Below are 57,671 nucleotides of genomic sequence, written 5' to 3'. Positions count from 1 at the left end.
ATAATCTTCCGACGGTTCCTAGAACTGATTATGTTGCAAATAAGGATGCAAATTAACCTTATATTAATAAAAGAACGAATAAATAATGGAGGTATATAATGGAATTTCGTACAGTAGGAAAAACGGGAATCCAGGTTTCAAATTTATGTTTTGGTGCAATGTCTTTTGGCGGGGACGCTGATGAAGAAACATCTAAAGCCATGTATAAACGTTGTCGGGAAGCTGGTATTAACTTCTTCGATACTGCCGATGTTTATGGGCGTTCTGAGGAAATTCTAGGAGAATGTATTGCACATGAAAGAGACGAAATCGTACTAACGTCAAAAGTGTTCTGGAACACGGGTGCTGATGTAAATGCAAGAGGTTTGTCTCGAAAACATATGATGCAAGGGATTGAAAATAGCCTGCGTCGCTTAAGGACAGATTATATTGATTTTTATTTCGTCCATGATTTTGATGAACAAACTCCAATGGAGGAAACGCTGCGAACACTCGATGACTTGCAGCGTCAAGGAAAGATTCTTTATCCAGCAGTAAGCAATTGGGCAGCATGGCAAATCACAAAAGCATTAGGAATTTCTGCAAAAGAGCAACTTTCTCGTTTTGAATTAATCCAACCAATGTATAACCTCGTTAAACGCCAAGCAGAGGTTGAAATTTTACCAATGGCTGCTTCCGAACAAATTGGAGTCATTACTTACAGCCCACTTGGTGCTGGACTTCTTTCAGGAAAATATGGAGTGAACAAAAGTCCTGAGCAGGGGCGCCTTGTACAAAATGCCCGCTATCAAGACCGTTACGGTGCAAATGAAGATTTTATCACGGCTGAACACTTCACCAAATATGCAAAAGAGCATGATGTGAAACCTGCAACTTTAGCCGTTGCTTGGGTAAAAGCAAATCCTGCTGTTACTGCCCCAATTATTGGTGCACGTAATTTAAACCAGTTGGAAGATTCATTAGCTGCTGCCGATTTTAAAATGACACCAGAAATGTATACTGAAATCTCCAATTTATCAAGAATACCTGCACCTGCAACAGACCGAGGAGAGGTATTAACTGGTAAATGGAAATAAGGGTTACAAAGCCTTTATGAAGTGGTTTGGAAGGATGTATTCTGTACATCCTTCTTTTTTAACATTTAAGATTGGAAGTCTCTATCAGTTTTTGGCTTAATCAAGCTGGCAATTAGAAAGTAGCAAAAATGATTCAAACAATGAATTAGGTTTGCATATGATTGGCATCTACTCACAAAAAGGATCCAACTATGAAAGAGATATTGAAGTATAATATCAATTCATTTATTGCATTCAATCAAGGAGTTTAGTCCAATATAAAAATAATCAACACTAAGAAGGGGTTTTGAAGTATGACAACATTTCATGAAATGGGCATTAGTGAACCCATTCAAAGAGCAATTACGGATATGGGATTTGAGGAAGCATCCCCAATTCAAGAGAAAGCCATTCCCATAGCTTTGACAGGTAAGGATATAATTGGTCAAGCTCAAACAGGTACAGGAAAGACGGCTGCCTTTGCCATACCGATCTTGGAGAAAGTAGATACGAGCAAAAAATATGTTCAGGCGATTGCAATTGCACCGACAAGAGAATTAGCTATTCAGGTTTCAGAAGAGATCAATCGGTTATCGAAATACATGGGCATAACTTCTCTCCCAATTTACGGAGGTCAGTCAATAGATCGTCAAATCAAGGCCTTAAAAAAGGGACCTCACATTATTACGGGAACACCTGGAAGACTTTTGGACCACATTCAACGTAAAACACTGAAGTTAGATCGCATTTCTGTGGTGGTTTTGGATGAAGCAGATGAAATGTTAGATATGGGCTTTTTGGAGGATATCGAACGAATCCTCAAAGAGACCCCTGAAGAAAAACAAACCTTGTTATTCTCTGCAACCATGCCCAAACCGATTCAAAATCTTGCGGAAAGATTTATGAGCAATCCAGAGTTAGTAAAGATAAAAGCGAAGGAAGTTACCTCTCCAAGTGTAAAGCAAATTTATTATGAGGTAAATGAACGAGATAAATTTGATGTACTTTGCCGTCTATTAGACGTGGATAACCCGGAATTAGCGGTGATTTTTGGAAGAACCAAAAGACGCGTAGATGAATTAAGTGATGCATTGAATAAAAGAGGGTATCTTGCGGATGGGTTGCACGGAGATTTAAATCAACGACAGCGAGATGTCGTGATGAATAAATTTCGTGAGGGCACCATTGATATTTTAGTTGCGACCGATGTGGCTGCGAGGGGAATTGATGTTTCAGGGGTAACTCACGTCTACAATTTTGACATTCCTCAAGACTCGGAAAGTTATGTTCATCGAATTGGTCGAACAGGGCGAGCAGGAAAGACGGGGGTAGCTATTACATTTGCAACACCGAGGGAAAAGGGACAGATTCACAGTATTGAAAAAGCATCGAAAGGTAGGATCGAGCGTAAATCTATACCGACAGTAGCGGAGGCAATGGAGTCTATACAGCGAGCGGCAGTAGAAAATATGATTCAATTGGTTGAAGAGGAGGATTACACACAGTTTAAGCAAGCTGCAAGCGAATTGCTCGATCAATATGATTCGATAGCATTGGTTTCAATTGCATTGAAATTGTTGTCGAAGGAACAGCGGGATGTTCCCGTTCAGCTGACCTCCGAGGCACCGAGATATGCCAAGAAACCAAAGACACAAGAGAAATCAAGGAGAAACTATAAAGGGAATAGGGACTTTGGGGGAAAAAGGGGAAATGGTAAACGGAAAAAAACCTCCATGTCCTCTCAGAAAAAAGAAAGGATAATAAAATGAATAAAAGGAGGATGATATTTGCTATCATCCTCCAATGCCAAATCATTTGTCGAATTGACGAAAGCTGTCATATCAACCCAAAATATAAAATTGCACAAAACGGAACGATTTAATAAAAGGCGAGGACTTATTTAACTTCCCTTAAGCCCTTCCCTTCAAGAATCTCTTGAATACCTTCTTCACAAACTCCATATGAACGCCAGAAACAAGTTTCACACACAGTTTGAATATCGGAGGGTACGACATACTTTTGGATGTGTGACTCAACGTCCTCCCAATTCAGAACTTGCCCGATTTTTAGCTCCAATTTCTCTAAAATAACGGCATCTCTTTCATAAATATTATCGTGTTGGCAGTGATATTCACCGGAGTTGGGGTACTTTTCACACAAATAATCAGGTTCATTTACAAGCTGAATACACGTCTTGGGGTCGTTTCTTAAGGTTTGATGCAAACGTGTCATATTTTCCACGTATTCTTTGGAATAGCCCATTCCACGATATCCAAGAAGGCAAAAAAGATGATGACCTCGTAGCTTATACATAAATTTCCCCCAGTTCGATAATATTTAAATGTTAACTAAAAGAATGGAAAGGTTAACACACTTATTCATCATAACATATCACACTTGATAAGCTGAGAAATTTTTATTTAACTTGCACATCTCCTTGGCAGTTGATTGCAGTACAGCTTATCAGGCGACTTATGTATCAATAATTCATGGGGAATGAACTAAAATATTTCAGTGATTAGCTACCTGATTCACCAGGGTTCACCGCAACGCTTTTTAAAATGCATACACAAAAAAGGGACGGAATATCCGTCCTCAGGCTGTCGAAATACCTTGGACAGTCCTTTATTTTATTCATTTACTTTAACGATTAACCGCGTTATTTTGTTATAATATAATTAACAAAATTATTAATAAAGTGGTGAATCCCATGCTCAAACCTAAAGAGTCCACTCAAAACGAATATGAATTTGTATCAATAGATGAAATGGTTCCTGACGATCACCTTCTGCGTTTAATCGATAAATATATTGATTTCTCGTTTCTTCTAGAAAAAGTACGTCCATATTATAGTGATGATAACGGGCGCCCCTCTGATCCACTTATCCTTTTTAAAATGATGCTTATTGGATATATTTACGGCATTCGTTCCGAACGACAATTAGAAAGAGAAATAAAAATGAACATCGCCTACCGTTGGTTCTTAGGTTTGAAATTCCATGACCCAGTTCCCCATCATTCTACAATTAGTTGGAATCGCCAACATCGTTTTAAAGATACAGATATTTTTCAGGAGATTTTTGATGAAATTGTTTTACAGGCAATGAACTACAAGATGGTTGGTGGTCGTGTTTTATTTACGGATTCTACTCATTTAAAGGCAAATGCAAATAAGAACAAGTTTACAAAGAAAGAGGTCGAAGTAGAGACTCGCGAATATTTTGATGATTTAAACAAGGCAGTTGAAGAGGATAGATTTAATCATGGAAAAAAGCCATTAAAGGAAAGAGAGGAAGTGCAAGAGACTAAAGAAATACGTGTCAGTACAACAGACCCTGAATGTGGATTTATGTCCCGTGAAAACAAGCAAGAAATGTTCTGTTATCTTGATCATCGAACTACAGACATGAAGCTCAATATCATTCAGATGTGTATGTAACACCTGGAAATGTTCATGATTCTGTTCCATATCTGAATCGTTTGGACCGTCAGGTCCAACGATTTGGATTTAAAGTAGAAGCTGTTGTGCTAGATTCTGGTTATCTAACTAGCCCTATTTGTAAGGGACTTTCTGATCGAAAAATCTTTGGGGTTATTGCCCATAGGAGATATCATCCTACTACTGGTTTATTCCCTAAATGGAAATTTACATACGACAAGGAACATGATAAGTACATTTGTCCCAATAGCCAAGAGTTAATGTACAAAACAACAACCCGTGAGGGTTATAGAGAATACAAGTCTTACTCAAAAAAATGTGTAAACTGCCCCCTTTTATCCCAATGTACGCGTTCAAAAAATAAGGTGAAGGTCATAACACGACACGTTTGGGAGGAGCACAAAGAAAAGGTAAGATTAAATCGCTTACCTAGATCGGGAAAAATGCTTTATAAATTTAGAAAGGAAAAAATTGAGCGAAGCTTCGCAGACTCAAAAGAGCTGCATGGGCTTCGCTACTGCCGGTTACGGGGATTAAAGAAGGCTAGCGAACAGGCTCTTCTTACTGCGGCTTGCCAGAACATGAAAAAGATTGCCACACACTTAACCAGGCTGCAAACAGTGTGTGGCAATACTTAAAGTTATTATCCCCTGTTGATTGGAGCGGAAGGTGCGTAGACTCCTGCGGGAGTACGGGGCAGGGGAGACCCCGCAGGCGCCTAAGCGCCGAGGAGGCTCCCCGGCACGCCCGCGGAAAGCGAAGCACCTGGAGCGGAAATCAACAGGACTTTGAGCAGGGACAATTATTGAAAAATCTGTTGGTTATACTCCGACAAACTAAAAAATTGCCGAGAAAGATACCCTTTCTCGACAATCTGGGGACGGAATATCCGTCCTTTTTGAATAACCTAAATCACATTTGATTCATATGATTTATGAAGATAACGTTCTATAAACTCAGCTAATCCATCATTTTCATGGTGTCCTGTAACAAAATCTGCTGCTGCTTTAACCTCTTCGCTCGCATTCCCCATTGCCACACCAGTCCCGACATGCCGTAGCATCTCTATATCATTGGGTCCGTCTCCAATGGCAACAACTTCATTTGGACTAATTCGAAATTCGCGAAGTAAACTTCTTATAGCAGACCATTTGGAAACATTAGGAGCAACCAGTTCGAACCCGTCATTCCAATTGATGACATCTGCTTCGTTTTTAAACATAGCGGAAAATTCCTGACTTGGTATACCTGTTCGAACACTATATTTAAGAACATCTTGGTAATTTGCCTGTCTTAAATCTCCAATATAACTTGGCGGAATTTGCCCAACTTTAGTCCAATAATCGATTTCTTCATTTGTTTCCTTACAATAAAGTCCATTTACTGTATGGATCATAACATTACAAGGATTTTCAGCGGTCAGATCGTGGAAACGTTCTTCGTTTAGTCGGACGGTTTTCATTTGAATAGCTCTTCCTGTCACTGCATCGTGAATAGCGGCACCATTCAAACAGATCATAGGAGTTTGCAATCCAATTTCTTTATGGTAAGGAGCGGTTACTTCATAGTGTCGACCAGTAGCAAGGAAAACCTTGACTCCCTGATTCATAAGCTTATAAATGCCTTCCATATTTCGGCGGGTAATGTTGTTTGAGGCTGTTAGTAGTGTACCATCCATATCAATAAATACTGCACGCACATTCATTTATACTGCCTCCTCATTCGTTGATAAACGAATCATATCATCTGAATATTAAATCCTTGTAAACTCAGTGTATGGATTAAATAAATCTTGTAGGGAAGCAAGGGATAGGGCTTGCAGGGCGTATCCGATTCAAAAGGATTTTTAGCGTGTCCGCACTCTATTGTATGTGTGATTTTATACTTATACAACCATTTACCCCTTACCAGAGTAAGCATTTATTACAGGTGGGTAGGCACTTTTATGAATAAAAATACCAAAAAGGAAATCTATTGCTTTTCTTCATTCACGATTAATTGAAACACATCTTTGCGATTATAATGTCCGACAACATCAAAGTCAAAATGACCCCGTGTGATGTCATCCAAATCTAAAGTCGCATACAGTATTTCTTCTTTTCCAAATACTGGCTCAACTATAAATTGACCAAGTGGATTTACGATGCAACTTCCACCTCGCGTAATTTCATTAGGCATTTTTTGCATTTCCTCTGATTCAAGTAAATCAACTTCATACATATCCTTAGTACTATATTGATTGCAGGATAAAACAAAGCAACGGCCCTCAATAGCAATATGCCTCATAGTAGAAAACCAAGTGTCACGCGAATCAGCAGTAGGTGCGACATAAATCTGAATCCCCTTTTCATACATAGCTGCGCGTGCTAGAGGCATATAGTTTTCCCAGCAAATCAGCGAACCAATTTTGCCATAAGGTGTATCAAAGACAGGGAGTGTACTCCCATCACCTTCACCCCAAATGAGACGTTCACTACCTGTTGGTTTTAGTTTTCGGTGTTTACCCAACAGTTTTCCATCTGGACCAAAATAAATAGCAGTGCAATATAGTGTTCCTCCACTTGTTTCTTGGTCGCGTTCAATGACACCAATAACACTATAAGCACCTGCTTTTTTCACTGCTTCTCCTAGTTGTTCTGTTTCCACTCCGGGTACCGTTATGGCATTTTTGGCGTAACGCACAAAATCATTGCGTCCACTTGCAGAACGGCTGCCTACTACTGCCCCAAAGCTCATCCCCCGTGGATACGCCGGGATAAAAGCTTCCGGAAAAACAATAATATTGGCTCCTTTTTCCCCAGCTTCTTCGATAAACTTTATGGCCTTGTTAACACATTTTTCTTTATTCATTACAATTGAACCCGCTTGAACGACTGCAACTTTACATGAAGTCACTTGAATCCCTCCTTTTTCTCAAATTTTAAGGGGAGTCGATTATAGTGTAAAATATATGATAATCATATTGATTATGCCTAAAAGGAATAATGGAGGAAATTGAATGAACTTACAAGACTTCGAGGTATTTAAAACAATTGTGGAGTGTGGAAGCTTTTCTAAGGCGAGTGAGAAGCTATTTATCGCACAGCCATCCCTTTCTAAAACGATTCAAAGGTTGGAAAAAAAGCTCGGCGTAACACTCTTTGAGCGTTCTAATCGAATTATTCGTTTAACCGATGAAGGTGAGCTTGTATATGAAAAAGCGATTATAATGCTTCAGCAAATGAAGGAGTTGAATATACAGCTTGAAGATATGAGTGAACATGTAAAAGGGCATTTAAAAGTCGGACTGCCACAAATTATTGGCACATTTTTCTTTCCACAAGTGGCAAAAACTTTTTCTAAAAAATATAAAGGGGTCACACTTGAAATTGTCGAAGAAGGGGGATTGAGTGTAGAAAAGCTCGTTGAAAAAGGGGAAGTGGATGTAGCTTTTGTAGTGTTACCTACACAAAGTAAGGAACTAGAAGAACAACTTATTTTTGAAGCACCGTTTGTTGCCTGTTTGCCAAAAGGTCATGTTTCAAAAGATGAAAAGCAGATTTCACTTGCACAACTACAACACGATGACTGGATCATGTTTGATCCTACATTCGCTTTGCGTCAGGTAGTTCTAGATAGTTGCCGTAAGGAGCAATTCGTACCGAATATTGCATATAGTACAACTCAATGGGATTTGTTAATGGCATTAGTTCGTGATGGACTAGGCGTTGCTATTGTTCCAAGGCCATTAACTGAAATGATCTCACAGAATCTTTGTGTAAAAGTAATCTGCAGTCAATATATCCCATGGAAAATTGGAATCGTTCTGAAGAAAAATGCATATAAAACACATGCGTTGCAGGCTTTTTTGAACATAGTGTCGGATGTTTACAAATAAGATGATAAAACCCATTAATGCCCGACAACTTCTTTATAGTAATTTGATGCTAAATGACGGGATTCGAGAGTTTCATAAAATGTAAATACTCATTCACTCTCTGTTCCTATATGATAAATATTCTAAAAATTTCTTGGATGCAAGGGAAAGTGATTTTTGTTCTCTCATCGCAACACCAATATTTCTATAAGCAGGAATTTCAAGCTCTTTCGCAATAATTTTGTGTGGAATACGCTGTAGGATCAATTCTGGTAATATACTGATTCCTAGCCCATTTTCCACCATAGACATAATGGCATAGTCATCCCAGGTTGTAAAATTAACATGCGGTGAAATATGGTGCCTCTCAAAAATTTCAGAGATTTCTGCTTTTGCCCCCTTTTCCAACAGCATAAACGGACTGTTCAGTAAGCCGTTGATCGGAAACTTTTCGCAATTAGCAAGAGGATGATTTTGTGGAATCACTGCCAGCAAACGGTCTTGTTCCAAAAAGATTGTTTCAAGTTCTGATTTTGTCGGTAGTCGCAAAAATCCAAAGTCAACACGCCCATTTAGGATCCAGCTCTCAATTTCAGTATAATCACCAAGCAGAAATTCAAAATCTATTAATGGGTAATCCTTCTTAAAAATTTTAATAATGTTAGGGAGCCAATGAGATGCTACGCTGGAAAATGTCCCAATACGAATCATTCCGGAATCCAAATTATGTAAGCCTTCGATCTGCTTCATTAAGATTTCATACTCATTGCAAATTCGCTTTAATTGGGGCAGTAACTTTAAACCATCAGAGGTTAAATTAATACCGGCACGTCCTCTTTCAAAAAGGAAAATCCCCCATTCCTTTTCTAAATCGTTAATCATACGGCTAATCCCAGACTGTGAATAGTCCAATATTTCGGCAGCTTTTGTAAAACTACCCAATTCTACTGCTTTGACAAATGCCATATATTTTTGGATATTCATATCTCTTTCCTCATCCTATCTGATTTTGTCATACCTATCATGATAAACATTCGTTTTTGTAATGTGTGTAAGTATGATAAATTATTTCTATTAATTATTCAAGTTAGGAAAGGAAAAGGTGTATGACGATGTATTTTGTGAGTGATATTATGCAAAAAAACCAGACAGCTACAAGTCTCTTAAAAGTAGGGTTGAATGATGAAATCTAAAATTCAGTTTATATTATCAATGATTATTTTCGGTACAATTGGTTTAGTTGTTCGAAACATTGGTCTATCTTCGAGTGAAAGAGCTTTACTTAGCAGTTTCATAGGATGCATATTTTTACTGTTAATATTCTTCATGATTAAGAAAAAAATATCATGGAAAGTAGTTAAATCAAATGCTTTATTTTTGATTCTTTCAGGTATTGCATTGGGAGGAAATTGGATTTTTCTTTATCAATCGTATGACCATACGACAATTGCCAATGCAACGCTAGGTTATTACTTTGCACCTGTTTTTGTGATGATTCTTTCTCCTTTTGTACTTCGGGAACAATTATCCATCAAGAAAATTGTGTGTATTGGTGTAGCAATCATAGGGATGTTAATGATTGTAGGGGAGGGATTGAGAGCATACAGCTCAGATGATCTGCTTGGACTTTCCTTTGGATTAATCGCAGCTGCATTTTATGCTGCGTTATTGCTTTTAAATCAATTTATTAAGGATATGGGAAAGTTAGAGCTGACCATCATTCAGCTTGGAACAACCACTTTACTTCTAATGCCATATGTATTCTTGACTTCCGGCTTTGGTATCTTTGAAGTATCAAGCTCTTCCATTCCTTTTATTTTAATTTTAGGGATTATCAATACAGGGATTGGGTTTTGGTTATTTTTCTCTGGTATGGAAGGATTAAAAGGACAGAGTATAGCTATGCTAAGTTATGTAGATCCATTTGTAGCTATATTGATTTCCGCCATTATCCTGCAAGAACAAATGACAATTGTTCAGGTGCTTGGTGGTGTACTACTATTAGGCTCTACATTTGTTAGTGAAATTAGATCATTCCACTGTTCAAATCAATTAATGAAAACACCAGCTGAATAAAGTTAAAAACAGTGAAGGCATTGGTGTCCCACTGTTTTTTATTTTAAGTATGATTAAGTGTTATTTCCATATTCCATTCATTTCCCGGAGTCATGCCAAACTTTGTCATTCCATATAATAAAGAAAGTTAACAATGCGGGAATAAATTCACAAGACTGATAGAGGGTTAAGAATACTGACCGGTAGAAGGTGACAAATATGGAAGCCATCATCCTAGCTGCTGGATACTCCAGCCGAGCGAATGCATTTAAGCTGACGTTGCCACTGGGGCAAAAGACCGTCTTGGAGCAAACCATCTCTAAATTTGAAGGGATATGTAGCAGGGTCATCGTCGTAGCCGGGTTTCAAGCGGAAATCATCCAAGAGGAAATCGCAAAAATCAGCAGTAAGAATGCCTATTCTTTTCAAATCAAGTTTGTCTATAATGAAAACTTTACCCAGGGGATGTTTCGTTCCATTCAAGCAGGCTGCAAGGAAGTACAGGGCACAACCTTCCTGCTAACACCTGGAGATTATCCGCTTGTTAAAAATGAGACCATTCAGCTAATCGCAAAATCCAAAGGGAACGTCGTCATTCCCAGCTTTCATTATAAAGGTGGTCACCCCATCAAATTATCAAGTGAAGTGAAACAGGAAATTCTTGAAACTCATCCAGATCGAAATTTGCGTGAGGTTCTCAACCATTACGAAAAGAACTATATGAATGTAGAGGATCCAGGAGTATTAATGGATGTGGATACGCAGGAGGATTACCAAAAAGCCCTAAGTTATTTTAAAGCTTAAATTTCTCAATATTTTTCCGTTTAATCCATGCAGTTTCATTCGATTAGCTTTCCAGGTCGAATGAAGCTGCATTTTAATTGCTTTTTATTTTCATAAAAATTAATCATAAAATAGGTTGCTTATTTATAAAATCGGAAGGAAGAGGTTTCTATCATTCTATGTCCCCTTTTAAAAAACGAGTCGAAGGGTGTTGCTGCCATGAATCTCAAAGACATAAGCATTTCAGTACCCAAAAAGGACCATAAAGGTAAAGTATCAGGTCAATTACCCTATATTAGTGACTTGAAATTAGAAAATATGGTATATGGTGTTTTGTACCGGTCGCCCATAGCATACGGAAAAATCTTATCCATACAATTACCAACCCTCCCGGAAGGATATGAAGCTGTTGGAGCAGAGCATATCCCCGGACCGAATTATGTCAAAATTATCAAAGAAGACCAGCCCATTTTTGCCAATGAGTGGGTCCAGTATATTGGTGAGCCGATTCTGATGCTCGTTGGAAAAGACCTGGATATTCTGTACAGTTTGTTAGATGAAGTAAAGATTGAATTTGAAGAACAACAGGCTATTTATACATTGGACGAAGCGATCCAGCAAAAATCAACATCCGGGGTTATGATGTCTTGCTATGAATTTGGGGAAAGCTTAGAGACTATTTCAACGATCGAGCAGGGGGCTCATCAAATCATCGAAGAAGAATATGATACTGGTTATCAGGAGCACGTCTACCTTGAGCCACAAGGAATGCTCGCCATTTATAAGGAGGATGAAATTGTCGTCCAGGGATCGATGCAATGTCTTTATTATATAAAAAACGCGCTGGTAAACGCTTTAGCGTGTGGTGACGATGAAGTCAGAGTGGTTCAAAGTCCTACTGGCGGTGGCTTTGGCGGCAAAGAAGATTTTCCCTCGATGATGGCTTGTCACGTCGCAGTTGCTGCAAAAGCAGTTAAAAAATCAGTGATGCTCGTGTTCGACCGTTCTGAGGATATGGTGGTGACGACCAAAAGGCATCCGGCCAAACTAAAATATCGAACGGCCCTTGATCAGAAAGGAAATATTTTGGGCATGTGTGTGGATGTTTTTCTTGATGGCGGAGCCAATGAGGGATTGAGCTCTGTCGTATTACAGCGCGCCTTAATAAATAGTGCCGGTGTTTATAAAATTCCTCATTTTCATGCAAAAGGATATGTCTTAAAAACCAATACTGTTCCCAACGGAGCCTTCAGAGGCTTTGGAGCTCCACAAAGCTTTGCTGGAATCGAGAGTCATATGGGACATCTTAGTAAACTAGCAAACATCGATCCACTTGAATATAAACGAAAATACCTCGTCAAACAAGGAGACCCCACGATTACTAAAGGAAATTTCCGCGACCCAATCTTAATGGAAGAAATGATTGAGGATTTGCTAACCAAATCTGAATATAAAAGGAAAAAAGAGGAGTTTCAGCGTTTAAATCAACAAAGCCAGCGCTATAAAAAGGGCATCGGAACCTCGTTGTTCCTCCACGGCTGTGGATTTACCGGCAGTGGCGAACGTGATCATATTAAAGCAACGGTGAAACTGGTTAAATCAAAAGACGGAATGGTTATGATAAAAATCTCGAATTCTGATATGGGACAAGGAATTTATACGACGCTAAGTAAAATTGTTGCCAAAGAACTCGACCTCCCATTTGAGAGAGTTTTATACCCTAATCCCGATACAAAAGAGGTTCCCGACTCCGGTCCGACTGTTGCCTCTAGGACGACGATGATTGTCGGAAAATTGCTTGAACGGGCCGCAAAAAAACTGAAGGAACAGTGGAAAAAGGGGGTCGAACAGGAAGTAGTCGAGCATTATGTTCACCGTGAAATGATTCCTTGGAACGAATCGAACTTCACTGGAGATGCCTACCCTGCTTATTCATGGGGAACCAATATCGTAGAAGTAGAAGTGGATACAGTAACAGGAAATGTAAAGTTAGAAAAAGTCTACGGCAATTATGAAGTTGGGAAGGTCATCGATGAACTGATTATGAAAGGCCAAATTGACGGTGGTTTAGCTCAGGGACTAGCGTACGGTTATCTAGAAAAGATGACGTCAAAACAAGGCAGAATCCAGCAAAAAAGCATATCGGATTATGGTCCGCCGACTTCATTGGACGTTGTTACAATTGAAAGCAAGGTCTTCGATAACCCCTATGCTGATGGTCCATACGGGGCGAAGGGCGCAGGTGAATTAACCTTAATCGGCGGTGCTCCAGCAGTCCAAGCGGCGATCGAGGATGCATTGCAAATGTCTTTTCAGCAAATTCCGATTACACCGGAAGTCATTATGGAAAGTCTTCTATTGAAAGAAGGTGAAGAGGGATGATTAAATTCACACTAAATGGAAGAATCGTAGAAACGGACGCCCCTCCTACAGTAAGATTACTTGATTTAATAAGAGATGAGTTTGAGTTAATCGGAACGAAGGAAGGCTGTGGGGAAGGGGAGTGCGGAGCCTGCAGTGTTTTTGTAAATAACCTCCTGCAAAACAGCTGCCTTATTCCCATTGGCTCGATTGCTGGTGCTGATATTCAAACGATTGAAGGGATCATTGAAACGGAACAATTTAAGATTTTAGATGAAAGCTATTCTATTGCTGGTGGCGTGCAATGTGGCTATTGCATTCCAGGGATGATTATGGCAAGTGCAGCTTTGTTATCAAAAAATGCTCATCCTTCAGAGGCTGAAATTCGTGAAGGGATTTCCGGAAATCTGTGCCGATGTACCGGCTACAATATGATTGTAGATGCGATTAACCTAGCAGCTAAGAAAGGTGACGGCTTATGGCAGAAAAAATAGCCGCGTACCGTTTCGAACGTTTAGACCAAACCTTGAGCCAATTGAATCGAGAAGACTGTGCCATCATCGCCGGTGGTACAGACGTCATGGTTCTTCATAAAAGTGGAAGAGGAGTACCCCTGAAAATCCCGAAACCGATTGTTTTTATTGATCATCTTTCCGAATTAAAGCAGATATATCAAAACCAAAAGGATCTCCACATCGGGGCCTGCTGTACCTATAGTGAATTACTTGAACATCCATTAATTCCCGGATCATTAAAGAAAGCCATTCAAACTATTGCTGCCCCGGCCATTCGAAACAGAGGAACATTAGGTGGTAATATTTGCAACGCCTCTCCAGCCGGTGATACACTTCCGTTATTATATGTATACAATGCAAAGCTTCTGTTACGCTCCATAAATGGGGAACGCACCGCTAGGATCAGTGATTTTATTCAAGGTCCACGACGGATTCAACGCTTTCACAATGAAATCGTAGCGGAGATTATTCTTCCTTCTATTTTAGAAGAAGATTCTCAGGTCGTTTTTGAGAAAGTCGGCAACCGAAACGCAGATGCCATTGCCAAAGTATCGTTTGCGGGTTTCATCAAGATAAGCAAAGATCGAATCGATGACATTCGCTTGGCCTTCGGGGCGGTCGGACCTACGATGGTCCGTTCCCTTGATATTGAGAAGATGTTGGTTGGAAAACCGATTCCATTAGCCGATGCAGACATCGCGACGATTGTGGCAGCATTTGAAAAGATTATTCGGCCCATCGACGATCAACGCTCCACTGCGGATTACAGAAAAACGGTAGCGTTAAATCTTTTACGTTATTTTCTCAACCAGAAGCACGATCAAACGAATTCATTTTCTTAAAAAAGGGGGGAGATCTTCATGCTGCTGATGGAAAAAGTAGCCTTATTGACACGGCAAAATGAAACCTTTGCTTTAGCCATGATTATTGAATCAAAGGGTTCTACTCCCAGGCATGTAGGGAAAATGATTGTTTACCGTGATGGTACGATAGAAGGGACTGTCGGAGGGGGCTTGGCTGAACACTATGTGATCGAAGAATGTGTAAAGGCGATCGAAAATGGTCAATCGAATATCGTTGAATATAAATTGAATAAATACGCAAAAGACGGGATCGACATGGATTGTGGCGGTACGGTACGGGTTTTTATTGAAGTGTATACCAGCAGGCCAGAACTCGTTCTGGTTGGAGCCGGTCATATAGGCTACGCTGTGGCAAAGCTTGCTGATTTCCTGGAATATCCCTATTGCATTGTCGATGATCGTGTGGATTATTGTACTAGGGAACGCTTTCCCCATGCGGCTAACCTTTTTGTGAATGAAGATATTGAAAAGGCTTTGCTCGCAGCCAATCTAAATGAAAAGTCCTATGTGGCGATTTTTACAAAGGATTGTGATGATATTGCCTTAAAAACTGCACTACAATTTCCGTGTGCCTATATTGGAATGGTTGCCAGTAAACGAAGAGCCATCCATGTATTTGAAAAACTAAAAAGTGAAGGGGTCACACCAGAACAGTTGGAACAGGTTCATTCCCCAATTGGATTGAAAATTGGATCAGAAACATCGGAAGAAATTGCTATCGGGATTATCGGAGAAATCATCAAAGTCAACAGGGAAAAAAGGACTTTGAAAGTGAAACAATTAAATAGGTGACCAGGGGACCCGTAACCGGAGTGACGGTTCCTCTGGTTTTTTTTCGTTGGGAAAAAACTATGGGAATTCTCCCTGCGAAATTTTCTAATTAGTAACAAGTAGCATGGGAATTTAGCGGGTATAATTCAATAAGAATGCTGCCGTTGCGGCAGCAAATTATTTAAGGAAAGCCCCTGATATGAGTGAATTCCGCTAGTGAAGATGATTTTATTGCTTTTTCAATTCATTAACAATTTCATTAATGCGTTTTTCCACTTCATAAAGGTTCTTCTGCATCCGTTCACGTCGACTGGTTAAGACCTGTAATTCCTGTTTCAATTCTTCTGATTTGCTCATGATTTCCCTCCGGATTATGATATATCATTAATATGCCAGCAAAGAAACCATTTTAATATAAATCGTTAAAATCTTCAATTGCTTTTTTTAATGGATTAATTTTAAATTTTCCAGTAATAAAGAGGTGTGTGGTAAACCCTGCAACGATTAGCACAACTTCCTTGGGAAAAACGTTTTTGAAGTGATGGAAGGCGGGATAATTGGAAACAAACTAGGTAACGGATATAATCGGATTAGATTACAAAATACGGGAGGGGATTTGAAGTGCCACATTTATTTATTCGTGGAATAACAGTTGAGCAGGTGAAAACCATTAGTAAACCACTCGTACAGGAATTAGCGGATCTTTGTGCCTGCGGGACGGACAATTTCACACTCGAGGTTGTCCATTCAACTTTTGTTTTTGATGGAAACGAGGTGCCGGGATATCCATTTATTGAAGTGAAATGGTTTGAAAGAGGGCAGGAAATTCGGGACGAATTTGCGAATATTATCACGAAACAGGTTCACTCGCTCGAGATCCCGGAAGTAGAAGTTGCTTTTAGTACGTTTAGAGAATCTGATTATTATTTAAATGGGAAGAGTTTTGCGGAAGAATAATCTTTATAAACCGGAGGGAAAGGTATGAATCCAAATATATTAAGACATCCAGGGCCGACACCAATTCCTAAAAAAGTTGAACTGGCCATGGCGCAGGATATGATTAGTCATCGTACGGAGGAATTTGTTAAGTTATATCAAGAAACAACACATCGAGTGAAGCCTATTTTCGGAACAAAGCAAGATATTTTGCTTTTGCCATCAGGGGGAACAGCTGCGTTAGAAGCGGCAGCGGTCAATACTGTTTCTCCAGGAGAAGAAGTAGTCGTCATCACGGTTGGCGCCTTCGGTGATTACTTCGTTTCAATTTGTGAGAAATACGGCTTTCATGTACATAAGCTTGCAAAGAATTGGGGCGAGGCCTGTACGGAAGAAGATCTGACTGAATTTTTGAAGCCGTTATCCAACATTAAAGCTGTTTTTGCTACTTATAATGAAACTTCTACCGGAATCTTAAACCCGATCAATCAATTAGGCAAGGTGGTGCGCACTCATACAGAAGCACTCTTCATTGTCGATGGGGTGAGCTGTATTGGCGGTGCTCCAGCTGAAATGGACGAATGGGGCATCGATATTCTCGTAACAGGTTCACAAAAAGCGATGATGCTTCCACCAGGACTTTCGCTTTTAAGTGTAAGTGAAAGAGCCTGGAAAGTGATCGAGGCGAATCCTACACCTGCGTATTATTTAAATTTATTGAGTTATCGGGAGTGGGCTTCAAAAGGGATGACGCCTAACACGCCTGCGATTTCCTTGATTATGGGACTTTCTGCTGTTTGTGACTTAATTGAGGAGGAAGGCGGATTTGTGAAAACCATCGAACGACATGAAGTAATGAAAAGTATGGTTCGTGAAGCCATGAAGGCTCTCTCCATTGGATTATTGACAAGTGATGAGTTTGCCTCGCCAACGATTACTGCAATCCGAACACCGGAAGGTTTGGAGCTACCATCCTTTTTGGAACATTTAAAGAAGAAATATCACCTTGATCTTGCCGGCGGGCTTGGCCATCTGCAAGGTAAAATTTTTAGATTTGGACATATGGGCTATTGCTTCCCAAGTGATATCCTCGAAGCTGTTTCCCTGATCGAAGCAGGGCTACAGGATTTTTCCTATTTATTTGAACATGGGGCAGGAGTTAGGGCGGCACAAAAGGTTTTCTTGTCTACACTAAGCAAGTGATAAGATTTTTACTAACGAACCCTTCGTTTCTATTCAAACGAAGGGTTTTTTAATTCTCCCCATGGAAATTCTAGTTAGTGTTTATAATCTCTTATTAATACCTTCCATTGCTCTTACTTTAAGTGAATTTTCAATGATTATGTCAAGCAGCTTATGATAAGGGATCCCCGCTGCTTGTGCGCTTTTTGGCAACAGGCTATTTTTTGTCATCCCAGGTAATGAATTAAGTTCTAACACATAAGGGATCCCGTTTTGAATCATCATGTCGATTCGGGCATAAACACTACATTTCAATGCTTTATAGCAAGTCATTGCTGCAATTGCGACTCTGGTTTTTGTTTCAGGCGAGAGCTCGACCACCTCTTCAATGGTAGCCGCATCATCATATTTGGAGGTATAATCAAAAAACTCTCCCTTATGACGAATGGAAATCACCGGTAAAAGCTGTCCGTCCAATATCGAACAAGTGATTTCCTCGCCCTTTATACACTTTTCGATCACCACTTCAGCATCCCATTTGAATACTTCAGCAATCGCAGCCGTTACCGAGTCTTGGTCATAAACAATTTTTACTCCTACACTTGAACCACCTGAATTAGGTTTCACCACTACTGGGTAACCCATCTTGTCTAGTTCATCCATATTAAGTTCTTCGATGTTCGTTAGGTGAATCCAATCCGGTGTTTGCACTCCTTCATACCGGATGATTTTTTTCGAGATATTCTTATCCATGCATAAGCTGCTGGACAGGACGTTGCTCCCGGTATAAGGAACTCCAAGGGTTTCAAGGGTACCTTGAATGGTGCCGTCCTCACCGAACTTGCCATGTAGCGCTAGTAGCGCAACATCAAGATTTTTCGCCTTTTCCACTAAATCTTCTTTGTGATCTAGTTGGATCGGTACAATTTCATATTTATTTTTATCTAATTGCACCATCATTTCTTCACCTGTCATGAGCGAAACTTGTTTCTCGGAAGAAACCCCTCCCATAATGACGCCAACTCTCATTTTTTTAGCCCCCATAATGATTTTTTATTGTGTCACCTATGATCGTAATTCCTTGGATAATCTCGCTTTCTTTCAGCCGAGAAAATCCTAATCGTAACGTATGCTTTCCACTATTGTCCGTGTAAAAAACATCGCCTGGAGAAAAAACAACTCCGTTTTGGTAACATTTTTCTAAAAGTTTCCGTGAATCGATGTTGTTTTCTAGTTCTATAAAAAGGTGGAGTCCACCGTCACCCGTTAACCGTTTGAAAGGAATAAGTTGCTTACAATAATGAACAGCTAATTCATACTTTTTTTTATAGACGGATTTCGCTTTTTTAATATACTTCTCAAAGTAGCCATCATTCAAATATTGATATAACACCGCTTGATCCAATGTAGACGTATGAATCGTTCGGGCTCGTTTCATACTTTCCAAGTAATAAATCAACTCTTTGTCTGCTAAAATCCATCCGACCCGCAATCCAGGAAAAAGAATTTTAGAGAAACTGCTAATATAAATGACATGATTGCCGTGTCCGGCGAAGGCAGCCAACGGTGCCAGATGTGACCCTGAGTAACGTAATTCTTCATTAAATCCATCCTCAACAATCGGAAGCTGATAGGCGGAAAACAGCTCCATGATTTCCTTTCTTTTTTCAGAGGACGTTACGATTCCAGTTGGATTATGATAAGACGGAATCAAGTAGGCAAAATCATACTCTTTTTTTGATAAGGAGGTTTCTAACTTCCTAATATTGACCCCGTCATCCTCCATTTCAATTCCATCGATTTCAAAGCCATGTAATCGAAAGAGCTTAAGGGCAGAGTGATGGGTTGGATTTTCACAAATAACACGGCCGTTCTTTTTATTTAAAGAAGATAAAAGGAGATCCAGAGCTTCCGTGAAGCCATTGGTAATTAAAACATCCTTATTTCGAATGTCTACCCCTTTAATTTCCATGTAGTGAAGGAGGTATTCGATCAGTGGTTTATAGCCCTTTGCATATCCATAGTTCAGAACAATGTCTCCCTCAATGGACATCCGATTTAAAAAAGCTCTTTTAAAATTTTCTACATCAAAAAGCTTTTCATCAGGGGCGATACTCGTAAAAGAGATCATTTCCTTATTCCAGCGGACTCCATGCTTCATAAGGTCCATTTCTTCTGCCAAAAAGGATTGGTTATTGATTTTTTCAGTCCAATTCAACTGGATGGATGGGGATTTGAAGGTCTCAACGTGACTTACAAAGTTTCCTTTTCCTTTTACCGCATAGATCATGCCTTCTTGTTCCAAATCCGCATATGCCGTTAGGACGGTGTTTCGGCTGATGGATAATAACGTGCTAAGTTCACGTGTGGATGGAAGCTTTTGGTGCTCAAGTAAATGTCCGTTGGTGATCATTCTTTTTAAATATTCCTTCAGTTGAATATATACAGGACGGCCTTCCGTTAACTTAAAATCGTTAAACACTGCATTCACCCCCTTGCTAACATTTTTACATAACAAGCGCCTTTTGCAAAAGGTCCACACCATATGTATTTTTACGGTGTTGTGGTAGGTGTGTACTGAAGATTATTTTGAAACTAAATTAAATATCCTTTTTGCGAATTGGATGGATGAATTAGACAAGAAGGTGGGGGCTATTTGATGTTTATGAAAGATCGCCTCGGAGGATTACTTAGCATTTAGTATTAACAAGTAGAAAAAGCACCGATCAATGAATCGGTGCTTTTTAACTCTATGCAGCAGCTTTTTCTTCTTTTGCCATGTTGTTCTTTACAAATACTGCTACCACCAAAATGATAGCCATAGCAATCGGAATAACTAAGTGAAAGGAGTCTGGAACTAAGATGTGGAACTTTTCTAATCCTTTATCTTCAACCATCATTTTACCAGCAGCAAAGGTTAATAATCCTGCACCGGCATACACGATGATTGGAAATTTCTCCATTAAATTCATTAGTAATTTGCTACCAAAAATAATGATTGGGATGGAGATGAGAATTCCAATCGCAATCGGTAGAATTCCTTCTGCAACGCTTGATAACGCGATCACATTATCAATAGACATGGCGAAATCGGCAATCGCAATCGTTTTGATTGCTCCTAGAACTTTGTCGGATTGTTTGATATTCGGATCGTCTTCTTCTTTATGTGCGATTAAATTGTAGCTGATTCGCAATAAGATTAAACCGCCCACTAATTGCACGAATGGAAATTCTAGAAATTGAATTAAAATGGTTGCTGCTAGAATCCTTAAAACAATCGCCATTAATGTCCCGCCGAAAATGGCTCGATTTCTCATGTGCTGTGGTACTTTACTCGCAGCTAAGGCGATAACCACTGCATTATCACCCGATAACAGAATATCGATTCCAATTAAACTTAAAATTTGAAGAACCGTCATGTCTTTAATTCCCCCGTATTTATGTATATTTTTTGAACATCTATGATATTGGTATATCATATTTTGGGTGATTTCGGACATAATTTTTATGTACTTAATATGGAAAATCCGACCAAATCTATTTTTTATGGTTATTAGATCGGAAAACGAGAGAATTTAGTGCCCATCCGAGAATATTTGCCGCATATCCGATAGTTAGATCGGAAAACGAGAGTATTGAAAGGTTATCCGAGAGTATTTAACGTTCATCCACGAGTATTTGCCGCATATCCGATAGCTAGATCGAAAAACGAGAGTATTGCTAGGTTATCCGAGAGTATTTAGTGCTCATCCACGAGTATTTGCAGTACAACCGAGAGTTAGATCATCCTGTTTGATCTTCATGCTGGAAATACTTACCCCAACTAAGGTAATCACCCCGCCGACAAGCGTAATCCATGTAGGTACTTCATTTAAGAAAATCCAAGAGATCACAAATGCAGCGACAGGAGTTAAATATAACGAGCTTGTTGCAGCCAATGCACCGGCATTTTCGGTTACATAGGCCATAGCCAAATATGGAAGAACAGTAGGAACCAGCCCCAAATAAATAACCGAAAAAGTAGCAGAATAAGAAGCTGCAGCAATTTCATTTCCTAAACCCGGTAAAAAGATCAGCATGAAAAGTGTACCTGCAAGAATCGTATAAATCGTAAAAGGGATGAAACCGTATTTTTTTAAATAGTTTGATTGAAAGATAAAATAAAAGCTCTCTCCTAAGGCGGCAATCAAAATAAAGATTACCCCTTTTAGATACGCAGTTTGTGGAATTCCTGATCCGAACGAAATCATCGCAACACCTAAAAAGGCGATAATTGAGCCAATCCACCCCATTTTATGAAATTTTTCTTTTGAAAAAACGACTGCTAATATAGCTGAGATTATAGGTGTAGTGGATACGAACAAACTGGCCATTCCGGCACTCACCGTTTCTTCGCCAATACTTAAAGCAGTATGGTAGGTCATGAAACCGAGAAAACCAAGTAAAAGGATGAAGGGGATATCCCTTAAATCTGGTAGTTTAATTTTTTTAACTACCGCAAAAATAATGAGGATAATGGAGCCAATTAATAGCCGGAACAGGGCAAGATGTTCCGGACTATACGATTCTAGTGCAGCCTTGATTCCAGGAAAAGCCGATCCCCATGCAACAATGATCAAACTATATGCAACGAAAAGTCTACCATTCATGATTCTCCCTCATTTCTTTCATATATTGAAGAGTGCCAACCGCCCATTAGGGAAGACGAAATTATAAAATTATAATAAAATATGAAAGAATCGAAATCGCCAACCAATTGAAAAAGAAAAAAACCAACAAATATGAAAGAATGATGTTTATGAATAAAAAGCCTCGATACCTGCAAATCGTTCACTGGATGAGGGAGAAAATTGAACAGGGCGAATGGGTAATTGGGAGTAAAATCCCAACCCAACGTGAAATAGCAGAAAAATTTGGTGTCAACAGAAGTACGGTCATAACGGCAATCGAAATCGTCAAGTCTGAGGGTTTATTGGAGGGAAAAACCGGCAGCGGTATTTATGTCATTCACAATCAATGGTCCCTTAATTCGGAAATGTCTCCCCCAGACTGGAATGATTTAACGAAATGGTCCCTGCAGCCCTCAAGTGTTCATACGGTACAACTGATTAATGAATTAGAAACGAGAAAGGATTTAATCCAACTAAGTAAAGGGGAGCTTGGACCTGACTTGTTTCCTCATTCAGAAATCGCCAAAGCAATGGGGGCAGTCTCAACCCAGATTCAGGATTTTGGGTACGGTGATGGGTTAGGGGATCTGGAATTAAGAAAAGAGATTAGTAGGCATCTCCAAAAAAGCGGCATCAAGATAAAACCGGAATGTATCTTAATCGTCTCAGGCGCCTTACAGGCACTTAAATTAATTACAGTTGGAATATTGAAAAGAGGGTCAACCGTGTTTTTAGAAAACCCTTCGTACTTACATTCCGTCAATGTATTTCCGGCAGAGATGACAATCAAGAGAATCCCTGTCGATGGGAATGGACTAAGAATCGAGGAGTTATTTCAACAAACCTTTACAAGAAACGCCTCTGCCCTGTTTATTAATCCTACCTTTCACAATCCGACAACAACTAGTATGTCACTGGAACAAAGAAAAATCTTGCTAGAAAAATGCCAGCATTATAAGCTGCCCATCATAGAAGATGATATTTTTAGAGATTTATGGATGGATGCACGGCCTCCTGCTCCAATAAAAGTATTAGATAAAAATGGACAAGTTTTATATATTGGCAGTTTTTCAAAAACGATTGCGCCCGGTCTGCGCATTGGCTGGTTGGCGGGACCTGAAGCGGTCATTAAACGCCTTCGGGATGTGAGAATGCAAACCGATTATGGTTCAAGTTATTTGTCTCAGTTACTAGTAAAAGAGCTGCTTGCATCAGGGATGTATGAAAACCATTTAAAGAATGTTAGAACCATCCTTAAAGAGAGAAGAGATTACCTTCTCCAATTACTTACTCTTCATTTAAGTGATGTTGCTTCCTGGTCCAAACCATCAGGGGGATTATTTATTTGGGTTCTTTTTAAGAAAAAGATCAATATGCAAAAACTATTTAAGCAATGTATAAATGAAAATGTGTTAATTAATCCGGGCTATATTTATCATGACCATCAATCATCGATTCGCTTATCGTATTCCTATGCAAGCTTTGAGGAAATGGAAATGGGGATCTTAACCCTAAAAAAGAGTTTGCTGGATGTTGTATAGTTAAATAGTATTTTTAATATATTTATTTTTTTGAAAATTAATAATTGTTGTCTTGACATGATATTTTTCAGTCCATATAATAATGAATGAGGACAGTGGAATTTCGTTAAACTGTCGCTAATTAAGAAAGCGATTACATAAAGTTAAAAAGAGTTGTCCCTATACACATAATATTAACTAAAATCAGACAGACATTGGGCACTTCGTAAGGAATATTCGAAAGTCGAACCTCTTTATTGAAGATAGATGTCTTGTCTGGTTTTTTTTATAACCAAAACAATTAAAAAGAATAGAAGGGAAGGGATCAAGAGGGAGAAATTAAAGGGGAAAAGGTGAAAAATATTAAACTTATATTTCAATAGTAAAGGCGGGACGTGGATGGCAGTTGTTAAAGAGGTAAAAGAGGAAATTCATAATAGTGGAGAGATCACCATTAAACGTAATTTAAAGGCTCGTCATATGACAATGATTGCGATTGGCGGATCAATCGGAACAGGTCTCTTTTTAGCTACGGGAGCTTCCATCCATACGGCTGGACCAGGTGGTGCGCTGCTGGCATATGGATTAATTGGAATTATGGTATATTTTTTAATGACAAGCCTTGGGGAAATGGCTACTCATATGCCGGTTTCCGGATCCTTCGCAACCTATGCCGGCCGGTTTGTAGATCCAGCACTTGGATTTGCATTAGGGTGGAATTATTGGTTTAACTGGGCAGTAACCGTGGCAGTTGAAATTGCGGCATCGGCTATTATTATGAAATTTTGGCTTCCAGATGTTCCAAGCATTGTGTGGAGCGTACTGTTTTTAGGACTTATGTTTTTATTAAATGCTTTATCCGTTAAAAGTTACGGTGAGTCAGAGTATTGGTTCGCACTAATTAAAGTTATTACCATTATTGTTTTCATTGGCGTAGGCCTTCTGACGATTTTCGGTATTTTGGGCGGTGAATCTCTCGGCTTTAAGAATTTTACAATTGGAGATGCTCCTGTACACGGCGGATTTATGTCAATATTAAGTATATTCTTCATTGCCGGGTTCTCGTTCCAAGGAACAGAACTAGTCGGGATTGCTGCTGGGGAAAGTGAAAATCCTGGTAAAAACGTACCAAAAGCTATCCGACAAGTATTTTGGCGTATTCTATTATTCTATATTGGCGCCATTGCCGTAATTGGTCTTGTCATTCCATTTACAAGCCCTCAGCTATTAGGTGGAGACGTTGATAGCATTGCGGTGAGTCCGTTTACTCTCGTATTTGAAAAAGCAGGGATTGCCTTTACCGCTTCTGTCATGAATGCTGTTATATTAACATCCGTTTTATCCTGCGGATCTTCAGGATTATATGCAGCGACACGGATGCTATGGTCGATGGCAAAGGATGGCCAGGCACCTAAATTTTTGCAAAATGTAAACAAGCGTGGTATCCCAATGAATGCCCTTGTTTTAACGACCATTATTGGAGCATTAGCGTTTTTAACTTCAATCTTTGGGGATCAAGTCTATACATGGTTATTAAATGCTTCCGGCTTAACTGGTTTTATTGCTTGGTTAGGTATTGCCATAAGCCACTATCGATTTAGAAAAGCCTATAATGCACAGAGAAAAGACTTGAATCAACTAAAATACAAAGCAAAGTGGTTCCCGTTAGGTCCGCTGCTTGCACTTGCAATGTGTGTCGTGATTATTCTTGGCCAAAACTATCAAGCATTTACGGCCGATAAAATTGATTGGTACGGTGCAGCCGTATCCTATATTGGATTGCCAATCTTTTTAATTGTTTGGCTTGGATATAAAATCGTCCATAAAACGAAAGTAATCCCGCTTAAAGAATGTTCATTTGAAGAAGAGCAATATTAATACAGGAGCAAACCGGACCAGGTTTGAAAAAATGTCCCTCCAGTGTGTAGCTGGAAGGACATTTTTTTAGAATTCAAGCGGAATTTGCCCTCCAGGGATGTCCGGTTTTTTTGCGTTCATTTTTTTAGGAGTTTAGGAAAAGATATTCGGTAAAGGAAAAATATTGGAGGGAATCAAGATGCCTGAACTTCCCGAAATGGAGAATTACCGAAGATTATTAAATCAACGGATTGCTGACCACGTCATTACAGATGTGCAAATTAACCGTGAAAAATCTATTAATGTAAAGCCCGAACTTTTTATAAACAGCGTTCTTCACCAAAAGGTTACGACCGTTGACCGGAGAGCCAAGCATTTGCTTTTCCATCTTCAAAATGGACAAGTCCTGTTATTGCATTTAATGCTTGGCGGGTGGATGTTTTACGGGACAGAGGAAGAAAAACCGAAACGGACGATTCAAATTCGATTATCCTTTGGGTATCAGCATTTATATTTCATCGGACTACGGCTTGGCTATCTACATTTATATAATGAAAATGCCGTGCAGCAAGAGTTATCTGATTTAGGCCCGGAACCACTGGAAAGCAGCTTTACTTTAGAAGCATTTTTGAAATTAATGGATCATAAGCGTGGAAAAATTAAGGCTAAGCTTCTTGACCAAGGATTTATTGCTGGGATTGGGAATTGCTATTCAGATGAAATCTGCTATCATTCCGGAATATTGCCAACAAGGGAAATCCAAGAGATACGGGATGAAGAGAAAAGCCATTTGTTTGATTCGATGAAAAATGTACTGACCGATGCCCTTAATCATGGGGGATATTTAGAAAATCCATTTTTTATTGGAGATACAAAGACAGGGAGCTATAACCAGTTTTGCAAGGTGTATGATCGTGAAAAGCAGCCTTGCTTTCGCTGCCGAACACCGATTGAAAAAACAACCATTGCATCACGAAAATCCTTTTTCTGTCCTGTTTGTCAAAAATGAGGCTCACCTCCTTGAGGGAGCCTTTTTAAAGGGAAATTTTTAATAGTTTTGAAAATTGTCGAAAATAGTATAAATAAATGTTTCGCATTTTGGTTAAATGTAATATACTATATGTAAATAAGTATAACACATTTAAAAAACTCCGTCAGATTAGGACCTATTTTTTTGAGAGGAGGGCGGAAGTTATTAAACTAACAAAACGACAGGATGAAATCTTGCAAATTGTAAAAGCAAGCGGACCAATTACCGGGAAGGAAATTGCCGAGAAACTATCGTTGACAAGGGCAGCTCTAAGGCCTGACCTGGCTATTTTAACGATGTCCGGAAATTTGGATGCAAGACCCCGGGTGGGCTATTTTTATAATCAGGAATTAGAAGTAAAACAACATGCAGAAAAGTTTTTACACCAACAAGTAAGTGATTTTAAAGCCCACCCAATTGTTGTTGAAAAATCCACCTCAGTTTATGACGCAATTGTTCAGCTTTTTTTAGAGGATGTCGGCACACTTTATGCGGTTGATGAGGAAGGAAACCTAGCAGGGGTCATTTCCCGGAAGGATTTGCTTCGAACCGCAATTGGTAATCAAAACCTCAATGAGCTCCCTGTTAGTGTCATCATGACACGGATGCCGAACATCGTTACCATTCGCCCAGAAGAAACCTTGCTAGAAGCAGCAAAAAAGATGATTAATAATCATATTGATTCCCTACCCGTTGTGAAGGAAGTGGATGACCATACATATTTACTTGTAGGTCGGATTACCAAGACAACGATTACACGTGCATACCTTGAAATAATGGACCAAAAACTTGGTTGAGGAGAGTGGCAGGAATTTTGGATCAAAAAGAAGTGGTCTATGTTGTATCAGACTCAGTTGGGGAAACGGCTGAGCTTGTGGTAAAAGCGGTGGCTACTCAATTTAATGGGGGCCATGTGGAAATCCGCCGCAATTCCTATGTGGAGGATTTTGAAGATATTGAAGATGTGATTTCATTGGCAAAAGAGGGCCATTCGATTATCGCTTATACCATCGTTGTTCCAACCTTAAAGGATTATTTGGATCAGCGGGCTGGAGAAGAGGGGATTTATGCAGTTGACTTATTAAATCCTTTAATGAATGCCTTTACAACAAGATTTAATAAAACCCCCCATCACCAGCCTGGCATGATGAGAAAATTGGACGAGGAGTATTTCCGTAAAATTGAGGCCATCGAGTTTGCAGTTAAATATGATGATGGCCGTGATCCTCGGGGAATTACCAAGGCGGATATCGTGTTAATAGGCGTATCAAGAACATCTAAAACACCGCTTTCCATGTATTTGGCACATAAACGCTTTAAAGTAGCGAATGTTCCATTGGTTCCAGAGGTTCCGCCTCCGGATGAATTATTCGAAATACCGCGCCGAAATTGTATTGGTTTAATCATTTCTCCGGATAAATTAAATGAAATCCGGAAAGAACGCTTAAAAGCACTAGGACTTGGTTCGAAGGCAAGCTACGCGAGCTTTGAACGAATTTTGGACGAACTAGAGCATGCAGAAAAAATCATGAAACGTGTTGGCTGCCCGATTATTAATGTTTCCAATAAAGCAATTGAGGAAACAGCCGGTCTCATTTTAGATATTTTAAAAAAAGAGAGGAGCTTTTAATCAATGGAAAAATACGTATACCTTTTTCATGAGGGAAATGGCGATAAGAAAGAATTGCTTGGAGGTAAGGGTGCAAACCTAGCGGAAATGACGCGGATTGGCCTTCCTGTACCTTATGGATTTACGATTTCTACACAGGCATGTAACGCATACTATGATTCTGGCAAAAAAATTCCCGCTTTAGTAGAGGCTCAGGCATTAGAAGCACTTAGCCGTTTGGAAGAAAAAATGGGGAAACGATTGGGCGATGCGCAAAATCCATTACTTGTTTCTGTACGTTCCGGTTCTGTTTTTTCGATGCCGGGAATGATGGATACGGTTCTAAACCTTGGGATGAATGATGAAACCGTTGTGGGAATGGCAAAGTTAACAAACAATCCTCGGTTTGCATATGATTCCTATCGCCGTTTTATCCAAATGTTCAGCAATGTTGTGTTAGATATCGATACGTATTATTTCGAACAATTTTTAGAAGAAGTTCGTGAGCATAAAGGCTATAGCTCTGATCCTGAAATGAGTGCTGAAGACTGGCAGGAAGTGATTGTCGGTTATAAATCAATCGTCAAAAAGCATACAAGAAAAGAGTTTCCACAGGATCCAAAAGAGCAGCTATTCTTAGCCATTAATGCCGTGTTCGATTCCTGGAATAATCAGCGTGCAATTGTATACCGCCGCTTAAACAAAATCCCGGATCACTTAGGAACGGCTGTTAATATTCAAAGCATGGTTTTCGGTAATATGGGAAATGACTCAGGTACAGGGGTCGCGTTCACACGAAATCCTTCGACTGGTGAACATGTTCTATATGGTGAATACTTGATTAATGCACAGGGCGAAGATGTTGTGGCTGGAATTCGTACACCACAGCCAATTGCAACACTAAAGGACGAAATGCCGGAAGTTTACCAGCAATTCACGGAAACGTGCAAACGCTTGGAACAGCATTATCAGGAAATGCAGGATATTGAATTCACCGTTGAGCGCGGAAAACTATTTATCTTGCAAACTCGTAATGGAAAACGGACTGCACAGGCGGCCATCCGCATTGCCGTTGAAATGGTGGCAGAAGGTATTATTGATAAAAAGACCGCGTTGCTTCGAGTGGACCCAGATCAACTAAATCAATTGCTGCACCGCCGCATTGATGATAAATACCAGCGTACATTGTTAGCGAAAGGCTTACCGGCTTCACCAGGTGCGGCAACTGGCCAGGTTGTCTTTGATGCAGATGAAGCAGAACAACTAGGTAATGAGGGTAAAAAGGTCATTTTGGTCCGTCCGGAAACGACACCAGATGACATTCATGGGATTGTTGCATCGCAGGCAATTTTAACGAGCCGCGGCGGCATGACAAGCCATGCTGCTGTTGTCGCAAGAGGGATGGGGAAAGCTTGTATTTGCGGTTGTGAGCCATTGAAAATTGATTTGAAAGCGAAGCAATTTACGGTTGGTGAAACGGTTGTAAAATACCGTGAAACCATTACAATTGACGGTTCAACTGGTGAGATTATGCTTGGTGAAATTCCAATGATTGATCCTGAGTTATCAGATGAGTTCCAATTATTGTTAGCATGGGCGGACCAAGAGCGCAAAATTGGTGTTCGTGCCAATGCGGATAATCCTGAGGATGCTCAAAAAGCGTTTGATTTCGGTGCAGGTGGAATTGGTTTGTGCCGTACAGAGCATATGTTTATGGATTTAAAGCGAATTCCAATTGTCCAAAAAATGATTTTAGCGGAGAACTATGCTGAGCGGATGGAAGCTCTTGATGAGTTATTGCCAATGCAGCAGGGCGATTTTGAAGGAATCTTTGAAGCGATGCAAGGGCATCCGGTTACGATTCGCTTGCTAGACCCGCCATTACATGAATTCTTACCGGATAAAGAGGAGCTTTTAGTCGAAGTAACAAAGCTGCAAATTTTAAATCCGGGTTCTACAGAATTAAAGGAAAAAGAATTATTGCTTAAAAAGGTTCGCCAATTGGATGAGTTCAACCCAATGCTCGGCCACCGCGGCTGCCGTTTGGGAATGATTTTTCCAGAAATTTACGATATGCAGGCCAAAGCGATTTTCTATGCTGCGGCAAAGCTAGCTGACAAGGGAATGGAAGTAAAGCCTGAAATCATGATTCCTCTTGTCGGTCATGTGAATGAACTGAAGGAAATGCGTCAATTGGTGGTTGATGCCGGTGTTCGTATTCAAGAGGAAACGGGTAAACAGTTTGATTACACAGTTGGGACGATGATTGAGATCCCGCGTGCTGCGTTAACGGCGGATCAGATTGCGGAGGAAGCTGATTTCTTCTCGTTTGGTACGAATGATTTAACACAAACGACTTTCGGTTATAGCCGTGATGATGCGGAAGGAAAGTTCTTGCAGGCGTATATCGAGCATAAGGTGCTTCCGGATAATCCGTTTGCTGTGCTTGATCAAGATGGCGTAGGGAAATTGGTTGAGATGGGCGTGAAGCTTGGCCGTGGAACGAAGCCTACTTTAAAAACAGGTATTTGCGGCGAGCATGGCGGTGAAAAGAGTTCGATTGATTTCTGCTATAGAACCGGCTTGGATTATGTCAGCTGTTCACCATACCGTGTGCCACTGGCTCGTCTTGCAGCAGCACAAGCGACGATTCGTCATGAAAATAAAGAAGAGGTTTATACAACAGCATAAGGTTTGTTGGATAGAGCGGCTCCTTTTTGGGGGCCGTTCATTTGTTTTAATTGGGGGGTATTACCCGGTCGAATGGGTTTTCGGTAAAAAGGGAAAAGCAAAGGAGTTGCATTACCCGATTGATCGGATTTTTCTGTGAAAAGGGAAAAGCAAAGGAGTTGCATTACCCGATAGAGCGGATTTTTCTGTAAAAAGGGAAAAGCAAGGGGGTTTCATTACCCGATAGAGCGGATTTTTCTGTAAAAAGGGAAAAGCAAAGGAGTTGCATTACCCGATAGAGCGGATTTTTCTATAAAAGGGGAAAAGGAAGGGAGTTGCATTACCCGATAGAGCGGGTTTTTCTATAAAAAGGGAAAAGCAAAAATAGTTGCATTACCCGATAGAGCGGATTTTTCTATAAAAGCGAAAAAGGAAGGGAGTTGCATTACCCGATAGAGCGGGTTTTTCTATAAAAAGGGAAAAGCAAGGGAGTAGGATTACCCAGTTGAGCGGATTTTTCTATAAAAAGGGAAAAGGAAGGGAGTTGCATTACCCGCCAGAGTAAATTTTCCCCTAAAAAGATAAAAGGAAACATGTTCCTATCCCCTTAAAGAAGAAAAAAGTGCCATAAGGTAAAAGAACACTCTACAGTATCCACAAAAAAGGATGAATCCCCCAAAATCCGCAAATACTAACCAAAACAAGGAAAAAGGAGCATGATGATGGGGGCAATTGAAAGAAGCGGTTACCGTTTTGTACCGGAATATAGCGTTATCGCGCAAAATGGAGCCATCCATGTATATAATCGCGAACATTTCATCGAAGAAATTAAATTTCAGTTTTCAGGAAAATTTCCGGAGCTAGATCAAATCGAGGATTTAGTGGACCAGTATTGTACCCAACATAATATTTAAGGGAACGCTTGTTCGATGTGGAAATTTATGCTATAATTAGAAATGCAATAGAATAGGATCTCTCAAGGGTGGTCGGATCACTCCTATCGAAAGGGGGTGATGCCGTTTGACAGTTTATGAAGCTTTGACGCTGGCAATTTCATTTGCAGGTCTCATTGTCACCGTGCTGTCATTTAACAAAAAAAAATAATCCACCCTTGAGCCGACAAGCATAAACGGTGGATTATCTCTTCCAATATGCCGACTCCCCATGGGGAACCGTCTATTGCATTGACCGAGTAGTTCTTTGTCATGCTCGGTCTTTTTTACTATACGATCTCTATGACCCCATTATACATAATAATAAGAAAAAAAGAAATCAGAAAAGATGCAAATTTTTAAGAGGAGATTAGCGAAATGAGTAAATTAACTGTCATTTATCCTCAAGCGGTCGAACATACGAAAAAAAAGCTAAATGAAGATATTGATCATTATTTGGAATCGAAAGAAACGATCCCAACTTTTGAACAATACCTCTCTGATCGAAGCCAGTATACCGAACAAATTTGGATTAATGTTTGGCTGAATAAATCCACCAATGATGTTCCAAGGAATGAAAAAAAGGCATTTTTAAAGGAAAAAGGATTTGTGGTTGAAGGCATCGACCGGAAATTAATTAACAAACTGTTTCGAGATGAAATGCGGACATATCAGCCGTTTGATGCCATGGAGTGGCTGCAGGACACCTTTCAAGGTGAACAAGAAATATGGGAAAAGCGGTACCATCAAGCAAAGGCAAACTTTATAAAACGGGAAGAAGAGAGCAAACGACAGGCTGAAAAACAGCTGCTGCAAAATGAAATTGACTCTTTTGCGGCAGAGTTTATTGAGGAGAACTATCAAAATTTCTACCTTTATATCCGAAGATTTGTTGCCGTTCAGTTGGAAGCAGATTTCGAAAACAATCCTAAATTCCAATCCGTTGACACCTTTGCTCTCGAAGAAAAACTAGTCAACCAAGGGAATTTTGATCCGAATGCTTATACCACTTTGGCAACGTTTTTTGAAGAACTAACCGGGGACATCCATAAAACGCTTCATTGGGGCAGAAGCTTTTACGAATACGAAACCTATTTTTTTGTATATGAAGGCTTAATTTCTGACTATGTTTCTGAACTTTTGCCGCAAAAGGTATTTGAACAACTTCCGGAAAAAATCCATCAACAATTTAAAGCCATCTTTAACGAAGAACTGACCACCTCTTTCGTGAAAAATTGTATTGAAAATCTCATATATGAGGTAGAGGAATATTTTACCCAGGATATTCAGGACGAATATGTTTCGGACCTCTTAAAACTTGTAGATCTTCCATTTGATTTAGAGGTTCATCGAGAAATTTTTGAAAAAGATTTTGCGGAACGAGAACGAAAAAAAGCGGAAGAGGAAGCGGAATTACAACGAAAAAGGGAAGAAGAGGCCCGGATGATGGAGGATATTTTCGGCCAGGAATACAATCCATCATTGGGCAGGCAAATTCGTTATATTCTCCATATTGGAGAAACCAATACGGGGAAAACGCACCATGCCCTTGAGCGGATGAAGGTAGCCGGCAGCGGTATCTATTTAGCGCCGCTACGCCTTTTGGCGCTTGAAGTCTATGATAAGTTAAATGCCGAAGGAACACGCTGTTCCTTAAAAACGGGTGAAGAGGAAAAAATCGTTCCTGGGGCCAATCATATCTCCTGTACGGTTGAAATGTTCCATGAAAAAGAATTCTATGATGTGGTGGTCATTGATGAGGCACAAATGATTACCGATAAGGACCGGGGATTTTCTTGGTATAAGGCAATTACGAAAGCGAATGCTCAAGAAGTGCATATCATTGGGAGCCGAAATTCGAAAACGATGTTGCTCGAGCTTTTAGGTGATTCCGATATTGAGATCCATGAGTACAGCCGTGACACCCCGCTTGAAGTGGAATCAAGGGAATTTCATATCAAGCATATTAAAAAAGGGGATGCGCTCATTTGTTTTTCAAGACGACGTGTCCTAGAAACAGCATCAAGGCTGCAAAATGACGGACATAAAGTCAGCATGATCTATGGCAGCATGCCACCGGAAACAAGGAAAAAGCAAATTCAGCAATTTAATGATGGAAAAACAAAAGTCATTGTTGCTACAGATGCGATTGGGATGGGATTAAACCTGCCCATCCGAAGAATTGTCTTTTTGGAAAATGAAAAATTTGATGGAACCAGAAGAAGGCTGCTTACCTCTCAGGAAGTGAAACAAATTGCCGGGCGGGCCGGCAGAAAAGGAATTTATGATGTCGGGAAGGTTGCTTTTACAAATGATATTAAAACGATGCGCCGACTGTTAATGCAGGAGGATGAGCCGGTTCATACCTTCGCGATTGCACCGACCAATTCAGTGTTTGAACGTTTCCAGCGCTATTACCGTGATCTGGGGACTTTCTTTGAGCTATGGGGAAAATTTGAAAGCCCCAAGGGAACGAAGAAGGCATCTTTATCTGAGGAGCGGTCACTTTATCAGTTGATTGCCGGGACCGATATTGAAGCTAGACTTCCATTGATGGATCTTTACGGATTTCTGCACTTACCTTTTTCTAAAAATGAACCGGTGCTGACCAAGCAATGGGAGCAAACAATGTATGCGATTATCGACGGAAGAGAACTTCCTGAACCTATCGTTAAAGACCGCAGCCTAGAGGAGCTTGAACTTTCCTATAAAGCAGTCGGTCTCCACCTGTTGTTTTTGTACCGTTTAGGTGAGAAGACGGAAGCAGTATATTGGGAACGTCTGCGTGAAGAGGTCAGTGACCAGGTACAAGAACGTTTAAAAACTGATATCAAAAAATTTGTGAAAAAGTGTAAAAATTGCGGAAGAAAATTGCCTTGGGATCATGCTTTTCCGATTTGTGATTCCTGTCATGCAGCAAAATACCGCCGCCATCGCCATGATGATGAGTTTGAATTTTAAAATACGCTGTTTTCGCAACGATTGAGGTATAAGCAATTAACATTGAGACCACCGTGTGTGGTTTGGTAGGTTCGATTCCCTAGTCGTTCCGATAACGATAATCATTACTTGCCGCATGGTGAATTTTTTCACTTATGCGGTTTTTTTGTTTATTTATCGTGTGATTTTTAATCTTTGTTTCCGGTCTTTCCTAAGCAGATTTAGGAACTTCGTGAATTATTACAGTTAAACAAGGAATTTTTGGTGGTTCCTGTGTCCAGTGTATTGGTAAATTGCAATCTGCTATTCTTTTAAGAAAAATTCATTTACCAACAAAAATGCAACTAGTTTATAATATAAGGTGTCTAAAATAAGTATTAGTGGTCAGTGCATGATACAAGGAAGAATTAAGTAGGTGAGTACAATCGATGTTATTGAAACAAGGGTGAGAGCTTTTATTGGAGATATTCAACACCCTAAACAGAAAAAGAAAATAAATATTAACGATTTAGAAATTCAGTTGCGCAAGCTAATGGATGATTATTTTGAAATGGACGGTTATTCGTTGTTTTATCGTGCAATTAAAACTTTGCAAGCTGAAGAAATCCTTATCCCCATTCAAAATAATCAAAACAATGGTAAAACACCAGCACTGCCATTATATTGCTGGGTAAATGTAAAAGTTCAAGCAGCCAAATGGGATCGCCTAGAGATGATGAAATTAATTGACCTGTTTGATTTTTCCTACTATGAACGACATCCCGAATGGCAAACGAATGACGAATGGATGCGAATCCAGAATTTATATACTTTTCTAAAATCCAGTTCGGAACGGGAAATCGTGTCATTAGAAGAGAGAAGCCTGGAGCTCTTCGGTCATGAAAAATTCTTAATTGATCGTGATAGCTTTCCTGATGGAAAGGGCTTTTTAGCTAGAATTGGAATATCAGAAGACCAACTTAAAATGGTGAACTATGGGGAGCCTTTCGTATTTTGGATGAAACAAGGGAAAGAAATGAAAGATATTAAAAGGGTACTAATCGTCGAAAATCTATCTTTCTTTCATACTTCGATTAAATTATTGGAAGTGAATAAACTCGATTATGCACCTGAACTAATCATTTATGGTGAAGGGGCCAAAATTGAAAGGAGCTTTGCCTTTTTCTTTCGGATGTTTCCCAAATCATCCTATCTTTTCTACTACGCAGGAGATCTTGATGCCGCAGGATACGGGATCCTCATTCGGCTTATTGAAAAATACCCGGATTGCTGTATTCAGCCTGCCTTAAAAATTTATCGCAAAATGCTAGAATGTATAGAGAAAAGGAATGACCAGAAAATCGGTCAAACCCAAAACCTCAAATACCGTGATCAATTTTTTCAATGGTTTACAGAAGATGATCAAGAACTACTAATGCAATTATGGGAGGAAAATAAGCGGATTCCACAAGAAGTCTTAACAATCGAAACATGGGGGAGATGGATGTGAACGAATCATGGGAAGGTTTTGGCAAGCGTTTGCAGCGATTAAATCCACTGTTCGAGCTTGGTAGGGGAATGGAAGTAGGAGAGTTGAAGCCTCATATCCAGACAATTCTTATGCAAGTGCTCCTTACCATTTTTTATCGAGAATTGAATGATGATGATCATCGGCGGAAATCAGATATTAAGTATATAGTAGAGGATTCCATTAAGCAGATGAAGCTTTTAGCAGACGATAAACAAATTGAACGGATTACAAGCGGGCTTTTATATCAGGGAAAAGAAGAGTATAGTAAACCGTTTGAGGCCTTATATTACGATGAAATAAGACAATCCTGGGAAATGCAGACATTTAGATATGTCACGATGGATGAAATATATACGAATTTAGAGCTAGGCGGAACCATAGTTTATAAACTTACAGATGTTTCTCAAGAAATGATTTTTATGAGCAGGGAAATGGCGGAGGAATTCTCCATAACGATAGAGCAACTTTATAGTATGCAGTTGATTAAAAACGGTAATTTTAGAAAAGCTACTCGTAACCTCGATCACCTCATTTCACGCGTAAACCGCTTAATGGCAAAAGAATTCACTTTTCAAAAGGAAATGATTAATAATCCCAAAATCTTATTGATTGAACAAGAATGGCAAAGGGCCGACAACCGTGTTGAAATTGAAAAGCAATTTGACGAAGAAAAAAATCACTTCCGGACCATTACTAGGATGATAGAAAAGACGAGACGTAGAAATGAAGAGGATGATTTTATTCAGAAAGAATTGATTCTTCTCCAAGAAAAAATTGGTCATACAAGGCAGTTGCATGATCGTTTTGCCAAACTAGTCATACAAAATATCTCCTATGAGATGAAATTAAAGGCAGAAAACCCTTCCTTGTTTTGGGAAACCAGCCTGGTATCCTTTCGAGAACATATTTATGAAAGTATGTTACTGAAAGAAGGAGTTCAAAGTTTCGAGGCTATCGAAAAAGTCCTTTCCCCCTTATTTTCACCAAAAAATGAGTTTATCTTGCCGCTTGAATGGATTTGGGGAGAACAAGAATTTGATGAAAAACAACTAACGGATGTTGTAATCGAAGAGGAGGCAGAAATAAGCGAAACTCCTAAGCGAGTGACGGACTGGGCGTCTGTTATAAAGGCATGGAGTTATGTTTTTCAACATTTACAAACATACGGAGAGTTTTCATTAGCTGATTTATCAACACTGCCATTGGAAGTCCAGGATCTATGGTTTGAAGAATATGAAACGATTGATTTATGGATGATGTTTGATAAAAAGCCGCTAAAGGTTCAAGTGCTGCATCGGAGGGAAGAAACAATTAGTGATGAGAGGGAAATTCTTCTTTATAAACTAATGCAGGAATACCCACAATTTCAAGTGTTTGAAGGTTCGAAAATCTATACCATGTTTGATCATCGAGAAGAGCCATTCCAATGGTATCAAATGAAAATTACCCCATTTAAAATATGTGTCCAGGAGGGATAAACGTTGAATGCAGAATCAATCAAAAAAGCTTCTGCTGTCTATTTTACTCTATTAAAAGATAAAGTAATTGACGAAAATAGCGAGCACTTCCAATCGTATTTTGATCCGGAAGTAAGACAGACCGTTCTATTATTAGCAGACGAGTCGGGTACATATATCATCGAATCGCCTAAACGGATCCATCTAGTTGTCCAGCCCACCGGCTCCGTCTTTGCTACGAATTTTACACATTTGAAAGAGAAGCATAAGCAAGTCGAAACGAAAAAACACTTTCATCTTATTAGCGTTGTGATTATGTCTTTCTTAGCAGCGATTGACCGGAACCAGGCGGCCAAAATCCGTATGAAGCGGGAAGGAATTAGCTACTACTCATTAGAGAGGCAAGTCAACGACCTCATAATGAATTGGGATAATATTCTAAAAGCAAAACCTACCTTCGGTGAAGAAGAGCGAATCGATATGAAGGAAGTTGTGACAACATGGAAATACATGGAGGTCGACACAGAAGATTATGGTGTTAAAAAAGGCAATAGACGAACCAGAATTGGTTTAATCGCCAGCGCTATGCGCCTATTAGAGACGGAGGGGCTGATCATCATTCTTGATCGGGATGATATTCCAAAGGTAATTCCTAAGAATGAGCTTTTTGAGCGTATTGAATACCTATATCACGATTACGACCGTTATGAATTACTAAAAAAATTAATGGCTACAGAGGAGGAGCAGCATGCCGAAAATCCATCGAATTAGAATTGTTGGCCTGAAGTATGATGGCATGCAAAAGCAATATAAAGACACCACTTTTAACTTCCATAATGAAGAGACATCAACAAATGGTCTCATTGCAATGATGAATGGCGGAGGGAAAGGGGTATTCTTACAAACCATTTTCCAAATCCTTAAGCCTGGTACCTCATGGGGAAAACAAAACAATCGTTATTATCAACAGTTCTTTTTTAATAATAAAGAGCAATTTATTCCGTATACCTTTCATGTTCTTATTCAATGGGAATTGGACGGTTCTGACAGCCGGCATCTGGTAACGGGGGGCATGTTCTCAGCCGAACAAAGGATTTCGATGAACGAAGAAAGTGGAAATGAAAGCAAAACGTTAGAACAAGAAGCGAAGATCCTCCCTAATATTACCTTTTATACAAGAGAATTTGAAGGGAAAGAAGAGGTATCGCTTGAGCATATTCCACTATATGAAAATGATGAGGTTGCTGAAACCGAAAGCTTGAAGGACTACTTAAAATGGAATGGATATGACGTTTACCGAGATACGAAAAAGCACTATCGCATTCTTGATACATACGGAATTAACCGTAAAGACTGGGATATTATGAAGGATATAAACAAGGATGAAGGCGGCGTTGGGAAATACTTTGAGGGATCTGAGGATGATCATTCTCTGTTCCAAAAACGAATCATTCCTACAATTAGCCAAGTCTTACATCGGACGGAACATCATAAGGACGATCTAGTGGAGATTTTCAAGAGTCAAGCAAGTATTGCGAAGGATTTGCCGGTTCTCTTAAAAAGAGAGCAAGCACATAAGGAATTTTTAGAAGACATTGTCCCTTTTGAAGAGAATCTAGCAAAAGGTGCAGCGCATAAAGAAATTGTTAATGGCAGTATTAAGGTAGGAAGACAACTGCTTGGAGCTTTGGAGCATTTGAAGCAATCGGAAGTGGAAACGCTGCTTACTTTAGAAAAAGACATTGAAAGATTAACAATCACACAAGCAGATTTACGCTTTCAAAAAGAAAACCTAGACTACGCCAAAGCTCATAGAGAGGTATTAGATTGGGAGAAGAAATTAGTAGAAGAAAGGAATAAGCATACTTCCTCTCAAGCAATCGTTCAGGAGAAACAGGAAAGAAAAGAGCTGCTAGCCTTTCATGCCTTATTGAAAGAGTGGAGTGAAAATGAACAAAGTATTCGCACTCTCGCACAGCAGATAACGACATTAGAACAAAATAGCGGCTTAGAGCAAGTGAATCAAAGAATGGATGAAATCAAAAAAGAAACTAAAAAGCAGTGGGAGCATTCTTATCTATCCCTACAAGAAGCTGTAAAGCTGTATTTGGGTTATCAAAAGTTTTTAAAGAAAAAAGGAAACGAACTTACACAACAGGATAAACAAAAGACAAAAGAGATTGCCCAGCTTAGTAGTGAAATTGATTTTTTATATACACAAATCCATACATTTGAGTCTAAGGAAGAAGCGCTCATCAAAGAGTTTGGCGACCGCATAACCTATGACTTAAAGGGCTTTATCCAGTTTCTTTCTAAACAAATTGATGATAAAAAGGCTTTGTTAGAAGAGCTGCAAGCAAAAGAGAAAGAATCTAGTGGACGGCAAAATCAACTTGCGACTTTACATGGTACGCTCGGTCAATCGATTCAGTTTTCAGAAGAAAAATGCGGAGAGTTAAAAGCTGCAATTGAGGAGCAAAAGCCAAAAGAAACAAAACTATTAGATAGGCTCCATGGCTTATTAGATGATGTTACTGCACCGTTCACACACGCGCTTCTTTCGAAATATGCGATACAGATTGAAGAGGTCCTAGTAAATAATAGAGAACAAGGGGAACAAATTAAAAAAGACCTTTGGGAAATACAACTAGATCATTCCTTAAATGATGAGCACTTCTGGATTCCAAATAAAGATGTGAAGGAATTAAAGGAATGGATCGATGAAAAGACGGGCATTGATGTGTTTTATGGGACCCAATTTCTTCAATCCTTACGTGCAGAGGAAATGACGAACCACCTTATGGCAAACCCACTTCTTCCATATGGGGTGGTCGTTAGTGGCCAACAATGGCAAAAAATTAATCAGCAGATTCTTTCGGGAAGAATGTTTAAAAGCCCTGTTCCGATTTTCATGCGTGAGGAAATGAACAGCAAAAATCAATCGCCATCCTACGTGATCATTAACGGAACAGAGAAAGAGCTATTAAGTGACAAAAATCTATTTATCGACTGGAAAATAAAGATTGCTAAACAAATAGAAGAAAAGAAAGATACTCTAATTGAAATTGAAAAAACCGAAACTTCCTTACGTCAAATTTTAAAAGAAATTGATCGGTTTATCTCAAGTGAGCTTTGTATTGATCTCGAGAAATCTTTGATTCAAGAACAAAACGCACTTCTTTCTAAGAAAATTGAATTACAAGATGTTACGACAAAACAGGAAAAAGAGAAAGAATTACAGCTTCAGCTAAATGAGCAGCGGCAAAAGGCCATTCAAAAAATAGATAAGCTTACAAGAGATGTGGAAACCTTAGAGGATTTTGATAAAGAAAAAACAACTCACCTAGTGAATAAACAGGTGAAACTAGAAAAAGAGAAGCAAAAGGAAGCCTTGGTCAATAAACAATTAGAAATAGGGAAAGAGCATGAAAAAATTGTTGAACTACAAAACCAGTGGAATCAAACATATTTAGAATGGAAGCTTACAAACGAACAAAATATAAAGGAGATCGCCGTCTTTATTGAAACAGCGGCATTTCCTGTTGATGAAAAAGCGGAGCAATGTGAAGAGGTCCCACGCTTATCACCACATTTATTAGAAGAGATAAATGGAAGCATCAGAGAGTTAATACAACTTCAAAAATCAAAAGAAGAACAGGCTAGAGAATTATTGGTTATTCAAGCAAGAAAAGAAACAGAACAAAAGCAACAAAAGAAATTAGCGAAAAAACTTGATACGCTTAACAAAGAATGGCATAAAGCTCCGGTACCAGATGAACCTATTAGTATATTAGAAAATATGCTACAAACCGCACAGAAGGAAGCGAAAGCAGCAGAAAAAGATGAACGGGAACAAGGTACAGCTGTAACAGTGGCAGAAACGTCCTTAAAGCATGCGACTGAGCAACGTGACAAGTCAGGTAAAAAAGTAGCAAAGCTTGAAAAACAGCCTGAAGAATGGGAAGAACTTGACTTAGAACTAAAGGAAGTCGAAATAAAAGATCAAACGAAAAAAACGATAGAAGAAAAAAGCAGGCGGAAAAGCGCCAAAAAGAAATAGAAGCCAACATTACTGGTTATGAAGGGGATTTGTTAACATTATCCGTTATCCTTAAGGAGGAAGCTCTAGCATTTACGGATTCGGATTTAGAAAAAGTTAAAAGTCAAGGAAAAGCCTGTATCTTATCCTGGTGTGAAGAGCAACAAGCAATACAGGAAGATGGACAGGAGAAACATGCAAAAATCGAACAATCCTTGCGTAATTTAAAGCTTACAATTGAAGGAAAAGATTGGGAGATTCGTTTTAAAAATGATGTGTTAACCACATTAGATCATATGGATACGAGGCATTATTCGCATATTCAAAGCATTGTTCAAAATATGAAGCGTTTTTCTCAAAGTGGATTGGAACAATTAGAACGTGACAAGGAAAGGGCAGAAAAGGCTCAAAACTTCTGGGCAAGCCGTGCCAGCATGAAGGTCATGAGCATTTCAGAGGCGATTCGTTCCATGATTGCAAAAATGAAGCTGAAAAATGAACGAGGAAACTTTCCACTCGTCCAACTAAAAGAAGACATTTTGCCTAAAAAGGCTGAAGATATCGAGCCTTTGCTGAAGCAGCATTTTGTCGCTGCCATAAACAAAATTACGAAACAATTTGAGGTGATTGATAGTAGTAATCAAGCTGTAGATCAAGAAATAAAACAACTCATTAGTGATGAGCAAATATTGTTTGTATCTTTGCGGAATCGGTATCCTGAGCTACTCGTCTATAATATGCGAACGGATAATGCCTTTATGTACGGGAAACCGCAAAGAGAGCATTATTCAACCTGGCAGACCATTAATCAAGGTTCAAGGACGAAATCCGATGGTAGTGGAGGTCAAAAGCTATCAGCCCGAATGGTCATGATGATGATGTTATTATCCGTTAAAAACGAGACAGATCAAAGCTGGGTTCCTTTAGTCTGTGATAATCCATTCGGACAAGCTGCGTCGGCACATGTCCTTGATCCGATTTTCTCTGTTGCCGAAAAACTGAAGTTCCAATTCATCGTCGTCACTCCGCCCGAACTAGTGAAAACAGAAATCAGTCAAAGATTTGATGCCTATTATAAATTGGATTTTATTCGCGAAAAAGGAAAAGAAATTGTTACGGATACGATTGTTCCGGCATTTCGGATATACCAGGAAGCTGAAGTAACTCATTAAGTTAAAACAATGATTTGCTCAAAATGCCACACAGTCTTGTGTGGCATTTTTCTTCTGCTTGGCAATCATTCCTTTTATGTGAAATAATGGTAAAATGATACTCCGTAAAGTGAGGTGCAGAACATGCAACTTTCATTCACTATAAGGGGGCAGGGGGCGGAAGCCGTTTCCTATCTTCTTGCTAAAAATCCAAATAATCTTTATGAACGGGACGAAAAGGGATTTAAAACCCGAATTGTCTACACAACCTTTACACCGGATGAGATCCAATTTCTGATTTATGTAAAACCAGATGCTATTGATTTAGTGCGGAACTCAGCGGACATATATGATATTACCTCCTACATAAATGATCGCGAGTTTGCGGTTAGCAGTATTTTCACTTCAGCCATACGTAAAGCACTGGGCACTGCGCTAAATGGGAAACCACAAGAAGGATATTCGAAATGGGTTCAGCATCCTTTTGAAATGGAAATAGCCTTTGGTCCGGTTGCGTCTGATTTAAATGATGAGGAAATCCATGCATTATTCGAACCAATTGGCTATCAGGTCAACCTTGAACGAGGGGTGGCAAATAAGAAAATTCATGATAAAAGCTCGGCAAAATTCATTACCTTAAAAGGGCAGCAGTCCCTTCAAAATGCCCTGAAGCATGTGTTTCTTCTTATCCCGGTGTTGGATAACTATAAGCATTATTTTATTGATGAAAAAGAAATTGAAAAACTAGAGCGTTACGGGGAAGGATGGCTTGAAAGCCATCCGTTAAAGCAGTTGATTGTAAAACGGACATTAAGATTTGAAAACCTTATATCACAATCAAAGTTTTTTGAGATGGAACCGCCTAAGCCTGAGCTGCCAAAGGTTCGCTTAAATGACCTTCGCTATCAAGCGATAATTGATTCTATTAAAGGATTTCCAAACAAAGAAACGATTATTGACCTTGGTTCCGGTGAAGGAAAGTTATCGACCTTGCTTGGTTTTGTAGAAGGAGTAAAGGAGATACTTGCGGTAGAGCCCTCGAATAAAGCTCGGTTACGTGCCTTGGACCGGTTTCATCAAGCGAAGGAACAAGGCATATTTCTTGAACCTACCACAATGGCGGGCTCACTGTTTTATTTTGACGAACGATTGCAGAATAAGGACATTATGATTTTATGTGAAGTAATTGAACATATCGATGAAGCTCGGTTGGGGAGAATATTCAGAATGATTTTCCAGGATTATCGCCCACAGGTCCTAATCGTAACGACACCCAATCAAGAATACAATGTCGTCTATGAAATGGATGAGGAAATGCGGCATAATGACCACCGCTTTGAATGGACACGAAATGAATTTCAGCAAAAATGCGCCGAATGGATAGCAGGATGCTCTTATCGTGTTCAATTTCAAGGAATTGGTGAGGAGCATCCAACCTTTGGGCAGCCGACACAAATGGCGATATTTACAAGGAAGGAGGGATGATGAGGAGGACTATTCATTTGCCCCATGCAGGAATTGTGTTATTTGTCGGACCATCTAATTCGGGAAAAACAACGCTTTTAAACCGATTAATCGCGGAAAATGTAATTCTCTCCTCTGAAGTCGTGAGTTCGGATCAGTTCCGCGTTCTTGTAAGTGATGTTGAATTTATCACTTGGAATGATCGGCCGAGGGATGAGGCGGATGCATTATATGATAAATATAACCAAATTTCTAAAGAGGCATTTCAGGCAATGGACTTTTTAATTGAAAAACGTTGCCGACTCAATAAAGTAACCCTGATTGATGCCACGCACTTACGGGTGGAAGATCGCGAGCGGTACCTGGAAATTGCAAAAAAACACCATGTCCCGGCCACAGCTATCGTGTTGAACCTTCCAGAAAAAGAGTTGCTCGAAAGGGATGAAGAAAGGGAATACCCCCGCGGGCGGAAGAGAATTAAGCAGCAGTTTCAACAGTTCCAAAAAACACTTCGTTCCATAAAAAAAGAAGGGTTTCAACGTTGTTATGTTTTAAATGAGGAAGATATCCAGACTATAGAAGTAAGCCGTATAGAAAATCCACTTGTAATCGATGTGGGTAATGGGATTGATTTGATCGGTGACATTCATGGGTGTTATGACGAGTTTCTTGATTTATTGAGAGAGCTTGGTTACATCGAAAACCAGGAAGGCTATTATGTACACCCTGATGGGCGAAAAATTCTTTCGTTGGGGGATATAATGAGCCGCGGACCTCGCTCCATTGATACCTTGCAATTTTTCCATAAGCATGTCGAAGCAGGTCTGGCTTATATGATTGACAGTAATCACGGCTGGAAAATTGCCCGTTGGTTGGATGGGCGTCAAGTAACGCTTGCTCATGGCGATGAGAAAGTTGAAGCAGAGTTTGAAAACTATGAAAAACGATTTGGAAAAGAAGCTACGGTTACTTTTAAGAAACATTTAAAGGAAATGCTTTTAGAGGCAAAATCTCATTATATTATCCAGAGAAATGGAGTAAATGTCGCTGTTGCCGTCCATGCCGGCATTAAAGATTACTATATTGGCAAGCAATCGCCTAGGATTTCCGATTTTTGCCGTTATGGCGATACGGATGGCCTTGATGAAAACGGGAAGCCGCAGCGAAAGGATTGGACGCTTTACCATAAATCAAGTGAGCTAATTCTTTGGGGGCATGACCCGAAACCGCAGCCCTTGCAAATCAACAATACCTTGAATATTGACCAGGGGGTTATATTTGGCGGCAGGTTAACGGCATTTCGCTATCCCGAAAAGGACTTGGTTTCAGTGAAAGCGAAGCAGGATTATGCCAATGTTCCTGACAATCCTTTAAAGGAATGGGAGAGCAAAAGGCTTGCCCCTCCGAATATCCGTAAATTTATTGATGGATTTGCTGTTATGACAGAGCAAAACAGGCATATTGCGATTGCGGCCGATGGAGTCAAGTCTGCTTTAGATGATCTTTCTCATTTTACTGTACCGATTGAGGAAATCCCTTATATTCCGCCAACGATGAGCCCAACGCCAAAGCCTTCAAGATTAGAGGGATATTTAGAGCATCCATTGGAAGCATTTGAATATTACCAAGCAAACGGAATCGATAAAATGGTCGTCGAGAAAAAGCATATGGGCAGCCGCGGGATTTTGTTTCTTTTTAAAAATAAACAAGTAGCAAAAGAGTATGTGGGCACGGAAACATTGGGGAGCATTTATACCCGGACAGGACGGCCGTTTTTTCAAAAAGATTTAGGCGAACGGATTTTGGAGATGCTCAATCGCGACTTAAGCGGGTATTTTGAAAAACACAACACTGATTTTGTCCTGCTTGATGCTGAAATTCTCCCGTGGAATTTGAAGGCGAAGGAATTGATTCTTAATCAATATGCGCATGTAGGGGAAATGGCGTTGCTGGATCGGAAGAAGATAAAGCAGATGCTTGAAAAGGCGATTGAAAACGGTAAAGGTGTGACGGAGTGGCTGCAGGAAACGAAGGTAGAGCTAGTGGAAGCGGAGATATTTAATGAAGTCTATCAAAACTATTGCTGGGAAACAGAAGGAATAGAGGGAATTCAAATTGCTCCATTCCATACCCTTGCCCATAGCAATCAATCGTTTTTCGACCAACCGCATCTGTGGCACATGGAAAAAAATCGTGAGTTTAGCCGACTTTCTACCTTATTTATAGAAACGGAATATCGTGTGGTATCGGATGAGGCTTCAATCGAGGCGGCGATCAAATGGTGGGAGGAAATGACGGAAAATGGGCATGAAGGTTTTGTGGTGAAACCCGAAAACTTTGTGGCCCGCCATAAAGGAAAACTCCTTCAGCCGGCCATTAAAGTAAGAGGACGCAAGTATTTGCATATTATTTATGGGATAGATTATTTAAAGCCTGAAAATCTGGTGAGGTTAAAACAAAGAAATGCCGGGAAAAAGCAGCGTAATGCCTTGAAGGAATTCTGCCTGGGGCTTGAATCGGTTCAGAGATTTGTCCGGCGGGAGTCATTGGAAAGAGTACATGAATGTGTACTGGGCGTGTTGGCGCTCGAGGCGGAGCCGATTGATCCGCGGTTATAAAATAGGGAGTTACCTAGTTCTATTTTCCTTTAAATAGCTAAAATTTCTTCACACTCTCAAGTATATTAGCAAATCATCTCCATAAGATGGTTAAAAGGATGCAGAAAAGGTGTGATGAAATGGCGGTACATGTGGTTCGTAAAGGAGAGAATTTGTGGGGGATATCCACGTTGTATGGGATACCCATGCAAACCATTGCCCAAGTAAATGGTTTAACTTCTTCAACATCCCTCGTACCCGGTCTTGCACTTTATATTCCAGATAAACTAATGCCCATTCGCTATTACCGTATAAAAGCTGGGGATCATATTTGGCAATTAGCTAATCAATTTAATACGAGTACCGCTGCGATTCTAGCAGCTAATCAGGGTATTAGCCCAAATCGGCTAGTTATCGGTCAAATCATTGCAATTCCCTCAGCTATAAAAATGGAAATAGCAACTCTTGGCTTTATTGTTCCGTCTGCAATAGAAGATATTCTTTCTACACTTGATACGTTGGCTAACCAACTAACCTATTTAGCAATCGTTGCCTATTCCTTTACGGAAGAAGGCTTTGCTTTTAATGAGATTGAGGATTCTGACATAGTAACAAAATGCAATCAATTGAACATTACACCTTTATTGATGATCCGAAATTATACGAAAGGTGACTTTAGTGCTGAGCTGGCAGGTAAAGTGTTAGAAAATCCAGTTTATCGGCAGAATTTAATTGCAAGCATTGTTAACTTAACCATTCAAAGAGGATTTGGCGGGGTGAGTATCGACCTTGAATTTATTCCTCCGCCAAGGCGTCAGGACTTCAATAAATTCCTAACGGATTTAAAAAGGGCATTAGGCAATCTGATTCTTCATGTAAATGTTCATGCCAAGACGGCTGATATTCCGACGAATCGCATTATTGGTGCTTATGATTATAAGGCTATTGGAAATGCAGCTGACATTGTCGCTGTGATGTCCATTGACTACGGGTATCCAACAGGTCCGCCTGATCCGATTGCGCCTATTACTTGGATGGAGCAGGTCGTCCGTTATTCACTAACGCAAATCAATCCGCGTAAATTGCAGATCGCCCTGCCTCTTTATGGGTATGACAAAATTGCTTCAACTCATTCTACGCATGCTTTATCTGTTCTTGCTGCTCAAAACCAAGCGATTGCAACCGGACAACAAATTCAGTTCGACAATTCCGCGAAATCCCCATGGTACCGATATTGGAAAAACCTCGAGGAACATGTGGTCTGGTTTGAGGATGTTCGGAGTTATATGGAAAAATATAAATTAATGGATGTATATCTGCTGTTAGGAACTACTTTTTGGCAATTAAGTCTGCCTGCTCCGCAAAATTGGGAATATCTTAGTCAAAATATATCAGTTGTAAAAAATATCATTTGAATGGTCTGGCAATTTTTTTTTCGAAAACTTTTGGACAAACCTTAATGAAGTGTCTATGTTAAAGGACAATGTTAATCTTTGAACAGAGTTGATTGGAGCGGAAGGGACGAAGACTCCTTGAAAATGCTGACGCATTTCCTTCGTGCGTGTGCGGATTCAAGGATGCAATTCAATGTCCTGTGGCAGTACGGGACAGGGGAGACCCCGCAGGAGCGAAGCGACGAGGAGGCTCCCCGAACCGCCCACGAACCGCTTGTGCCTGGAGCGGAAATCAACAACTAAGTTTAACAGAACCAATGAAATAAGGAGGGTTGAAAAAAGGCTTGAGTAAAAGAGTAAAAAATTCACTGCTTATATTCGTTCTTTTCATTTCTGTAGCGGTACCTTACATACACGAAACCCCTGCTGAGGCCAAATCCTCAGTATCACTGGATCAAAAATTAAATCATCTCCTCTTGAATGAACCTGATTTAGGCGGTGCCATTGCCGGAATCAGTGTACGGTCAGCATCATCAGGGCAAATCATTTATGACCACATGGGGAATACCCGTCTTCGAGTGGCTTCAAATATGAAATTGTTGACCGCGGCTGCGGCACTAAATACTTTGGGGGAGAATTACCGATTTAATACAGAGGTGCTGACAAAAGGCAGGATAAAAGGAAAAACCTTGTATGGCAGCCTGTATTTAAAAGGAAAGGGCGACCCAACCCTTTTAAAAGCGGATCTTGACCACATGGCGGAGCAGCTTAAACTGAGCGGGATTGTTAAAGTTAAGGGTAACCTGATTGGGGATGATTCCTATTTTGATCATGTCCGTTATTCAACCGATTTACCTTGGTCGGATGAAACCACCTACTATGGTACGCAAATTTCCGCTTTGACCGTTTCTCCTGATCAGGACTATGATGCGGGAACGATTATTGTACGTGTTAAGCCGGGCAGCCAAAAGGGATTGAAACCAACTGTATCGATGTCACCGAAAACAAGCTTTGTAAAAATAATCAATCAAGCGGTAACAGTAGCTTCTGATTCTAAAAAGGATCTTAAAATAGAGCGGGGACACGGAAATAACATCATCACGATTTCTGGAACCATTCCGCAGAACAGTAAAAATGAACGGGAGTGGATAGGGGTTTGGGAACCAACGAACTATACACTTGCACTATTTAAGCAATCCCTTTCCGAACATGGCATTAAATTAACTGGAAAAATTAAAACAGGGATAACGCCTAAAGTTGCAATAGAGCAAGTCAGTCATTCCTCGATGCCGCTTTCCAAGCTGCTCGTTCCCTTTATGAAGTTAAGCAATAATGGTCATGCTGAGGTTTTGACTAAGGAAATGGGCAGAGTGAAAAAAGGTGAGGGAAGCTGGGAAAAAGGTCTTGAGGTCATTCAGAATGAGCTCCCGAATTTTGGGGTCAACCCGCAAACCATGCTGCTCAGAGATGGGTCTGGTATATCCCATGTGAATTTAATACCAGCCAATCAAATTTCACAATTGCTATATTCTGTCCAACAAAAATCTTGGTTTCCATTTTTCCTGAATTCACTGCCGGTCGCGGGTGAAAGTAAAAAAATGGTAGGGGGATCCCTAAGATACCGTTTGAAGACCCCGTTAACAAAAGGCAAGGTTTGGGCAAAAACAGGCACGATTAGCACAGTTACTTCATTGTCAGGATACGTACAAACCAAAAGCGGGGAAAAACTGATTTTTTCCATTTTATTGAATAATTTGTTGGATGAGAAAAAAGGGAAGAAGATTGAAGACAGGATTGTTGAGATATTGGCGGGTTCGTAAAAAGGGTGAGGAAATTTCTTAAGAGGTTCCTTCTCCTAGCGTAAAACCTGGAGTGCCCTCAAAAATGCAACCAAAGTTTAAATCTTTTTACTTTTCACACTACTTACCTTTAAGATGTTACTTAGAGACATTTTCTTATTTTTAGGTAAAACAAATTAAAGGGAGTGACTAGAGTGAAATCACAAATAATTCAATCCTTTGGTGATCCATCAGTATTTAAATTAAAAGAGATTTCAAAACCTGAATTGAAACCCGGACATGTACTTATTCAAGTAAAGGCTACAAATGTAAATCCAATTGATATCAAAGTCCGTGCTGGTGCAGTTCCAGCCGTTGCGCCCGAGTTTCCAGCAGTTTTACATGGAGATGTGGCAGGGGTGGTAGTTTCAGTGGGTGCAGGAGTAACCGAGTTTAAAATTGGCGATGAGGTGTTTGGATGCGCGGGTGGATTTAGAGGGACGACTGGCGGCGCACTTGCAGAGTTTATGCTAGCAGATGTTGATTTACTTGCTCATAAGCCGAAAAATTTGACGATGGAAGAAGCCGCAGCTTTACCACTAGTTACTATCACCGCTTGGGAAGCTTTATTTAATCGTGCAAGGCTTATAACTGGACAAGATCTATTAATCCATGGAGCCACCGGAGGTGTAGGACACATCGCCATTCAACTAGCCAAATGGGGAGGAGCGACAGTCTTTACAACTGCCTCTTCGCAAGAAAAGCTCGAGATTGGCAAGCGCCTTGGTGCTGATGTAACGATTAATTATCGAGAAGAAACCGTTCATGACTATGTACAAAAATATACAAACGGTAAAGGATTTGACGTCGTGTTTGACACGGTAGGAGGTGAAAACCTTGATCGCTCTTTTGAGGCGGCAGCGGTACATGGAACGGTATTAGCTATTGCTGCGCGTTCGACTCACGACCTCTCTCCCGTGCATTCGAAGGGACTTTCTCTTCATGTTACCTTTATGCTGTTGAAGATATTAAACAAAGAGATGCATAAACATTATGGAGAAATTTTGAAGAAGGTTGCTAGGGTGGTCGAGGAAGAGAAACTTCGTCCGCTTTTGGATTCAAACATTTTCACGTTTGATGAAGTCTCAGAAGCCCATGAGTACATGGAGTCAGGCAAGGCTATAGGAAAAGTTGTTTTGAAAAATAGTTGGTAATCTTATTGAAAATTGAAATAGGATTACCAACTTTACGTTCATTAAAAAGTAGATGGTCAATAGAATCTTTATAAGATTCTCAATGTACCGTCTGCTTTTATTTTTAAGCGAATGGGATTTAATGGTTTTCAGTTGCAAAATCAATCTTATAAACAAATGTTTTACAATGAATGCATGAGATATAGGAATGAAATTGGCCAAGATACAATTGATCAACTTCAACGTATATTTAATGTTCTACCATATAAGAATGTCGAGGAATTACAAACGGATAGTCTTAGCAATTCCGTACCAAATTCTAAACTCATTTCCTCTAGTGGTTTCGACTTCTTTTCGATGCTTGAAAGTGCAATTCGTGAAGCGGATCGAAAATGGAGGGAAGACGAATTTGAACAGCGGAACAAGAAAAAGAAAAGACAAAAGGGGATGGATCGTTAGACTACCTGTTAGCAAATAAAAAAGCTGCATCCTTTGCAACTGAAAATCCGATGAATAAGTCAATGAAAGAATTATATGTACATTAATTTAGGAATTAAAATATTAAACAAAATACACAAAAACTAATGGTGCTAGAACTTCGTCAATATGATTTTTATTTTAATTCTTGACAGTCTATAATTCTTATTTAGGATATTTATTCATTAATTAAAAACATGGATAGGAAAAGGTGATTCAAAAGACTATTTTAATTGCTTCTTCCGCAAATTTTTCTAACAGTAATCATAATTACCTTTTTCTCCGTTCCAAAAATTGATGAATAATTATTTTGTATAGTTATGTCAATCACTTTTTCTTTTATTTTGTTAATAGCTTAAAGAAAAAGAACGAATTCCGATGTAATTAAATTTGTAAAATACTTATCAAACAAGTGGAATTGAATATGTAATTTGGCTATTTAAAATGTTGCACATATCATAATTGAAGAAGTTAAAAAACCAGGAGCTTACCTGGCTTAGTCACAATGGTAATGAGGTGGAAACATACTGGTTGAAGGCAATTATTTGTATATATAATATTGCATATGTGGAGTTTAGTTTTGGGTATTTGCCTAATTTATAAAAATATGGGCGTCCAACGGAGCATAATAGGCATATTTAGTAACGAATTGACATCCTTAATAGATACGTAAATTTACATTATTGATGAAAAAAAGGGGGGGCCAGTTAAAAAGTACCCTATAGAGTAGACACTTAAAAAAAGTGCTTTCTATAGGGTACTTTTTTTATATAATTTAATAACACAACTAGAGACATACTGGAGACGGAGAAATCATGAGTAAAAAGACTTTTACAGAGAAAGAAATCATAATTTTATCTAAAAACCCCTATGTTAAATCTGTTAGTTCAAAAGGAATCACTTATTCTCATGAGTTTAAACAACATTTTGTTTCAGAATTTAGTAAGGGGAAGTTCTCAAGACAGATCTTTGAAGAAGCGGGTTTTGATGTTGAAATCATAGGAATGCAAAGAATTAAATCTGCTTCCGAACGTTGGAGAGCTGCTTATAAAACTGAAGGCGTATTTGGGCTAAAAGACACCAGAAAAGATAGTTCTGGAAGGCCACGATTAAAAGAACTAACCATTGAGGAGAAATATGCAAGGCTAGAAGCTCAGATGAATCTTGTAAAAGCAGAGAATGAACTCTTAAAAAAGATTCGTATGTTCGAAAGGGGGCTGAAAAGGTAAAGCTTCCCGTTAGTCAGAAGTACATTCTTATTCGTGAAGTTATTGAAAAATATAACTTGAGACACATGGTGAAATTCCTCTGTGAGGCTGCCGATGTGTCAAGAAGCGGTTACTACAATTACTTCTCAGCTAAGTCAGAAGAAAAACGGAAATACCAAGAAGCGAAAGATGAAGAGGCAAAAGCCATGATCTTAAAGGCTTTTCACTTTAAAAGTCGTAAGAAAGGGGCACGTCAAATCAAAATGACATTGGCGGGTCAATTTCAGTGTGTCTTCAATTTGAAAAAAATTCGTAGAATCATGAAAAAATATAATATCGTTTGCCCAATTAGGAAAGCAATTGAGGGGGCTCCTCTTTTCAAGACTTGCTTGTTGAATCCAATTTATAAGTCTATTAGTGACTGATCGCCCTTCATCTATGCCTGGAAGGCTTTCAAAGAAGGTAGACCCGCATTCCTTACATTTGTACCGTTGTCTTTTGACGAAGATTCCCACTCGTTTTGCATGCATCGGCAAATCAAAGAATAACTGTTCCTTTTTACCATGCTTGTATAGATTAGCAACCGTACCATATTTTGGACAATAAGAGGGAGGTGGTAAAGTAGTCTCAACCAAGAACCTGTAATCATATACGCTCTCCTTCATATCAAGAATTTTAAAACTTGGTAGATTGAGCATATTAGTTGTCATTATTTCATTTCCTTTGTTGTATTGATTATTTACTAATAGGGGTACCGTTCAGAAAATGCGGTTATAACTCTAAGCCCGTTTTTCTGACGGTGCCCATGATAAAAGTCTCGCAATCATCGTACATATATGGATGATCCGCGAGACTTATGTGTTTACTATTAACTCCTTGGATAAACAAATTCATTCAAGAAATAAGGCACAATGCTCCCATGATAGGCTTTTCTTTCCTCAACAAAATGCCTTATCTCTGTAAAAAATGCCTCATCTAGTAATGGATATTGCACTGTTCGAACTTGGTCTAAGATTGAGTTATGTTCAATAACTGCTTCAACACTTGCGATTAATTGATCAACAAGTTCTTTGCTTGGTGTGATTCCCATAATATCTTTATATATCTGTGCATCTTCTTTTATATCCAACACATGGTATGGCAACTTCATGTCGATATGGACTCCATCAACAAGGTTTTCTTCATATAAAGTTCGCAATTTTTGGTAATATACTCCGCTAGTTGTTACAATTATTTTCCCATCAAAAAGTGCCCTCACTTGTTGCAATAGGTCACGCACTTCATTTAATGGATTAATCAGAAATTCGCCACCGCTGAACATTACGGCATCAAATAAAAAGCTGCTTTTCTTCAAATAGTCATATAAATCATCTGTGGTCTTATATTCTTTTGGTGTGTTGGCAATTATCTCATCATAATTGTGACAGCCAAAACAATGAAGGGGACAGCCTGTCAACGAATGAATCAATAATGTCGTATGATTAGGCAAATCAGTAAATGTGCGAATAAAGTTATTGTATAATTTCATTGTGTATTCACCGCTAATTGACGGTGAACAACCTCCTTCAACACATCTTCTTTTAATCGTTTTCTAATCGTCCAATCATGTCTTCTTGCTTTCGACCAAAAGTTATATTTCCCTTCATAATATCCCTTATCATCAACATGTATATTATTTCTGGAGATCATTTTCAAATAACCAATAACCCTGCTGAACGTCGCAATGTCTTCTGATTCACAGACAGGGCAATGATGAATGTTCTTGGCATCTTCAGCAATAATTTTCTGACCGCAACTCATACAAGACGTAATAGTTGGTGTCAATGTAATATAATTAATCGGTTTATCAAATATTTTATCCAAGTATTTTGCTAAGGCTTCTGGCTTTACTTTAGCTTCAAGAAAATGGTGTAATACACTGCCTGACGTAGCGTAGCCTTGGAATTCAGCACTGTTTTCCAATTGTTCTAGGAAATCCTCTTCAGAAAATGGTGTCATACAACCACTGGTCAAGTAGGGATTTTCTCCTTCACCTTGCACAAAGATTTCTCGATTATTTGCTTTTGCCCATTTAAGGTCATGGCGTGCAAGTTTGATGGCAGCATTTTCGGCAGGGGCATACTCAATTCCACATGCCACTTTATCTCTCACAATAAATTCATTTACAATCTCTGTCATGTATTGCATAATTTCATGAGCAATCATTTTTCCATCTTTATCTTTAATTCCATCCCTATAGCCCAAATTTATGAGGCCCTCATTCATACCAGTAAGGGCGAACACATTAAAATAGTTTTTCAAGTCTTTATTAAAGGCAAAGAAAGTCGGGTATAATTCCTTGTTTTGTTCAATCCACTTTCTCTTTTCCATGTGAGCTTCCTGCATGATTTCCATGTATTCACGTATCTTCACTTTGACAAGATCCATGTCATGTCCGAATTCCAAAAGCACTCTATTCATGTTTAAATTGAGCACTTGTACAGCACCTGTGGAACCTGTTGATGATCCGAAAACACCACCGCCAGCTTTGGATAGTGTCTCTAAGTTGATTTGCAACCTGCAGCAGAGGCTTCTACTTACTTCTGGATCTTTTGCTTGAATTAGCGGATTTAATGTTTTGTAATATGAATCCTCAAATGGCTTTGTTTTAAAGTTCTCAAAATACACACCACCCCAATGATACATTTTGTCCAATAGCTCGATAAATAATGGGTTTTGGTAATTAAAATGATCATCGATTTGCACTGTTAATAATGGGAAAGTAAAAGGAATCCCATCACTGCCTGTCCCGTTTTTCATCACATCAATAATGGCTTGATTTATGCGGTCAAAGTAAATTACCGAGATATCCTTATATTGTATATTTCGTCCTTCACCACCGATGACGACATATTGATCTTTTATTTCTTCAGATGGTTTCCCGAACTCTAATGTAATATTGGAAAAGCTACTTTGTGCCCCAGATCTAAGTGGCATATTGAGTTCCCAGATGAAACTTTGAAACAGTTCTACGAGTTCTTCATCTGTGTATGTAATGCCACGACTTTCCTCATCAAACAAATAAGAAGCTACAATGGTTGATAGTTGTGCTAGCATGACTGCACCTGAGACCTGCTGTGATACTAATGTAACAACATTACTAAAATGCCGTAATAAAGTTGAAATCCGCTTAGTTGGTTTGGAGGAGATCATATTTTTTGCCAGCGACGGAATACCTTTTGTAGCAATGTCCATACAGCTAATGGATACACAATATGGTGCAAGCTGCTTATCGTGCACATAGACAATTCCCTCATCATATAACTCTTTTATTTTTGGTGGAAGAATGTGATTAAAAATAAATTCTTCCTCCGCATGATTCGTTAAATTATGCCTTAAGAGTGGTAAGGAATAAACATAATTACTATTCTCATGCCTGAGATAATCTGTTTGCTTGTTTTCTTTTAGTGAAGTGAATTGGTTAATAATGTCAATCGTATTTTGGAACATGTACAAACCTCTCTTTTAGACTTTTTAATTATGTATCTTGTTAACCCCTCTATCACATTAACACAATATATAGCGTGTGATTGTGATGCTGATCACTGTATATTGATTATGTCTAAAGGAAAGATTTGATGCGGTCCCCCCGAGGAGTCTCACTGGATGAAAATATAGTCTTACCCGAAGAAAAACACAACAAGTTGATTATGAGGTAATCAACTTGAAAATGGGCTTAGCGTTGTAAATTCACGGTACCCTATAGCCAAAATCGGTGTTTATTTTGGAGTCAATAATCCAATCTGATCATAGTGAGTAGTGTGTGAATACCTAACTCCAACCAATCAAGCTACTTCTTTTACTTTTTTATCCATCTTTTTTTTGTGGAAATTTTCATATTGGATTCCACACTATTATCCGATTTATAGTATGTTAGGTGTTATCTGTTTAAATAGGGTATTCTACACGATAATCCGAATACCCTAATAATTAAGATATGCCACAAAAAATTGTTCGTCTTTTGTACCAAAATGAAGCACTTTGATTCAATTTAATATTCGCTTTTTTCATTAAAGGAGTACCGCCAGCAAAACGCAGATTTACAACGTTAAGGATACTCAAACACAAAATATCCGAATCCCTCAACACTAAGGGGATAAGTTCGGTTAGGTTCGACGTTCTTTTATGTGTCATAAAGTGTCTATAAGAAATGAAATATTGCAAATTATAATTTTAAGCTTTCTGACACGCTGTTTACGGTAAATCATGGGTTTGTCAAAAAGCATGCTTTTTGACAGTAGCCACACATTTTCATTTCTGTTGTTTAAAAACGTTTGTTATGTTATTCCATAAAAGGGCCAGATTGTTAAGGAGTGTTTT

43 protein-coding genes and 2 pseudogenes are annotated in these 57,671 nt (G+C 39.3%); 33 read left to right on the top strand and 12 right to left on the bottom strand.

The annotated features are described in order from the left end of the window. The first annotated feature begins 98 nt into the window (after positions 1 to 98). On the top strand, positions 99 to 1,076 hold the full coding sequence (locus RCG21_RS22130; protein ID WP_133338684.1) for an aldo/keto reductase: 978 nt from the start codon (positions 99 to 101) through the stop codon (positions 1,074 to 1,076). Positions 1,077 to 1,369: 293 nt separating this feature from the next. After that, a complete protein-coding gene (gene cshA, locus RCG21_RS22125) occupies positions 1,370 to 2,824 on the top strand; it encodes a degradosome RNA helicase CshA (protein WP_133338686.1) in 1,455 nt (484 codons plus the stop codon). A gap of 127 nt (positions 2,825 to 2,951) precedes the next feature. Here cshA and RCG21_RS22120 read toward each other — a convergent pair whose 3' ends face one another. Then, positions 2,952 to 3,368, bottom strand: a complete 417-nt coding sequence (locus RCG21_RS22120; RefSeq protein ID WP_133338688.1) for a DUF1284 domain-containing protein — start codon at positions 3,366 to 3,368, stop codon at positions 2,952 to 2,954. A gap of 397 nt (positions 3,369 to 3,765) precedes the next feature. On the opposite strand from RCG21_RS22120, the gene RCG21_RS22115 reads away from it, so the two are divergent. Next, positions 3,766 to 5,132 (top strand): IS1182 family transposase gene (locus RCG21_RS22115; protein WP_133338690.1). Its coding sequence is split into 2 segments (ribosomal slippage): positions 3,766 to 4,480 and positions 4,480 to 5,132, totalling 1,368 coding nucleotides; the frame shifts between segments, so codons are not numbered across the junction. A gap of 269 nt (positions 5,133 to 5,401) precedes the next feature. On the opposite strand, the gene RCG21_RS22110 is transcribed toward RCG21_RS22115, so the two are convergent. After that, the gene (locus RCG21_RS22110; RefSeq protein ID WP_133338692.1) at positions 5,402 to 6,199 is read right to left on the bottom strand and encodes an HAD family hydrolase; all 798 of its coding nucleotides are present in this window, start codon (positions 6,197 to 6,199) and stop codon (positions 5,402 to 5,404) included. Between the two features lie 266 nt (positions 6,200 to 6,465). Further along, positions 6,466 to 7,395: a carbon-nitrogen hydrolase family protein gene (locus RCG21_RS22105; protein WP_268884134.1), complete on the bottom strand. Its 930-nt coding sequence runs from the start codon at positions 7,393 to 7,395 to the stop codon at positions 6,466 to 6,468. Positions 7,396 to 7,492: 97 nt separating this feature from the next. Between RCG21_RS22105 and RCG21_RS22100 the strand changes: the two genes are divergently transcribed. Further along, complete coding sequence (locus RCG21_RS22100) at positions 7,493 to 8,371, top strand: LysR family transcriptional regulator (protein ID WP_133338694.1); 879 nt, start codon at positions 7,493 to 7,495, stop codon at positions 8,369 to 8,371. A 93-nt stretch (positions 8,372 to 8,464) separates the two neighbouring features. On the opposite strand, the gene RCG21_RS22095 is transcribed toward RCG21_RS22100, so the two are convergent. Further along, positions 8,465 to 9,334 (bottom strand): LysR family transcriptional regulator, encoded by an 870-nt coding sequence (locus RCG21_RS22095; RefSeq protein WP_133338696.1) that lies wholly within the window; start codon positions 9,332 to 9,334, stop codon positions 8,465 to 8,467. A 198-nt stretch (positions 9,335 to 9,532) separates the two neighbouring features. Here RCG21_RS22095 and RCG21_RS22090 point away from each other — a divergent pair, with 198 nt between their 5' ends. The 6 genes from RCG21_RS22090 to RCG21_RS22065 all read left to right on the top strand — a co-directional run bounded on the left by RCG21_RS22090 (position 9,533) and on the right by RCG21_RS22065 (position 15,719). Further along, positions 9,533 to 10,426 carry a DMT family transporter gene (locus tag RCG21_RS22090; RefSeq protein ID WP_133338698.1) on the top strand — a complete coding sequence of 298 codons (894 nt, stop codon included), beginning with the start codon at positions 9,533 to 9,535 and terminating at the stop codon, positions 10,424 to 10,426. 198 nt (positions 10,427 to 10,624) lie between these two features. Continuing rightward, positions 10,625 to 11,209, top strand: a complete 585-nt coding sequence (locus tag RCG21_RS22085) for a nucleotidyltransferase family protein (protein ID WP_133338700.1) — start codon at positions 10,625 to 10,627, stop codon at positions 11,207 to 11,209. A 198-nt stretch (positions 11,210 to 11,407) separates the two neighbouring features. After that, positions 11,408 to 13,570 carry a xanthine dehydrogenase family protein molybdopterin-binding subunit gene (locus RCG21_RS22080; protein ID WP_133338702.1) on the top strand — a complete coding sequence of 721 codons (2,163 nt, stop codon included), beginning with the start codon at positions 11,408 to 11,410 and terminating at the stop codon, positions 13,568 to 13,570. Further along, entirely contained in the window at positions 13,567 to 14,043 is a 477-nt protein-coding gene (locus RCG21_RS22075; RefSeq protein WP_133338704.1) for a (2Fe-2S)-binding protein, read from the top strand. The genes RCG21_RS22080 and RCG21_RS22075 overlap by 4 nt, the downstream gene beginning before the upstream one ends. Continuing rightward, positions 14,028 to 14,906: an FAD binding domain-containing protein gene (locus tag RCG21_RS22070; RefSeq protein ID WP_133338706.1), complete on the top strand. Its 879-nt coding sequence runs from the start codon at positions 14,028 to 14,030 to the stop codon at positions 14,904 to 14,906. Before RCG21_RS22075 ends, RCG21_RS22070 begins: the two co-directional genes overlap by 16 nt. Before the next feature lie 18 nt (positions 14,907 to 14,924). Continuing rightward, a complete protein-coding gene (locus tag RCG21_RS22065) occupies positions 14,925 to 15,719 on the top strand; it encodes an XdhC family protein (protein WP_133338708.1) in 795 nt (264 codons plus the stop codon). A 207-nt stretch (positions 15,720 to 15,926) separates the two neighbouring features. Here RCG21_RS22065 and RCG21_RS22060 read toward each other — a convergent pair whose 3' ends face one another. Further along, a complete protein-coding gene (locus RCG21_RS22060) occupies positions 15,927 to 16,055 on the bottom strand; it encodes a hypothetical protein (protein WP_268884133.1) in 129 nt (42 codons plus the stop codon). Positions 16,056 to 16,319: 264 nt separating this feature from the next. On the opposite strand from RCG21_RS22060, the gene RCG21_RS22055 reads away from it, so the two are divergent. Together RCG21_RS22055 and RCG21_RS22050 are read left to right on the top strand one after the other, a co-directional pair. Next, positions 16,320 to 16,655, top strand: a complete 336-nt coding sequence (locus RCG21_RS22055) for a DUF1904 family protein (protein ID WP_133338710.1) — start codon at positions 16,320 to 16,322, stop codon at positions 16,653 to 16,655. Between the two features lie 24 nt (positions 16,656 to 16,679). Continuing rightward, positions 16,680 to 17,837, top strand: a complete 1,158-nt coding sequence (locus RCG21_RS22050; RefSeq protein WP_133338712.1) for a pyridoxal-phosphate-dependent aminotransferase family protein — start codon at positions 16,680 to 16,682, stop codon at positions 17,835 to 17,837. Positions 17,838 to 17,918: 81 nt separating this feature from the next. Here RCG21_RS22050 and RCG21_RS22045 read toward each other — a convergent pair whose 3' ends face one another. The 4 genes from RCG21_RS22045 to RCG21_RS22030 all read right to left on the bottom strand — a co-directional run bounded on the left by RCG21_RS22045 (position 17,919) and on the right by RCG21_RS22030 (position 22,465). Continuing rightward, positions 17,919 to 18,845 (bottom strand): D-alanine--D-alanine ligase, encoded by a 927-nt coding sequence (locus RCG21_RS22045; RefSeq protein WP_133338714.1) that lies wholly within the window; start codon positions 18,843 to 18,845, stop codon positions 17,919 to 17,921. A 4-nt stretch (positions 18,846 to 18,849) separates the two neighbouring features. Then, complete coding sequence (gene pdxR, locus RCG21_RS22040; RefSeq protein ID WP_133338716.1) at positions 18,850 to 20,298, bottom strand: MocR-like pyridoxine biosynthesis transcription factor PdxR; 1,449 nt, start codon at positions 20,296 to 20,298, stop codon at positions 18,850 to 18,852. Positions 20,299 to 20,566: 268 nt separating this feature from the next. Beyond that, on the bottom strand, positions 20,567 to 21,235 hold the full coding sequence (locus RCG21_RS22035; RefSeq protein ID WP_133338718.1) for a YjbE family putative metal transport protein: 669 nt from the start codon (positions 21,233 to 21,235) through the stop codon (positions 20,567 to 20,569). A gap of 327 nt (positions 21,236 to 21,562) precedes the next feature. Beyond that, positions 21,563 to 22,465, bottom strand: coding sequence for a DMT family transporter (locus RCG21_RS22030; protein ID WP_308913786.1), 903 nt, complete (start codon positions 22,463 to 22,465; stop codon positions 21,563 to 21,565). Between the two features lie 149 nt (positions 22,466 to 22,614). Here RCG21_RS22030 and RCG21_RS22025 point away from each other — a divergent pair, with 149 nt between their 5' ends. The 21 genes and pseudogenes from RCG21_RS22025 to RCG21_RS21930 all read left to right on the top strand — a co-directional run. Beyond that, the gene (locus tag RCG21_RS22025) at positions 22,615 to 24,027 is read left to right on the top strand and encodes an aminotransferase-like domain-containing protein (protein ID WP_308913785.1); all 1,413 of its coding nucleotides are present in this window, start codon (positions 22,615 to 22,617) and stop codon (positions 24,025 to 24,027) included. 378 nt (positions 24,028 to 24,405) lie between these two features. Then, positions 24,406 to 25,884 (top strand): amino acid permease, encoded by a 1,479-nt coding sequence (locus RCG21_RS22020; RefSeq protein WP_308913784.1) that lies wholly within the window; start codon positions 24,406 to 24,408, stop codon positions 25,882 to 25,884. Positions 25,885 to 26,062: 178 nt separating this feature from the next. After that, entirely contained in the window at positions 26,063 to 26,872 is an 810-nt protein-coding gene (gene mutM / locus RCG21_RS22015; RefSeq protein WP_308913783.1) for a bifunctional DNA-formamidopyrimidine glycosylase/DNA-(apurinic or apyrimidinic site) lyase, read from the top strand. Between the two features lie 185 nt (positions 26,873 to 27,057). Then, entirely contained in the window at positions 27,058 to 27,690 is a 633-nt protein-coding gene (gene ccpN, locus RCG21_RS22010) for a transcriptional regulator CcpN (protein ID WP_235824922.1), read from the top strand. Between the two features lie 17 nt (positions 27,691 to 27,707). Beyond that, the gene (locus RCG21_RS22005) at positions 27,708 to 28,523 is read left to right on the top strand and encodes a pyruvate, water dikinase regulatory protein (RefSeq protein WP_133338756.1); all 816 of its coding nucleotides are present in this window, start codon (positions 27,708 to 27,710) and stop codon (positions 28,521 to 28,523) included. 3 nt (positions 28,524 to 28,526) lie between these two features. After that, positions 28,527 to 31,193: a pyruvate, phosphate dikinase gene (gene ppdK, locus RCG21_RS22000; protein ID WP_133338728.1), complete on the top strand. Its 2,667-nt coding sequence runs from the start codon at positions 28,527 to 28,529 to the stop codon at positions 31,191 to 31,193. Between the two features lie 701 nt (positions 31,194 to 31,894). Continuing rightward, a complete protein-coding gene (locus RCG21_RS21995) occupies positions 31,895 to 32,086 on the top strand; it encodes a YbxH family protein (protein ID WP_026576670.1) in 192 nt (63 codons plus the stop codon). Positions 32,087 to 32,192: 106 nt separating this feature from the next. Next, the gene (locus RCG21_RS33650) at positions 32,193 to 32,276 is read left to right on the top strand and encodes a putative holin-like toxin (RefSeq protein WP_372512772.1); all 84 of its coding nucleotides are present in this window, start codon (positions 32,193 to 32,195) and stop codon (positions 32,274 to 32,276) included. A gap of 206 nt (positions 32,277 to 32,482) precedes the next feature. Then, positions 32,483 to 35,065: a DEAD/DEAH box helicase gene (locus RCG21_RS21990; protein WP_133338730.1), complete on the top strand. Its 2,583-nt coding sequence runs from the start codon at positions 32,483 to 32,485 to the stop codon at positions 35,063 to 35,065. 394 nt (positions 35,066 to 35,459) lie between these two features. Continuing rightward, a complete protein-coding gene (locus tag RCG21_RS21985; RefSeq protein WP_308913782.1) occupies positions 35,460 to 36,533 on the top strand; it encodes a Wadjet anti-phage system protein JetD domain-containing protein in 1,074 nt (357 codons plus the stop codon). Next, positions 36,524 to 38,032 carry a hypothetical protein gene (locus RCG21_RS21980; RefSeq protein WP_235824921.1) on the top strand — a complete coding sequence of 503 codons (1,509 nt, stop codon included), beginning with the start codon at positions 36,524 to 36,526 and terminating at the stop codon, positions 38,030 to 38,032. Before RCG21_RS21985 ends, RCG21_RS21980 begins: the two co-directional genes overlap by 10 nt. 3 nt (positions 38,033 to 38,035) lie before the next feature. Further along, entirely contained in the window at positions 38,036 to 38,782 is a 747-nt protein-coding gene (locus RCG21_RS21975; protein ID WP_133338736.1) for a DUF6063 family protein, read from the top strand. Beyond that, entirely contained in the window at positions 38,760 to 42,071 is a 3,312-nt protein-coding gene (locus RCG21_RS21970; RefSeq protein ID WP_308913781.1) for a hypothetical protein, read from the top strand. The genes RCG21_RS21975 and RCG21_RS21970 overlap by 23 nt, the downstream gene beginning before the upstream one ends. Before the next feature lie 29 nt (positions 42,072 to 42,100). Further along, positions 42,101 to 43,222, top strand: coding sequence for a hypothetical protein (locus RCG21_RS21965; RefSeq protein WP_308913780.1), 1,122 nt, complete (start codon positions 42,101 to 42,103; stop codon positions 43,220 to 43,222). A gap of 123 nt (positions 43,223 to 43,345) precedes the next feature. After that, entirely contained in the window at positions 43,346 to 44,686 is a 1,341-nt protein-coding gene (locus tag RCG21_RS21960; RefSeq protein ID WP_133338740.1) for a 3' terminal RNA ribose 2'-O-methyltransferase Hen1, read from the top strand. Further along, positions 44,683 to 47,283: a polynucleotide kinase-phosphatase gene (locus tag RCG21_RS21955; protein WP_308913779.1), complete on the top strand. Its 2,601-nt coding sequence runs from the start codon at positions 44,683 to 44,685 to the stop codon at positions 47,281 to 47,283. The genes RCG21_RS21960 and RCG21_RS21955 overlap by 4 nt, the downstream gene beginning before the upstream one ends. A gap of 98 nt (positions 47,284 to 47,381) precedes the next feature. Beyond that, complete coding sequence (locus tag RCG21_RS21950) at positions 47,382 to 48,677, top strand: LysM peptidoglycan-binding domain-containing protein (RefSeq protein ID WP_308913778.1); 1,296 nt, start codon at positions 47,382 to 47,384, stop codon at positions 48,675 to 48,677. A 323-nt stretch (positions 48,678 to 49,000) separates the two neighbouring features. Beyond that, positions 49,001 to 50,476: a D-alanyl-D-alanine carboxypeptidase/D-alanyl-D-alanine endopeptidase gene (gene dacB, locus RCG21_RS21945; protein ID WP_133338746.1), complete on the top strand. Its 1,476-nt coding sequence runs from the start codon at positions 49,001 to 49,003 to the stop codon at positions 50,474 to 50,476. Positions 50,477 to 50,649: 173 nt separating this feature from the next. After that, complete coding sequence (locus RCG21_RS21940) at positions 50,650 to 51,648, top strand: zinc-dependent alcohol dehydrogenase family protein (RefSeq protein ID WP_133338748.1); 999 nt, start codon at positions 50,650 to 50,652, stop codon at positions 51,646 to 51,648. A 132-nt stretch (positions 51,649 to 51,780) separates the two neighbouring features. Next, positions 51,781 to 52,086 carry a hypothetical protein gene (locus RCG21_RS21935; protein ID WP_308913777.1) on the top strand — a complete coding sequence of 102 codons (306 nt, stop codon included), beginning with the start codon at positions 51,781 to 51,783 and terminating at the stop codon, positions 52,084 to 52,086. A gap of 833 nt (positions 52,087 to 52,919) precedes the next feature. Next, a pseudogene (locus RCG21_RS21930) lies at positions 52,920 to 53,671 on the top strand (HTH domain-containing protein); the annotation flags it as partial. Positions 53,672 to 53,794: 123 nt separating this feature from the next. Here the strand turns inward: RCG21_RS21930 and RCG21_RS21925 are convergent. The 3 genes and pseudogenes from RCG21_RS21925 to nrdD all read right to left on the bottom strand — a co-directional run. Beyond that, positions 53,795 to 53,977, bottom strand: a pseudogene (locus RCG21_RS21925) (transposase family protein); the annotation flags it as partial. A 203-nt stretch (positions 53,978 to 54,180) separates the two neighbouring features. Beyond that, positions 54,181 to 54,840, bottom strand: coding sequence for a 4Fe-4S cluster-binding domain-containing protein (locus RCG21_RS21920; RefSeq protein WP_133340449.1), 660 nt, complete (start codon positions 54,838 to 54,840; stop codon positions 54,181 to 54,183). Then, positions 54,837 to 56,801 (bottom strand): anaerobic ribonucleoside-triphosphate reductase, encoded by a 1,965-nt coding sequence (gene nrdD / locus RCG21_RS21915; protein WP_308913776.1) that lies wholly within the window; start codon positions 56,799 to 56,801, stop codon positions 54,837 to 54,839. Before nrdD ends, RCG21_RS21920 begins: the two co-directional genes overlap by 4 nt. Between the last annotated feature and the right edge of the window lie 870 nt (positions 56,802 to 57,671).

Origin of the sequence: Bacillus salipaludis, from assembly GCF_030938565.1 — a bacterium.
GTDB classification, from domain to species: Bacteria; Bacillota; Bacilli; order Bacillales; family Cytobacillaceae; genus Neobacillus; species Neobacillus salipaludis_A.
Note: the sequence above shows the minus strand (reverse complement) of the source record. Positions and strands in the feature narration are given on the sequence as shown.

What these genes read in the sequence shown, in the direction of transcription:
- RCG21_RS22130 (WP_133338684.1), top strand. Translation starts at nt 99, where the DNA reads ATGGAATTTCGTACAGTAGGAAAAACGGGAATCCAGGTTTCAAATTTA.
- cshA (WP_133338686.1), top strand. Translation starts at nt 1,370, where the DNA reads ATGACAACATTTCATGAAATGGGCATTAGTGAACCCATTCAAAGAGCA.
- RCG21_RS22120 (WP_133338688.1), bottom strand. Translation starts at nt 3,368, where the DNA reads ATGTATAAGCTACGAGGTCATCATCTTTTTTGCCTTCTTGGATATCGT.
- RCG21_RS22110 (WP_133338692.1), bottom strand. Translation starts at nt 6,199, where the DNA reads ATGAATGTGCGTGCAGTATTTATTGATATGGATGGTACACTACTAACA.
- RCG21_RS22100 (WP_133338694.1), top strand. Translation starts at nt 7,493, where the DNA reads ATGAACTTACAAGACTTCGAGGTATTTAAAACAATTGTGGAGTGTGGA.
- RCG21_RS22095 (WP_133338696.1), bottom strand. Translation starts at nt 9,334, where the DNA reads ATGAATATCCAAAAATATATGGCATTTGTCAAAGCAGTAGAATTGGGT.
- RCG21_RS22090 (WP_133338698.1), top strand. Translation starts at nt 9,533, where the DNA reads ATGAAATCTAAAATTCAGTTTATATTATCAATGATTATTTTCGGTACA.
- RCG21_RS22085 (WP_133338700.1), top strand. Translation starts at nt 10,625, where the DNA reads ATGGAAGCCATCATCCTAGCTGCTGGATACTCCAGCCGAGCGAATGCA.
- RCG21_RS22080 (WP_133338702.1), top strand. Translation starts at nt 11,408, where the DNA reads ATGAATCTCAAAGACATAAGCATTTCAGTACCCAAAAAGGACCATAAA.
- RCG21_RS22075 (WP_133338704.1), top strand. Translation starts at nt 13,567, where the DNA reads ATGATTAAATTCACACTAAATGGAAGAATCGTAGAAACGGACGCCCCT.
- RCG21_RS22070 (WP_133338706.1), top strand. Translation starts at nt 14,028, where the DNA reads ATGGCAGAAAAAATAGCCGCGTACCGTTTCGAACGTTTAGACCAAACC.
- RCG21_RS22065 (WP_133338708.1), top strand. Translation starts at nt 14,925, where the DNA reads ATGCTGCTGATGGAAAAAGTAGCCTTATTGACACGGCAAAATGAAACC.
- RCG21_RS22060 (WP_268884133.1), bottom strand. Translation starts at nt 16,055, where the DNA reads ATGAGCAAATCAGAAGAATTGAAACAGGAATTACAGGTCTTAACCAGT.
- RCG21_RS22050 (WP_133338712.1), top strand. Translation starts at nt 16,680, where the DNA reads ATGAATCCAAATATATTAAGACATCCAGGGCCGACACCAATTCCTAAA.
- RCG21_RS22045 (WP_133338714.1), bottom strand. Translation starts at nt 18,845, where the DNA reads ATGAGAGTTGGCGTCATTATGGGAGGGGTTTCTTCCGAGAAACAAGTT.
- RCG21_RS22035 (WP_133338718.1), bottom strand. Translation starts at nt 21,235, where the DNA reads ATGACGGTTCTTCAAATTTTAAGTTTAATTGGAATCGATATTCTGTTA.
- RCG21_RS22030 (WP_308913786.1), bottom strand. Translation starts at nt 22,465, where the DNA reads ATGAATGGTAGACTTTTCGTTGCATATAGTTTGATCATTGTTGCATGG.
- RCG21_RS22025 (WP_308913785.1), top strand. Translation starts at nt 22,615, where the DNA reads ATGAATAAAAAGCCTCGATACCTGCAAATCGTTCACTGGATGAGGGAG.
- RCG21_RS22020 (WP_308913784.1), top strand. Translation starts at nt 24,406, where the DNA reads ATGGCAGTTGTTAAAGAGGTAAAAGAGGAAATTCATAATAGTGGAGAG.
- mutM (WP_308913783.1), top strand. Translation starts at nt 26,063, where the DNA reads ATGCCTGAACTTCCCGAAATGGAGAATTACCGAAGATTATTAAATCAA.
- ppdK (WP_133338728.1), top strand. Translation starts at nt 28,527, where the DNA reads ATGGAAAAATACGTATACCTTTTTCATGAGGGAAATGGCGATAAGAAA.
- RCG21_RS21995 (WP_026576670.1), top strand. Translation starts at nt 31,895, where the DNA reads ATGGGGGCAATTGAAAGAAGCGGTTACCGTTTTGTACCGGAATATAGC.
- RCG21_RS21990 (WP_133338730.1), top strand. Translation starts at nt 32,483, where the DNA reads ATGAGTAAATTAACTGTCATTTATCCTCAAGCGGTCGAACATACGAAA.
- RCG21_RS21980 (WP_235824921.1), top strand. Translation starts at nt 36,524, where the DNA reads ATGGATGTGAACGAATCATGGGAAGGTTTTGGCAAGCGTTTGCAGCGA.
- RCG21_RS21970 (WP_308913781.1), top strand. Translation starts at nt 38,760, where the DNA reads ATGCCGAAAATCCATCGAATTAGAATTGTTGGCCTGAAGTATGATGGC.
- RCG21_RS21960 (WP_133338740.1), top strand. Translation starts at nt 43,346, where the DNA reads ATGCAACTTTCATTCACTATAAGGGGGCAGGGGGCGGAAGCCGTTTCC.
- RCG21_RS21955 (WP_308913779.1), top strand. Translation starts at nt 44,683, where the DNA reads ATGATGAGGAGGACTATTCATTTGCCCCATGCAGGAATTGTGTTATTT.
- RCG21_RS21950 (WP_308913778.1), top strand. Translation starts at nt 47,382, where the DNA reads ATGCAGAAAAGGTGTGATGAAATGGCGGTACATGTGGTTCGTAAAGGA.
- RCG21_RS21920 (WP_133340449.1), bottom strand. Translation starts at nt 54,840, where the DNA reads ATGAAATTATACAATAACTTTATTCGCACATTTACTGATTTGCCTAAT.
- nrdD (WP_308913776.1), bottom strand. Translation starts at nt 56,801, where the DNA reads ATGTTCCAAAATACGATTGACATTATTAACCAATTCACTTCACTAAAA.